Source organism: Pseudoduganella sp. jia 12, from assembly GCF_055502675.1.
Genome location: NZ_JBUXKP010000016.1, coordinates 57672 through 114611, shown reverse-complemented (window position 1 = coordinate 114611; position 56940 = coordinate 57672). Strand labels below are relative to the sequence as shown.

General features: G+C 66.7%; 48 protein-coding genes (2 of these 48 running past the window's edge). 27 read left to right on the top strand and 21 right to left on the bottom strand.

Annotation, left to right across the window (positions count from 1 at the left end):
• The 3 genes from ACY65G_RS27755 to ACY65G_RS27745 form a co-directional block, all read left to right on the top strand.
• Window positions 1-825, top strand: the 3' portion of a protein-coding gene (locus ACY65G_RS27755) for a lysostaphin resistance A-like protein (RefSeq protein WP_465000511.1). It extends 54 nt beyond the left edge of the window; the window shows 825 of its 879 coding nt (coding positions 55-879); its start codon lies off the left edge, out of view; it ends in the stop codon at window positions 823-825.
• Between the two features lie 363 nt (window positions 826-1188).
• Window positions 1189-2691 carry an MFS transporter gene (locus tag ACY65G_RS27750; protein ID WP_465000510.1) on the top strand — a complete coding sequence of 501 codons (1503 nt, stop codon included), beginning with the start codon at window positions 1189-1191 and terminating at the stop codon, window positions 2689-2691.
• 34 nt (window positions 2692-2725) lie between these two features.
• A complete protein-coding gene (locus ACY65G_RS27745) occupies window positions 2726-3766 on the top strand; it encodes a glycoside hydrolase family 43 protein (RefSeq protein WP_465000509.1) in 1041 nt (346 codons plus the stop codon).
• 203 nt (window positions 3767-3969) lie between these two features.
• Here ACY65G_RS27745 and ACY65G_RS27740 read toward each other — a convergent pair whose 3' ends face one another.
• Window positions 3970-5946, bottom strand: coding sequence for a beta strand repeat-containing protein (locus ACY65G_RS27740; RefSeq protein WP_465000508.1), 1977 nt, complete (start codon window positions 5944-5946; stop codon window positions 3970-3972).
• A 57-nt stretch (window positions 5947-6003) separates the two neighbouring features.
• Between ACY65G_RS27740 and ACY65G_RS27735 the strand changes: the two genes are divergently transcribed.
• The gene (locus ACY65G_RS27735) at window positions 6004-9090 is read left to right on the top strand and encodes a sensor histidine kinase (protein WP_465000507.1); all 3087 of its coding nucleotides are present in this window, start codon (window positions 6004-6006) and stop codon (window positions 9088-9090) included.
• Here ACY65G_RS27735 and ACY65G_RS27730 read toward each other — a convergent pair.
• The 4 genes from ACY65G_RS27730 to ACY65G_RS27715 all read right to left on the bottom strand — a co-directional run bounded on the left by ACY65G_RS27730 (window position 9074) and on the right by ACY65G_RS27715 (window position 13871).
• The gene (locus ACY65G_RS27730) at window positions 9074-10174 is read right to left on the bottom strand and encodes a porin (RefSeq protein ID WP_465000506.1); all 1101 of its coding nucleotides are present in this window, start codon (window positions 10172-10174) and stop codon (window positions 9074-9076) included. The two genes, ACY65G_RS27735 and ACY65G_RS27730, sit on opposite strands and share 17 nt — an antisense overlap.
• 28 nt (window positions 10175-10202) lie before the next feature.
• A complete protein-coding gene (locus ACY65G_RS27725; protein WP_465000505.1) occupies window positions 10203-10913 on the bottom strand; it encodes a sulfite exporter TauE/SafE family protein in 711 nt (236 codons plus the stop codon).
• A complete protein-coding gene (locus ACY65G_RS27720) occupies window positions 10910-12325 on the bottom strand; it encodes an amidohydrolase family protein (protein WP_465000504.1) in 1416 nt (471 codons plus the stop codon). Before ACY65G_RS27720 ends, ACY65G_RS27725 begins: the two co-directional genes overlap by 4 nt.
• A gap of 82 nt (window positions 12326-12407) precedes the next feature.
• On the bottom strand, window positions 12408-13871 hold the full coding sequence (locus ACY65G_RS27715) for a uracil-xanthine permease family protein (RefSeq protein WP_465000503.1): 1464 nt from the start codon (window positions 13869-13871) through the stop codon (window positions 12408-12410).
• Between ACY65G_RS27715 and ACY65G_RS27710 the strand changes: the two genes are divergently transcribed.
• A complete protein-coding gene (locus tag ACY65G_RS27710) occupies window positions 13870-14070 on the top strand; it encodes a hypothetical protein (protein ID WP_465000502.1) in 201 nt (66 codons plus the stop codon). The two genes, ACY65G_RS27715 and ACY65G_RS27710, sit on opposite strands and share 2 nt — an antisense overlap.
• A gap of 138 nt (window positions 14071-14208) precedes the next feature.
• On the opposite strand, the gene ACY65G_RS27705 is transcribed toward ACY65G_RS27710, so the two are convergent.
• The 4 genes from ACY65G_RS27705 to ACY65G_RS27690 all read right to left on the bottom strand — a co-directional run bounded on the left by ACY65G_RS27705 (window position 14209) and on the right by ACY65G_RS27690 (window position 19848).
• Window positions 14209-15276, bottom strand: coding sequence for a LacI family DNA-binding transcriptional regulator (locus ACY65G_RS27705; RefSeq protein WP_465000501.1), 1068 nt, complete (start codon window positions 15274-15276; stop codon window positions 14209-14211).
• Window positions 15277-15360: 84 nt separating this feature from the next.
• Window positions 15361-16932, bottom strand: a complete 1572-nt coding sequence (locus ACY65G_RS27700; RefSeq protein ID WP_465000500.1) for a chemotaxis protein CheW — start codon at window positions 16930-16932, stop codon at window positions 15361-15363.
• Between the two features lie 10 nt (window positions 16933-16942).
• A complete protein-coding gene (locus tag ACY65G_RS27695; protein ID WP_465000499.1) occupies window positions 16943-18652 on the bottom strand; it encodes a methyl-accepting chemotaxis protein in 1710 nt (569 codons plus the stop codon).
• A gap of 266 nt (window positions 18653-18918) precedes the next feature.
• Window positions 18919-19848, bottom strand: a complete 930-nt coding sequence (locus tag ACY65G_RS27690; protein ID WP_465000515.1) for a LysR substrate-binding domain-containing protein — start codon at window positions 19846-19848, stop codon at window positions 18919-18921.
• Between the two features lie 107 nt (window positions 19849-19955).
• Between ACY65G_RS27690 and ACY65G_RS27685 the strand changes: the two genes are divergently transcribed.
• Complete coding sequence (locus ACY65G_RS27685; RefSeq protein ID WP_465000498.1) at window positions 19956-20699, top strand: SDR family oxidoreductase; 744 nt, start codon at window positions 19956-19958, stop codon at window positions 20697-20699.
• Between the two features lie 89 nt (window positions 20700-20788).
• Here the strand turns inward: ACY65G_RS27685 and ACY65G_RS27680 are convergent, their stop codons facing one another.
• Window positions 20789-23128, bottom strand: a complete 2340-nt coding sequence (locus ACY65G_RS27680) for a glycoside hydrolase family 2 protein (protein WP_465000497.1) — start codon at window positions 23126-23128, stop codon at window positions 20789-20791.
• 142 nt (window positions 23129-23270) lie between these two features.
• Between ACY65G_RS27680 and ACY65G_RS27675 the strand changes: the two genes are divergently transcribed.
• From ACY65G_RS27675 to ACY65G_RS27655, 5 genes are all read left to right on the top strand, one after another.
• Window positions 23271-23777, top strand: a complete 507-nt coding sequence (locus ACY65G_RS27675; protein ID WP_465000496.1) for a sigma-70 family RNA polymerase sigma factor — start codon at window positions 23271-23273, stop codon at window positions 23775-23777.
• Complete coding sequence (locus ACY65G_RS27670; RefSeq protein WP_465000495.1) at window positions 23777-24742, top strand: FecR family protein; 966 nt, start codon at window positions 23777-23779, stop codon at window positions 24740-24742. The genes ACY65G_RS27675 and ACY65G_RS27670 overlap by 1 nt, the downstream gene beginning before the upstream one ends.
• A gap of 98 nt (window positions 24743-24840) precedes the next feature.
• Entirely contained in the window at window positions 24841-25992 is a 1152-nt protein-coding gene (locus ACY65G_RS27665) for an efflux RND transporter periplasmic adaptor subunit (protein ID WP_465000494.1), read from the top strand.
• Window positions 25989-28163, top strand: a complete 2175-nt coding sequence (locus tag ACY65G_RS27660) for a MacB family efflux pump subunit (RefSeq protein ID WP_465000493.1) — start codon at window positions 25989-25991, stop codon at window positions 28161-28163. The genes ACY65G_RS27665 and ACY65G_RS27660 overlap by 4 nt, the downstream gene beginning before the upstream one ends.
• 72 nt (window positions 28164-28235) lie before the next feature.
• On the top strand, window positions 28236-30695 hold the full coding sequence (locus ACY65G_RS27655) for a TonB-dependent siderophore receptor (protein WP_465000492.1): 2460 nt from the start codon (window positions 28236-28238) through the stop codon (window positions 30693-30695).
• 63 nt (window positions 30696-30758) lie between these two features.
• Here the strand turns inward: ACY65G_RS27655 and ACY65G_RS27650 are convergent, their stop codons facing one another.
• Window positions 30759-30947 carry a hypothetical protein gene (locus tag ACY65G_RS27650; RefSeq protein ID WP_465000491.1) on the bottom strand — a complete coding sequence of 63 codons (189 nt, stop codon included), beginning with the start codon at window positions 30945-30947 and terminating at the stop codon, window positions 30759-30761.
• A 157-nt stretch (window positions 30948-31104) separates the two neighbouring features.
• On the opposite strand from ACY65G_RS27650, the gene ACY65G_RS27645 reads away from it, so the two are divergent.
• Both ACY65G_RS27645 and ACY65G_RS27640 read left to right on the top strand, forming a co-directional pair.
• Window positions 31105-32094, top strand: a complete 990-nt coding sequence (locus tag ACY65G_RS27645; RefSeq protein WP_465000490.1) for a family 43 glycosylhydrolase — start codon at window positions 31105-31107, stop codon at window positions 32092-32094.
• Between the two features lie 87 nt (window positions 32095-32181).
• Window positions 32182-32931 (top strand): SDR family NAD(P)-dependent oxidoreductase, encoded by a 750-nt coding sequence (locus ACY65G_RS27640; protein WP_465000489.1) that lies wholly within the window; start codon window positions 32182-32184, stop codon window positions 32929-32931.
• Window positions 32932-33092: 161 nt separating this feature from the next.
• Here ACY65G_RS27640 and ACY65G_RS27635 read toward each other — a convergent pair whose 3' ends face one another.
• Together ACY65G_RS27635 and ACY65G_RS27630 are read right to left on the bottom strand one after the other, a co-directional pair.
• Complete coding sequence (locus tag ACY65G_RS27635; protein WP_465000488.1) at window positions 33093-33593, bottom strand: DUF6630 family protein; 501 nt, start codon at window positions 33591-33593, stop codon at window positions 33093-33095.
• 125 nt (window positions 33594-33718) lie between these two features.
• Window positions 33719-34660 (bottom strand): LysR substrate-binding domain-containing protein, encoded by a 942-nt coding sequence (locus ACY65G_RS27630; protein WP_465000487.1) that lies wholly within the window; start codon window positions 34658-34660, stop codon window positions 33719-33721.
• 91 nt (window positions 34661-34751) lie between these two features.
• Here ACY65G_RS27630 and ACY65G_RS27625 point away from each other — a divergent pair, with 91 nt between their 5' ends.
• The 5 genes from ACY65G_RS27625 to ACY65G_RS27605 all read left to right on the top strand — a co-directional run bounded on the left by ACY65G_RS27625 (window position 34752) and on the right by ACY65G_RS27605 (window position 40664).
• Window positions 34752-35618 (top strand): transketolase, encoded by an 867-nt coding sequence (locus ACY65G_RS27625; RefSeq protein WP_465000486.1) that lies wholly within the window; start codon window positions 34752-34754, stop codon window positions 35616-35618.
• Window positions 35615-36613: a transketolase family protein gene (locus tag ACY65G_RS27620; protein ID WP_465000485.1), complete on the top strand. Its 999-nt coding sequence runs from the start codon at window positions 35615-35617 to the stop codon at window positions 36611-36613. Before ACY65G_RS27625 ends, ACY65G_RS27620 begins: the two co-directional genes overlap by 4 nt.
• An 82-nt stretch (window positions 36614-36695) precedes the next feature.
• Complete coding sequence (locus tag ACY65G_RS27615) at window positions 36696-38015, top strand: MFS transporter (protein WP_465000484.1); 1320 nt, start codon at window positions 36696-36698, stop codon at window positions 38013-38015.
• A gap of 116 nt (window positions 38016-38131) precedes the next feature.
• Window positions 38132-39172 (top strand): porin, encoded by a 1041-nt coding sequence (locus tag ACY65G_RS27610; protein WP_465000483.1) that lies wholly within the window; start codon window positions 38132-38134, stop codon window positions 39170-39172.
• Between the two features lie 268 nt (window positions 39173-39440).
• On the top strand, window positions 39441-40664 hold the full coding sequence (locus tag ACY65G_RS27605; protein ID WP_465000482.1) for an HD-GYP domain-containing protein: 1224 nt from the start codon (window positions 39441-39443) through the stop codon (window positions 40662-40664).
• Window positions 40665-40706: 42 nt separating this feature from the next.
• Here the strand turns inward: ACY65G_RS27605 and ACY65G_RS27600 are convergent, their stop codons facing one another.
• The 3 genes from ACY65G_RS27600 to uraH form a co-directional block, all read right to left on the bottom strand.
• Window positions 40707-42209 carry a nucleobase:cation symporter-2 family protein gene (locus ACY65G_RS27600; protein WP_465000481.1) on the bottom strand — a complete coding sequence of 501 codons (1503 nt, stop codon included), beginning with the start codon at window positions 42207-42209 and terminating at the stop codon, window positions 40707-40709.
• 165 nt (window positions 42210-42374) lie between these two features.
• Window positions 42375-43613 carry a urate hydroxylase PuuD gene (locus tag ACY65G_RS27595; protein WP_465000480.1) on the bottom strand — a complete coding sequence of 413 codons (1239 nt, stop codon included), beginning with the start codon at window positions 43611-43613 and terminating at the stop codon, window positions 42375-42377.
• A 197-nt stretch (window positions 43614-43810) separates the two neighbouring features.
• Window positions 43811-44167, bottom strand: coding sequence for a hydroxyisourate hydrolase (gene uraH, locus ACY65G_RS27590; RefSeq protein ID WP_465000479.1), 357 nt, complete (start codon window positions 44165-44167; stop codon window positions 43811-43813).
• Window positions 44168-44349: 182 nt separating this feature from the next.
• On the opposite strand from uraH, the gene ACY65G_RS27585 reads away from it, so the two are divergent.
• From ACY65G_RS27585 to ACY65G_RS27570, 4 genes are read left to right on the top strand one after another with little or no spacing between them, the layout of a single operon-like run.
• Window positions 44350-45075 (top strand): GntR family transcriptional regulator, encoded by a 726-nt coding sequence (locus ACY65G_RS27585; RefSeq protein WP_465000478.1) that lies wholly within the window; start codon window positions 44350-44352, stop codon window positions 45073-45075.
• A 13-nt stretch (window positions 45076-45088) separates the two neighbouring features.
• Window positions 45089-46033, top strand: coding sequence for an allantoinase PuuE (puuE, locus tag ACY65G_RS27580; protein ID WP_465000477.1), 945 nt, complete (start codon window positions 45089-45091; stop codon window positions 46031-46033).
• Window positions 46034-46046: 13 nt separating this feature from the next.
• Window positions 46047-47837 (top strand): 2-oxo-4-hydroxy-4-carboxy-5-ureidoimidazoline decarboxylase, encoded by a 1791-nt coding sequence (uraD, locus tag ACY65G_RS27575; protein WP_465000476.1) that lies wholly within the window; start codon window positions 46047-46049, stop codon window positions 47835-47837.
• Window positions 47834-49078 (top strand): ArgE/DapE family deacylase, encoded by a 1245-nt coding sequence (locus ACY65G_RS27570; protein WP_465000475.1) that lies wholly within the window; start codon window positions 47834-47836, stop codon window positions 49076-49078. The genes uraD and ACY65G_RS27570 overlap by 4 nt, the downstream gene beginning before the upstream one ends.
• 98 nt (window positions 49079-49176) lie before the next feature.
• On the opposite strand, the gene ACY65G_RS27565 is transcribed toward ACY65G_RS27570, so the two are convergent.
• Window positions 49177-49482 carry a hypothetical protein gene (locus ACY65G_RS27565; protein ID WP_465000474.1) on the bottom strand — a complete coding sequence of 102 codons (306 nt, stop codon included), beginning with the start codon at window positions 49480-49482 and terminating at the stop codon, window positions 49177-49179.
• Between the two features lie 291 nt (window positions 49483-49773).
• Between ACY65G_RS27565 and ACY65G_RS27560 the strand changes: the two genes are divergently transcribed.
• Window positions 49774-50250, top strand: a complete 477-nt coding sequence (locus ACY65G_RS27560; protein WP_465000473.1) for an SRPBCC domain-containing protein — start codon at window positions 49774-49776, stop codon at window positions 50248-50250.
• A complete protein-coding gene (locus ACY65G_RS27555; RefSeq protein ID WP_465000472.1) occupies window positions 50251-50607 on the top strand; it encodes an ArsR/SmtB family transcription factor in 357 nt (118 codons plus the stop codon).
• Window positions 50608-50642: 35 nt separating this feature from the next.
• Here ACY65G_RS27555 and ACY65G_RS27550 read toward each other — a convergent pair whose 3' ends face one another.
• A complete protein-coding gene (locus ACY65G_RS27550) occupies window positions 50643-51182 on the bottom strand; it encodes a GNAT family N-acetyltransferase (protein WP_465000471.1) in 540 nt (179 codons plus the stop codon).
• Between the two features lie 26 nt (window positions 51183-51208).
• Entirely contained in the window at window positions 51209-52714 is a 1506-nt protein-coding gene (gene pdxR, locus ACY65G_RS27545) for a MocR-like pyridoxine biosynthesis transcription factor PdxR (protein WP_465000470.1), read from the bottom strand.
• Window positions 52715-52822: 108 nt separating this feature from the next.
• Between pdxR and ACY65G_RS27540 the strand changes: the two genes are divergently transcribed.
• The 3 genes from ACY65G_RS27540 to ACY65G_RS27530 all read left to right on the top strand — a co-directional run bounded on the left by ACY65G_RS27540 (window position 52823) and on the right by ACY65G_RS27530 (window position 54786).
• Window positions 52823-53443 carry an FMN-binding negative transcriptional regulator gene (locus ACY65G_RS27540; RefSeq protein WP_465000469.1) on the top strand — a complete coding sequence of 207 codons (621 nt, stop codon included), beginning with the start codon at window positions 52823-52825 and terminating at the stop codon, window positions 53441-53443.
• Between the two features lie 122 nt (window positions 53444-53565).
• A complete protein-coding gene (locus tag ACY65G_RS27535; protein WP_465000468.1) occupies window positions 53566-54174 on the top strand; it encodes a PH domain-containing protein in 609 nt (202 codons plus the stop codon).
• 15 nt (window positions 54175-54189) lie between these two features.
• Complete coding sequence (locus ACY65G_RS27530; protein ID WP_465000467.1) at window positions 54190-54786, top strand: hypothetical protein; 597 nt, start codon at window positions 54190-54192, stop codon at window positions 54784-54786.
• Between the two features lie 95 nt (window positions 54787-54881).
• On the opposite strand, the gene pyk is transcribed toward ACY65G_RS27530, so the two are convergent.
• Window positions 54882-56297 carry a pyruvate kinase gene (pyk, locus tag ACY65G_RS27525; protein WP_465000466.1) on the bottom strand — a complete coding sequence of 472 codons (1416 nt, stop codon included), beginning with the start codon at window positions 56295-56297 and terminating at the stop codon, window positions 54882-54884.
• A gap of 67 nt (window positions 56298-56364) precedes the next feature.
• Window positions 56365-56940, bottom strand: partial view of a glycerate kinase type-2 family protein gene (locus ACY65G_RS27520; RefSeq protein WP_465000465.1) — the 3' end only. 687 nt of this gene lie beyond the right edge of the window; only the last 576 of its 1263 coding nucleotides appear in the window; the start codon falls outside the window, past its right edge; its stop codon occupies window positions 56365-56367.

Below are 56940 nucleotides of genomic sequence, written 5' to 3'. Positions count from 1 at the left end.
GTACTGTCGCTGTGGGTGCCCCCGCTGGGGCGCGTTCCCGCATGGCCTATCGGCCTGGCCATTGTCGTCGCTACCGCGGTGGCGCTCGGCGCGATGCAGCCGGCCGGCGTGCTAGCCCTGCTGGCGCTCATCGCACTGTGCGCCGGCTGGCAGCGCGCCACGCATCGGGTCTTGAAGGGCGTGCTGCTGGCGGCGATCGCGTTGCTGTCGCTCGCGCTTGCGCTGCACGCCGTTCCCGGCTTCGCCAACCCGCTCCTGATCGACAAGCTGCAGGTCAGCGCGGCATCGGTTCCCGTGTCGCTGTACCTGAACCTGGACAAGACAGCCGTCGGCATCGTGCTGTGCGCCACGTTCGCCAATGTTGCGCGTGACCGCGGGTCATGGGGCGCCGTGGCCGCCGCATGGCCCGTGATCGTGGCGACGCCGGTCATCGTGCTGCTGGCCGGCTATGGCGCCGGCGTCATCGCCATCGACCCGAAGTGGTTCGCCAGCTGGTTCCACTACGCGCCGCTGTTCCTGCTGCTGAACCTCTTCACGACGTGCCTTGCCGAGGAAGCCTTCTTCCGTGCGCTGGTCCAGGGCCGGCTCGCCTCCGCGCTGGCGCACCGGCCGAACGGCCCGCGTATCGCGGTGGCTGCGGCCGCCATCCTGTTCGGCGTGGCCCACGCCCACGGCGGCCCCGCGCTCATCGTGCTGGCCACGTTCGCCGGCTTCGGTTACGGCCTGGCCTACCAGCGCAGCGGCCGGATCGAGGCCGCGATCCTCACGCACTTCGCGCTCAACGCCACGCACTTCCTGATGTTCACCTACCCCGCGCTGCGCTGAATGTTGCCCAGAAAATGGGGTACGTCCCCATTTTTGGTGCAACATTGCTCGAAAAATGGGGACGGACCCTGTTTTTGAGGAAACTGTTCGCGCAAAAAAAATGCCGGCTCGGGGCCGGCGAATTCCAATTCTCTGGGAGAGTTGGAGGAGACAGGTGCATCATCGCAGCTGCTCCGGCATTCCGCCACTTTATTTCCCGCATGACACAGATAAGTTTTGTGAATAACTGTTCACGCGCATATCGGTAGCGCAACCAGAAATATTCCAACAACCGATGAACTTGGGCTAACATATAGAAATGGTTGCGCTATTCATTTGCGATAACGCGAGTGTTACAACCTCATAACGATAAAGCGAGACATCATGACCAACATGCAACAGCCTGCCGTGGAGCCGGGCGCTGCCGACCGCCTGACGGTCACGGAGAAAGTCGGCTACTGCCTGGGCGACCTGGCAGCCAACCTGATCTTCCAGACCCTGCTGACTTTCATCGCCTTCTTCTACACGGACGTATTCAAGGTCTCCCCCAACGCGGCGGCCACGATCATCTTTGCCGGCGGTCTTGTCGGCGCGTGCTTCAATCCGCTGATGGGCCTGATCGCCGACCGCACGGTCACGCGCTGGGGCAAGTTCCGTCCGTGGATCCTGTGGACGTCGATTCCGTTCGGCCTGATCGCCATCCTCGCCTTCAGCACGCCGGACCTGGGCCCGGACGGCAAGATCATCTATGCCTCGCTCACCTACGTGCTGCTGATGCTCGTGTATTCGGCCAACAACCTGCCCTACTCCGCACTGTCCGGCGTGCTGACCGGCAGCATGTCCGAGCGTAACAGCCTGTCGGCCTACCGCTTCGTGGCCGTGATGGTGGCGCAGTTCATCATCCAGGTGCTGCTGCTGCCGCTCGTGCTGATCCTCGGCGATGGCGACAAGGTGGCGGGCTTCCGCAACACGATGATCATCTTTGCCATCGCCGGCACGATCTGCTTCCTGATCACGTTCTTCACCACGCGCGAGCGCATCGTGCCCACGGCGGCGCAGCGCTCCAGCATCGGCCAGGACATCACGGACCTGCTGCGCAACCGCCCGTGGATGGTGATGCTGACCGTGACGATCCTCGTGTTCATCACGCTGGCGCTGAAGGGCGGCATGTACATCTATTACTTCCGCAGCTACCTGTCGAGCCAGCACCTGGCCGCGTTCCTGCAGGACGTGGGCTTCAACGGTTTCATCGCCGGTCTGAACGCCGTGCTGGCAAGCGTGGGCCTCACCGCGTTCCAGTGGCCGGAAGACGCGCCGACGTCCGCGTTCAGCGTGTTCAATGCGATCGGCATCGTGATGATGATCATCGGCATCGGCTTCTCCCGTCCGCTGGCGGACCGCTTCGGCAAGCGCGAAGTATTCGGCGTCGCGCTGTTCATCTCCACGCTGTTCATGCTGGCGTTCTACTTCTATGCGCCCACGTCGATCGGCATCGTCTTCGTGTCGCAGCTGCTGCACGGCTTCTTCTACGGCATCACGATCCCGCTGCTGTGGGCCATGATTGCCGACGTGGCCGACTATTCGGAATGGAAAAACAACCGCCGCGCCACGGCGCTGCTGTTCTCGGCCATGATCTTCGGCCTGAAGGCGGGCCTCTCCATCGGCGGCGCCATGGTCGCCGCGCTGCTGTCGACCGTCGGCTATGACGCCACGCAGGCGGTGCAGCCCCCGGCCGTGGCCGACGGCATCCGCCTGTCCGTCAGCCTGTACGCGGCGATCCCGTTCCTGCTCGCCGTCGGCAGCCTGGCATTCTATGAAATCAGGAAGTCGATGGAACGCACCATCGAACAGGAACTGGGCCTGCGCCGCGCCGCAGCCCCGCGATAGTCCAATCACCATCAACATCGGAAACAGCAACGACATGGCAGACTCCAAGGACAACCAGGCACGCGTTGAACAGCTCAAAAGCAGCGCGATCTCGCAACCGCTCGTCACGCACGTCTACACGGCCGACCCGTCGGCCCACGTGTTCGACGGCCGCATCTATCTCTACCCGTCGCACGACATCGAAGCCGGCGTTCCGTTCAACGACAACGGCGACCATTTCGCGATGGAGGATTACCACGTCTTCTCGATGGACCGCCCCGATGGCGACGTGACCGACCACGGCGTGGCGCTGCACGTGAAGGACGTGCCGTGGGCGGCGCGCCAGATGTGGGCGCCGGACGCGGCACGCAAGGATGGCCGCTATTACCTGTACTTCCCCGCCAAGCGCGCCGACGGCATCTTCCAGATCGGCGTGGCGACGAGCGACAGCCCGACCGGCCCGTTCACGGCCGAAGCGGCACCGATCGAAGGCAGCTATTCGATCGACCCGGCCGTGTTCGAGGATGGCGGCGAACACTACATCTACTTCGGCGGCATCTGGGGCGGCCAGTTGCAGAAATACCGCGACAACACCTACGGCGCGTCCCACGAGGAGCCGGGAGACGACGAGCCGGCGCTGACGGCCCGCGTGGCCCGCCTGTCGGCCGACATGAAACAGTTCGCCGAGGCGCCGCGCGCCGTGGTCATCCTCGACGAGGACGGCAAGGAACTGCTGGCGGGCGACCACGACCGCCGCTACTTCGAGGGCCCGTGGATGCACAAGTACCGCGGCAAGTACTACTTCTCGTACTCGACCGGCGATACCCACTTCCTGTGCTACGCCACGGCCGACAATCCGTACGGCCCGTTCACGTACCAGGGCAGGATCCTGACACCGGTGATCGGCTGGACCACGCACCATTCCATCGTCGAGGTGGAGGGCCGGTGGTTCCTGTATTACCACGACAGCAGCCTGTCCGGCGGCATCACGCACCTGCGCTCGGTGAAGGTCACGGAACTGTTCTACGACGACGACGGGCGCATCGTCACGCTGTATCCGTATGGCGAGGACAACCAGCAGGTCGATATCGCCTGATACGCCTCCCGATGTGAAAAGCCCGGCATAGGCCCCAATGCCGTTCAGTTAGCGTTCGGCCGGCATGTCGAATCCGCATGCATACACCCCAAAAGCGAAGGTCTGGGGTCAGACCCGCTGGGTCTGACCCCGGCATCTGCCGCTGGGTTGGCTTATCTGAACGGCACTACGGCATGTGCCGGGCTTTTTGCTTTGTGGCCGGCTTACACCGCCGCGGCCTTCCTCCGCCGCGCCGCGGCGGTCACGATCCCCAGTCCGCCAAGCAGCATGCCGAGGGTCGCCGGCTCCGGCACCGCACTGACATTCGTGTAGCTGCCGTCGAAACTGTACGTCACGCCCACGCCATCGATCGTGGTCGCACCGATCAGCTGGGAAAACGCCGCATTGCCCGCATAGTCGCCAAGGAAGCGCAGCGTGAAGCTGCCGCCCGCCTGCGTCAGCGCCAGCGATTCGCCGGCCGCGATCGTGCCCAGGCCATTGAAGGTCAGCACGGTGTCGCCCAGCACGATGGTCGAGCTGTCGGCCAGCGCCAGGCTGGCGAAGGTTTGCGACGCGGCAGCCGCCAGGTCCAGCGTGCCGCCGGCCAGCACCAGCGCGCTGCCGGCGCCGACGACATCCGCGCCCTGCAGCGCCAGCGCGCCGCTCCGGATTTCCACGCTCGCGAAATTCGTGATCGCGCCGGCGTAGGCAAAGCGGCCGCCGGCGCCGGCATCGACGACCAGCGTATTGGTACCCAGGCCGCCATCGATGGAACCCAGCACCGCGGCACTGCCGCCGTTGATCACGAGCCTGTCGTTGCCGCCGCCGAAGGCGATCGCCTTGCCGCTGCTGCTGCCGTCGATCGTGCCGGCGTTCGTGATCGATGCGTCGTCGGCATTCGTGCGGATCGCGGCCGCGGTGGTGCCGCCGCCGCGGATCGTGCCGCCCACGTGATTGTCGATGCTGACCTGGTAGCCGCTGGCCGTGCCGCCAGTCACGGCGATCGCGGAATCGCCCTGGCCGCGGATCACGCCGCCGCCCTGGTTGATGATCGCCGCATTGCCGTACAGGCCTTCGCGGGTGCCGGCCAGCGGGCCGGTCTCGACGTCGTTGCCGGCCAGCGTGATGCCACGGCCCACGGCATTGGTATTGCCCGCCGCGACCAGCCCCTCGATGGTGCCGCTGTTGACGATCGTGCCGCCGCCGGCCGAGATGCCTTCGCTGTATGCCAGGCCGCCCGCGTCCACCGCGTTCAGCGAGCGGATTACGCCCGTGTTCATGATGTTCACGAGACCATCCACGTCGACACCGTCGCCGTCGCCCGTCACGCCGTTGCCCGAAATAAGGCCGCCGTTGACGACCAGGACCACTTGCCGGCCATTGAAGCCGTCGACATTGATGCCGGAACCGTCGTTGCCGCGCACGATGCCGCCGGCCAGGTTCGTCAGGTCCAGCGTCGACGTCGTGTTCGCGTTCTTCTGTTCGAACGTGATGCCGTGACGGGCGGCGTCCACCAGGCCCGTCGCCGCGTTTGTCACGCGAATGCCGCTGTTTTCCTGGCCGTCGATGCCGTCGCTGCTGCTGCCGGTCGCCGTCACCGAGCGGATCGTGCCGGCGTTGAACACGACGCCGCGCTCGCCCGGCCGCACGGCATCGGCCTCGCTGGCCAGCAGCAGGCCGCCCGCGTGGTTATTGATGGTATTCGCACCCGTCACCGCGTTGAAGTCGACGGCCTGCGCACCGCCGGCCGAAGCGTTGACCGAAACCAGCGATCCATAGTTGTCCAGCACGACGCTGGACGCGGGGCTGTTCATCTGGATCACGTCGGCATCGGCCGTGCGGATCAGCGCCGCGCCGTTCGTGATGCTGCCATTGGTAATGACGAACTGCTGCACGGCGCCGTTGGCGCGGATCGCGCGGCCGCCGCCCGTTTGCGTGATCGTGCCCTGGTTGTCCAGGATGACGTTGTCGCCCGTGACCGCCACGGCGACTGCCGAACCGCCCACGGTCAGCGAGGCACCCGCTGCCACGGAACCGGCCTGGCCATTGCCGAGGTTTTGCGCCGCGGTGGTGGTGCCTGCCGCGATGTTGAACGAGGCGGCATGGGCCAGCGCCGGGCCGGCCAGCGCCACGGCAAGCACCAGCATGTTGAACGGCAGGCCGGTGCGGCGGCACAGGATCGGGGAACGTGGCAGGGACATCGGGGGCTCCGGAAGAAAAGATAGTTGTCAAACTTAAACTACTTATATGACAACACCATGACGCCGGCTCTCGCCTGGCACCTGTTGCCCCCGGCCGGACTGGACGCCGCTTCGTTCCCATACGACAATTGCAAGATGTTATCCACCCACCGTCTCCGGGCGCTCCTCCATTCCTGCCTGCTGGCGCTGTGCGCCATCGGGCCGCCCGCGCACGCGCTCGATCCCGCCATCGCGCTGGACGGCTACCGCCACGACCGCTGGGGCGAAGCCGAAGGCGCGCCCCGCTTCATCGATACGCTGGCGCAGACGCCCGACGGCTGGCTGTGGGTTGCCGGCCGCCAGGCCGGCCTGTTCCGCTTCGACGGCGTGCGTTTCCAGCCGTATGAAACGGTGGACGGCAGCAGCCTGCAAAATCCGGCCGTCACCGTGCTGCGCCCGGCACGCAACGGTGCCTTGTGGATCGGCCATGGCCGCGGCGGCGTGACCGTGCTGCGCGACGGCAGCTACCGCCACCTGCTGTTGCCGGCGCAAACCGGCGCCGTGTACGCGATCGCCGAAGACAGCGACGGCGTGGCCTGGGCGGCCACCGGACGCGGCCTGTTCCGGCTGGCCGGCGGCAAGGCCGAGCGGGTGGGCATGGAACGGGGTTATCCGAACGCCCGCGCCGAATACGCGCTGGCCGATGGCGCCGGCCGGCTGTGGGCAGTCGATGGCCAGGCGCTGTACGTGATGGCGCCGGGCGGCAAGGCGTTCGAACGCGTGCGCGCCGCCAACACGAATGCAATGGTGATCGAAGCCGGCGATGGCGGCATATGGCTGGTGCAGGGCAAGGCGTTCGCCCGCGTGGCGCCCCCGTCGGCGCGCCGGGTGCCGCCCCCGCCCGGCCGCAGCAGCTCGTTCCAGTCGGTGTTCGACCGCGATGGCAACCTGTGGTCCGGCAACTGCCCGGTCGGCGTGTGCGTGCTGCGCCCGGCGCACTGGCGGCATGGCGCTGCGTTCACGCCGGTCGATGCCGCCGAGCGCTTCGACCAGCCATGGCAGATGACCAGCCTGACCGTGGTGTCGATGATGGAAGGCCGCGACGGCAGCATCTGGATCGGCACGCCATCGGGCCTGGAGCGGCTGCGCGACCAGCCGGTGCACATGGTGCCCGAGCTGTTCGACCGCGGCAAATCGCAGGCGGCGCCAGCGCTCGATGGCAGCATCCTCACGGTGCAGGTACGCCGGTACGACGACACGGCGAGCCTGTCGCGCATCGCCGGCGGCAAGGTCGAACGGCAGCCCGACCCGCTCGCCGCGCGCGCGCTCGACCGCGCACCGGACGGCACCCTGATACTGGCCGGTGAGCATGGCATTGCGCTGCACGCGCAGGATGGCGTACGGCGCATCGCCCTGCCGCCCGCCCTGGCCGGCACGCCCAACCTGCGGATCAACCGCGTGATGGCGGGCTTCGACGAATTCTGGCTGTGGACCGCGCAAGCCGGTACCTGGCACTACGGCGCTGGCCGCTGGTCACCGCCGCCGGCGGACCGCGATGAACGCCCAATTGTCGTGGCGGCCGATACCGCCAACCGCACCTACCTGGGGCTGCCCGACAATCGCCTGCGCATCGTCGACGGTGCCGGCGTGCGCGAATACGGCCCCGACGACGGTCTCGCCGTCGGCAAGTTCACGCTCATTTCGCCGGGCACGCCGCTGCTCGTGGCCGGCGTGGAAGGCACACAGATCCTCGCCGGTGGGCGCTTCCAGCCGCTCCGGGCCGACGTGCCGGGCGGGCTGGGCGTCGTCACTGGCCTCACGGCAGGTCCTGGCGGCACCCGCTGGCTGAACGCCGAACGGGGCATCTTCCGCGTCCAGCCCGGCGCCTGGTCGCGCACGCTGGCCGATCCGCGACTGCCGTTGAAGGGAACGCTGTTCGATTCGTTCGAGGGCTACGTGGGTGGCGGAGAATCGTCGCATCTCACCAACACGGCTTTCGCCGCGCCCGATGGCAGGCTGTGGTTCACCGGCGAACGCGGGCTGGCCTGGATCGATCCCGGCAAGCTCCCGCCGGACGCCGCCATGCCGGACCTGGAAGTGCTGTCCGTGACGGCCGGCGGCAAGCGCCATCGCGCCGCCATGCCGGTGCGGCTTCCCGAAGGCACCGAGGATGTGCAGGTCGACTACACGGTGCCCAGCCTGCGTACGCCGCAGCGCGTCACCTTCCGCTACCGGATGGCCGGCAGCGAAGCGTGGCAGGATGCCGGCACGCGCCGCACGGCGTTCTTCCAGCGCCTCGGCCCAGGCGACCATGCGTTCGATGTCATGGCCTTCGACGAACGCGGTACCGCCAGCCGCATCACGACACTACGCTTTCACATCGCGCCGCGCTTCACGCAGACATGGTGGTTCCGCGGCGCGGCGACACTCGCAGCGGTGCTGCTGATAGCGCTCGCTTACCGGCTGCGCACGCGCCGCATGGCCGCCCGCATCGAGGAACAATTGCTGGTGCGCGTGCGCGAACGCGAATCGATCGCCCGCTCGCTGCACGACACGTTCCTGCAAAGCGTGCAAGGCATGCTGCTCAGCATGCACGCGGCGATGGTGAAGCTGCCGCCCGCCAGCCCGGTAAGGGTGGAATTGGAACGGGTGCTCGAGCGCGCCGAACTCGTGCTGGTCGAAGGGCGCGATGAAGTGCGGGGGCTGCGCGGCGAATTCGCGTCGGACGGCGATTTCTGGGGATCGCTGCTGCGCGACGTCGAGCTCACCGTGCCGCGCAGCGTGGAACGGGTGCGGCTGATCGGCCCCGAGGCCGTGGCCCGGCTGCGGCCGAAGCTGCAGCGCGACGTGTACGCGATCGCCCGCGAGGCACTGACCAATGCGCTGCGGCATACCCCCGGCCCGGTCACGCTGCTGGCCGATGCCAGCGCACGCGAGTTTACGTTGTCGGTGAGCGACGAGGGAGCCGGCCTGGGCGCATTCGCCGATGGCAAGCCCGGTCACTTCGGCCTGCCGGGCATGCGCGAGCGCGCCGCGCAGATCGGCGCCCGGCTGCATTTCGACAGCAGCGCGGCCGGCACCTGCGTGGTGCTCGTCGTGCCTGGCGCGTTTACACGGGCGCATGCGGACGACGCGACCGCGGATGCCCTTAAAACCGATGCCTGATGCCGGCGATAACCGTGTGCGCCCGCGCCTGCCCCGTGATACGGTCGGCCATGGCCACGGCGTAAAGGTCGGTGCGCTTCGACAGGTGATGGTCATAGCCTGCCGACACGGTGTTGCGCGCCAGCGCCGGGCCGTCGAGCGGGCCGCTGCGCCGTGTCTTCGCCCATGACACGAGAAACGCGCCGCCACCAGCCGGCACGTTCGCCCCCAGCTGGAACGTGCGGTCGCGGACATCGGCATCGCTGCTGGCGCGCTGGAACGTGCCATACAGCTTCGCGAACCCGGCGTCGCCGATGGCGCCGACGAACCACGCCAGCTGGCGCGACGGCGATCCGGGCGCGTTGAGCGCGGAGCGAGGCAGGCCGGGATCGAGCGGATTGTTGACGGCCACCCGCTGCACGTAGGCGGCCAGCGCGAGCGGCCCGCGCGTGTACGATCCGCGCGCACCCACGTTGCGCTTGCCCGAATGCCCGGCGACTTCGCCGAACTGGTAGTGCAGGTCCAGCGTGAAACCGTCGAACTCCGGCGTCGTATACGACACCTGGTTGCTCCACCCGGTGTCGCCGGCGATCGCATTGCGCCAGGTGGCGCGATCGCCATTGGTCTGCACGTAGGAATGCAGCAGCGGCGATACCACGGTGGAGTTGCCGAACGGGTTGAAGCGCACGGTCGGGAAGAAGTTCGGGCTCGTGCAGGCGCCGACGTGGACCGCGCCGAAGCGCCCCTTCAGGCCGATGTTGGCATCGCGCGAAAAGAAGGTATCGCTCGGAAAGCGGCCCTGCATCCCGGTATCGGGCTTGAAGAACGACGTCAGCGCGAACTGCGCCTGCAAGCCGTCGCCCAGGTCTTCCGTGCCGGTCACGCCGAACCACGATGTCGACATGCCGCCGGCACCCACGCTGGCCACGGCGGATGACATGCCGCTCAGCTGGTTCCTGCCCACGTAGCTGTCGATCAGGCCCGTCAAGCGCAGCGTCGGCTGGGCCTGAGTGTTGCTGCAGGCCGCTGCCAGCATGGCGGCGGCGGCGAGTTTCCGGTGTGCGAATTTACGATGCTTGTTGCTGGTGCTGGCAATCTGGAACATAAGGTCTCCGGGTACGCGTAACGACGGATCAGTGGTGGACGAGGATGAACACACCGGACACGATGGCGAATGCCAGCACGGCGATGCGCAGGAAGCGCGCGTTGACCCGGTGGTAGACGGCCTGGCTGGCGACCAGTCCGATCACGAGCGCCGGCAGCGCCCAGGCCACCGTGCCGAACGTGCCGGTGTCGATCCGGCCGCTGATGGCCAGCACCACGATCGAGATGATTTCGCCCAGCAGGAAGCACAGCGCCACGGACGATCGCAGCGTTGGCGCCGGCATGTGCTGGTAGACCAGCGCCAGCGGCGGCCCGCCGATGCCGGTCGCCGTTTCCGTGATGCCGGTAAACAGGCCCGCGGACAGGAAGGCGCTTTTCTTCGGCGCGAACGATGGCATCGCCAGCGTGGCGACGGCGGCCAGGATCGTCGTCGCGCCGATCATGATGTTCAGCGCGGAAGGCGGCAATGCCAGCAGCACGGCCAGCCCGCCGAAGGTGCCGGCCGCGCGCCCGCCGGTGATCCATGCCACGCCACGCCGGTCGAGCGAGCGCCATTCGCGCCACGCCACGTAGGCGTTCAGGGGCAGCATCATCAGCAGCAGCCCCCCCGGCAGCAGTTCGGGCTTCAGGAGGCCCAGCACGGGCGCCACGATGAGCGCGAAACCCATGCCGGTGGTGCCCTGGATGAACGTGCCGGCAAACACGGCAAGGCCGATCCAGGCCAGGATATCCGTGCTCATCGTTCCGCCCCCGCATTGGCGGCCGCCATGCGGCATGCCTCGGTGGTGCCGTGCAGCTTCGCGATGGGGGCGTCGGCCACCACGGCGCGGGCCACTTCCGCCACCTCCGCCACGAAGGCCCTGCCATCCCAGTCCACCGGCCAGCCATCGAGCAGGCGCAGCTTGCCGGCCACGAACACCGCCATGATCTGGCTGCGGTTGGCGAGGCGGACCAGTTCCCATGTCAGGTCCCACGACGGCGTCATCTCCGGCACATCGAGGTCGAGCAGCAGGAAATCGGCTTCCCTGCCGGCGGCGATCTCGCCCGTGCTGCCCGCCATGCCGAGCACGTCGGCACCGCCCAGCGTGGCGCGGTCGAACCAGCGCCACCCGGCACCGCACGAGGAATCGCCGACCGCCAGCCCGAACGCGTAGCGTTGCGCCGCCTCGGCATGGTCGAGCAGGCGGAAACCGTCGCCGCGCGTGCCGTCGGTGCCCAGGGCGATGCGGATGCCCAGCGTCGCCATCAGGTGCGCCGGCGCAACCGCATTGCCTTTCCACGCGCTGGCCACCGGGTTGTAGCTGACCGCCGCCCCGGTATCGCGCAGCATCGCGATCTCTTCCGGCGTCACCAGCGTGGCATGGGCCAACAGGGTGCAGGGATTCAGCGCGCCCAGGTGGTGCAGGTGTTCGATCGGCCGCCGCCGCCGCTGTTCGATCGAGCGTTCCACCGACGCCAGGTGCTCGTTGACGTGGGTCTGGAACATGCACCCGGATTCGTCGCACACATCGGCCACCCATTTCAGCATGCGGTCGGTGGCCGCTTCCGGGATCGAGATCGCCAGCGAAGGCTGCAACAGGTGGTTGCCGCCCCAGCGCTCGATATGCGCTTCCGCCCGGCGCTGGATATCCGTGAAGGATGGCGCCCCCGCCGCTACGCCAAGGTCGTTGCAGATCAGCCCGACGACCGAACGGATGCCGGTGTCGGCCAGCGCGCCCGTCACGGCATCGAGGGTGCCGCCGGCACGGGTGCCCGCGTCGCACACGGTCGTGAAGCCGCCCCGCAACGCTTCCAGCGCCGACAGTTTCGTGGCCATGTACAGGTGCTCGCTCGTCAGGCAGCCTTCCAGCGGCACCCACACGCGCCGGAAGATTTCCGACGGCTCCCCGAACACGAGCGACTTGCCGAACGACTGGGTCACGTGGTGGTGCGTATCGATGAAACCGGGCATCAGCAGCGTGCGCGGCAAGGTGTGGACCGGGATGCCCGGATGGCGGTCGCGCAGCACTGCGGCGGGAGCGACGTCGCGGAACTTGCCGCCGCCGAGCAGCACGCCGTGGGCGCGCACGGGGCCGTCCTTCAGCATGACCCATTCGGGCAGCAGCAGTTGCTCGGCATGGTCGAATTGTCTTGCAGTCAAGCCTGGTGTCATTGTGGTCCTTTGTCGATGAACGCGACCTGCCCTCCCGTCCGGCGGGATGGCGGCGAAGCGTGGTGGTACAGGTTGGTGGATGTCAGTGCGGGTCGGCCGGCGCGTCCGTGGCGCCCTTCGGGCCGAGGTGGAAGAAGAAGTAGTTCAGGAGCGCGGCAGTGATCGCGCCCATCGCCACGCCATTGCCGAGCAACATGCGCACATTCGGCGGGAAGTTGCTGTACATGCCGGGTATGACGATCGGCAGCAGGCCCACGCACAGTGCGACGGCAAGGATGTACATATTGGCGTGGTTGCGCAGGTCGGCCCGGCGCAGCATGTCGATGCCCATCACGCCGACGATGGCGAAGACGATGACGCCGGTACCGCCGACCACCGCCTCCGGCACGAGGCTCACCACTTTCGTCAGCGGCGCGAGCAGGCCGAACACCATGAGGATCAGGCCGGAAAACACGGTAACGAAGCGCGAGCGCACGCCGGTGGCCCGCACGACGCCGATGTTTTCACCGCTCGTGACGATCAGCGAAGTGCCGAACAGGCCACCCAGCAGCGACATGACGGCATCGCCCCGGATCGTCTTCGGCACGTCGCGCTTCTGGTCGATTTCCTTGCCCACGGTTTCGCTGATGGCGACCGTCTGGCCCGTCGCTTCGACCATCGAGATGACGGAGAAGATGATCAGCGGCAGCGCGGCGATGACGTCGAACCTGGGCACGCCGAACGGCAGGAACGTCGGCACGCTCACCAGCGGCCACAGCGGGATCGGCGCGCTGTGCACCGCGCCCAGCGCGAACGCGACGAAGGTGCCCGCCACGAGGCCGAGCAGGATCGACAACTGGCGCCACAGGCCGGTGAGCAGGCGCGAGAACAGCACGGTAAACAGGATGGTGGCGAAGGCCAGCACGATGTTCATGGGCTGGGCGAAGCCCGGCGTGCCCGGGCTGCCCGTGATCAGCAGGCCGGAGACCTTGACGAGGTTGACGGACACGAGCAGCAGCATCGTGCCGACGACCAGCGCGGGAAAGAAGCGCAGGCAGCACCGGAACAGCGGCAGGAACACGAAGTAGGCCGCCCCTGTCAGCAGGACGGCGCCGGCGGCGGTCTGCAGGTCCGTCTGCTGGGCGATCAGGATGAACAGCACGATGGGGGCGCCCCCCGGCAGCATGACGAACGGCAGCCGGGCGCCGACGCCGCGCGGCCCCAGCGACTGGAGCAGCGTGCCCAGGCCGCACAGGATGAAGGTGGCGCTGAGCAGGTTGATGGTCAGGTCGGGTGCGAAACCCAGCGCCTTGGCCATCATGAAGACCGAGGCGATCGGCGCGGCGGCCATCACCAGCACATGCTGCAGGCCGAACACGAACAGCTTGCCGAGCGGCAGGCGCTCGTCGACCGGCGCGGTTGCCGGCGCGGTTGCCGACGTGGTCGCCGCCGTGTCACTCGCCTGGCTGTCTTCCAGCCTTTCGTCCCCGGCGCCGCCGCGTGGCGCCGCCCTGCCCGATGGTCTTGCTCCCGCGCCGCTGGCGGCACTGGCCGAAATTTCCGTCATGTCTGTCTCCATGGTTGTTGGTCACTTCATTGGCGTCGGGCGGCCCGGTTACCGGTTGTGGCGCCTGCTCTGCGGCATGCTGCTGCAATCTTCCATGACCACCCCAAATCGATTTGGGACAAAGATTAAAAAAAAGAACGGCTGCCGGAGAAAGAGCCTGCCCAACCGGCAGTTGCAACGGCGGCGGGCCGGCGGATGACCGCGACATTTTTCCCAAATCGTTTTGGTAAGTGTAGGTGAACCCGGCGGCGCACGCAAGCGTTCCGTCCGGAATCGCGGTGGGGTTGTAAAAAAACAGCAACAGCCTTGGGGGCGTCGGGCCGGCGCCGGTTCGCCGTCAGGCCCGGGACGAGCGGCGCGGTACGAGGTCCGGCGCGGGGCCGCGGACGGTCTGCGGGCCATTGTCGCCATTGATGTGCTGGAACAGCAGCTCGACGGCCAGTGCCGACACCTGTTCGAGGTGCAGGTTGACCGCCGTGAGCGGCGGTACGGCGTTGCGCGCCCGCAGGCCGTCGTAGCGCGTCGCCACCATCACGTCGCCGGGCACGGCGCGGCCCATTTCGTCGAGCGCCGTGATCGCGCCGGACGCGAAGGCATCCACCGGCACGCAGATGGCATCGATGGCGGGAAAGTCGGCGAGCAGTTCATGGCAGGCGGCCCGCCCGGCCTCCTCGCCGCCGTATTCGTCGGCCTTGGCCACCATCTTGGGCAGGCGGTGGCGCCGGATGAACGCGGTGTACACCCGCTCCATCTCCTGGTAGGAATGCCGGTTCTGCGAGCCGACCAGCAGCGCGATGTGGCGCGCGCCCTGCGCGCGCAGGTGTTCCAGCAGCAGCTCTCCGGCCGCGGCGCTTTGCAGGTCGACCTGCGGGATCGGCAGCGTCTCGTCCACGACCCGGCCGATCGACACGACGGCGACGCCGCGCTCCCTGAGCCGGCGGATCTGCGGATCGTCGGCCACGGGTTCCACCACGAGCGCGCCATCGATATCGAGTTCGTCGATCAGCTGCTTCGATCCTTCCAGGTTCGGCACGAGGATCAGGGCCTGGCCGCGCCGCATTGCCGCCTCGGCCGCCACGGCCGCCACTTCCATCATGAAGCCGAGCCGCGACGATCCGCCGGCCACGGCGAACGGCATCGACGACAGCAGCGCGATGCTGTTCGCCTTGCCGGTGCGCAGGCGCTGGGCGCGCAGGTTCGGGCGGTAGCCCAGTTCGGTGGCGACACGCTTCACCCTGGCCCGGGTATCCGGATCGACATAGCCGCGGTCATTGAGCGCATGGGATACGGTCGTCAGCGACACGCCGGCGGCCAGCGCCACGTCCTTGATGGTGAGGCGGCGTGCCGGTGCAGGTGCCGGCTCCTGCGGCGGCGGCGCGTTCTGCTTGTCGTCTTTTTTCGTCATCTGCTCGGTCAGCGAAGTATTGGATCGCGAGCAGTGTACTTGATAGGCGGCCGTGCCGATGCCGGCCGCGGGAGCCGCAGGTCGTCAGACGGCCAGCGCCCGTTCCAGCGTGGCGAAGAACGCTTCGCGCTCGAACAGGCTTTTCACCGCGCCATCGGGCAACTCCAGCACTTCGCTGACCTCGCAGCGCATGTCGGCAACGCCGCCGCCGGCGCGCAGCAGCCTGGGCGACGGCCGCCGCGCGCTGGCCGGCAGGTGGACGATGCTGTCGACGCGGTCGACGATCACGCCATAGCGTTCGCTGCCCCGTTCCAGCACGAGGATCTTGCAGTCGGCCGTGTCGTGCAGCGCCGGCATGCCATATAACCGGCGCAGGTCGATGACCGCGATCATGCGCTGGCGCAGGTTCAGCATGCCCTGCACGCAGGCCGGCGCGCCCGGCGGGCGCACCATGTCGCCGGCATGGGGAATGATCTCGCGCACCTGGCCGATGTCGGTCGCCCACGGGCTGCCCAGCTCGAACGCCAGGTACACCTGGCGCCGCTCCGCCGCCTTGCCCGTGGCGCGGCCGGCCTCGCTCGCCGCCTCGTCCTGGTAGATGCGGCGGTGGCCAGCGCACACCTCGGCCAGTTCCGCGTCGCTCAGCACGCTGGCATGGTCGAGGAACAGCGTGTCCGGGCCGTTCTGGCGCGGCAGGCAGCCGCGGAACATGGCGCCGCGCCGCGTGCCGAGCAGCGGGATCGGCAGCACGTCGCCATCGAAGTACGGCATGATCGTGTCGACCGAATCGACCAGAAAGCCCAGCAGCTCTTCGCCGATGCGGGCAACGAGGATGCGCCGGTCGCTTTCCTTGCCGGCGTCGGCGGCGCACCCCATCAGCGCGGCGAAATCGACGATGCCCACGGCGCGGCCGCGAAAATTGATCCAGCCCTTGCACAGGGGCCCCAGCATGACGGACGTGCGCAGCTCGGGCACGCCGATGATTTCCTGCACGGCCGCCATCGCGAACGCGAACGCCGTGCCGCCGGCGGAGAAGCACAGGCACTTGCGCGCCTCGGCATGGCGCAGGAAGCGCGCCCGTTCCGCCGCGCGCGTGGCCGAGGACATCGAGCGCACCTGGGGCACGTTGTCGATGCGGACCAGCGCGTCGGGCACCAGCACCTGCAGCAGGCGGGCGCCCGCTTCGTGGCCGCCATCCTCCAGCAGGATCGTGCCGCCGATGACGGCTTGCCGGCCCGCGCCCTGGCTCACGATGCTGCGCTGCTCGGGGTGCACACGCAGCACTTCGCCGGTGGCATCGAAGACGAGGCCGACCAGCACGCCTTCATGGTCGAGGATGGCGATCTTCTGGTGGGCGCCGGCACCGGGTGCTGCGGCGTCGAAGATGCGCGCCAGGTTGACGATCGGGATCGCGGTGCCGCGCAAGGTGAAGATGCCTTCCAGGCAGGCCGGCGACAGCGGCATGCGCGTGACACGCTCCGGGTAGGCGACCACTTCCCGAAGGGCCAGCGCGGGCAGCGCGAATTCCTCGCCGCCCAGGTGGAAGGAGCCGAACAGCTCCAGCCCCGCCGCATCGGCCAGGGCCCGTGCGGCCGTGGCGCGGGCGGCTTCCATCGCCGCCGCGGCAGTGGCCGGCGTCATGTCGAGCATCTGCATGGCCGGCCGCTCAGACGGTGAAGCCCGAGACGGTCTGGTTCAGGTCCGCCGCCGTGCGGTTCAGCTCATCGGTCTGCACGGCGATGCTGTCGCACGAGCCGGCGGACTTTTCCGATTCCTCGGCGATATGGTTGATCGCCACCGCCACTTCGCGCGCCGACAGCGACTGTTCGTTCACGGAAGCCGAGATGTCGCCGATCGCCAGCGACGTGCGTTCCACGCCGCTGGCGATGCGGTCGAAGGCATCGCTGGCCTGGCGCGAGATCTCGCTGCCCTGCGCCACGCGCTTGACGGATTCCGCGATCAGTTTCGAGATTTCCTTGGTCGCCTGCGACGAGCGTTCGGCCAGCTTGCGCACTTCGTCGGCCACCACCGAGAAGCCCAGGCCATGTTCGCCGGCGCGCGCCGCCTCGATCGCGGCGTTGAATGCCAGCATATTGGTCTGGCTGGCGATCTCGCCGATCACCTTGACGATTTCGCTGATGTCCTCGGACGACTGGTTGATCAGCGCCATCGCCTCGATCGAGCGGGCCACGGCCTTGGCGCCCGTTTCGGCCGCTTCCTTCGTGCTCTGCGCCAGCGTGTTGGCTTCTCCCGCACCGCGGGCGATCGTGGTGATCGACGCGGTCAGGCCGTCGACCGACGCGTTCATTTCCTCCACCGTGGCACCCAGGGCCTGCGCGCCGCCGGCCACCACGTTCGACCGCTCGGCGATCGTTCCGGCCGACGACGACAGGCGCGCCACTTCGGACACCACGTGCGCGATCACGCCGCGCAGGTCGGCGATCATCTTGCCCACGCCGGCGCCCAACTGGTCGATCGGCTCGCTGCCGGACATGTCCAGGGTGCCGGTCAGGTCGCCGTGCGCGGCCCGCTCCACCTGGGCAAGCAGCAGCGCCACCTTGCGGCGCTCGGCTTCGCTCTTGCGTTCCACTTCCGCTTCCAGTGCGACCTGCGCGGTGATGTCGGTGGCGAATTTCACCACCTTGTACGGCTTGCCGTCGAGGTCGAAGATGGGGTTGTAGGTGGCCTGGATCCACACGGTGCGGCCATTGGCGCCGATGCGCTTGTAGCGCCCGGCGTCGAACTCGCCGCGGTTGAGCTTTTGCCAGAACTTGCGGTATTCCAGGCTGGACGCGTAGTCGTCCTCGCAGAACACGCGGTGGTGCTCGCCCTGGATGTCGCCCAGTTCGTAGCCCATCACGGAAAGGAAATTCTCGTTTGCATTCAGCACCACGCCGTGCATGTCGAATTCGACGACGGCCTGCGCCTTGTCGATGGCGCCCACGAGACCCGCGTGTTCATTGGCGCGCTTCTTGTAGGCCGTGATGTCGCAGGCAAACTTGATCACCTTGCATGGCTTGCCGCCGGCATCGAGGATCGGGTTGTACGACGCTTCGATCCACACGTCGCGCCCGCCCTTGCCGATGCGGCGGTATTGCGCGCGTTCGAACTCGCCGCGGCGCAGGCCGGCCCAGAACGCGTCGTATTCGGCCGAGCGCACGTAGTCCGGGGCGCAGAACATCGAATGGTGGCGCCCCACCACTTCGTCCAGCGTGTAGCCCAGCGTGTTCAGGAAATTCTCGTTGGCATGGATGATCGTACCGTCGAGGCGGAATTCGATGATGGCCTGCACGCGGTCCAGGGCACCGGTGATGGCGATGGCGTCGGCGTGGCGGTCGTGTTCGGAGGCGTGCTGGGCAAGTGCGGAGCTGTTCATGCGGGGTCCTGATGGCGAGGTGGGCAAGATCCACCTGGCGGCGGACCGGCGCCGGTCCTGCGCGCCGTGAACCCATTATCCGCATGCAGTTGCCGCACGTAAAGTTTCTTCAGCTAGATCTTTTAACAATCTGTCGCGTGCAAGTTACAATTCACGGTAGCTTACGACAACGTGTTGTTGCCAACATACGATAACACTCGACAATAAGCGTGAATTCGCTCCGATTTTCACGCACGCATGTTCACTTCCGCGTCCCGGGCCTGCCGTCATGATCCGGACAGCCGCGCCGCCAGGCCGCCGTTGCGAAAACGGTCGACGAGGAACTCGACGAACACGCGCACCTTGGCCGGCAGCAGCTTCCTGCTCGTGTAGTAGACCGACAGCGTGCGCTGGCCGCCGTCCCATTCCGGCAGCACACGCACCAGCGCCCCGCTGTCGAGCAGCGGCAGCGCATGGGCCAGGGGCAGCAGCGCGATGCCCATGCCGCACGCGGCGGCGTGGGCCATGGCCTCGGGATCGTTCATCGCCGCGACGGCGCGCGCCGTCGCCAGTACCCGGGCGCCGTCGCGGTGGTGCAACTGCCATGGCAGCAGCCGGCCCGAATCCAGCGACCTGCGCACCACGCCCTGGTGGCGCGCCAGGTCCTCGGGCCCTTCCGGCACGGGGTGCGCATCCAGGTAGGACGGAGCCGCCGCGAGCACGAGCCGCACGCGCGCCAGTTCGCGCGCCACCACGGCTTCGGTGAGCACGATGCCGCCGCCGATCGCCACGTCGAACCCGTCGGCAACGAGGTCCACCTGGCGATTGTCGAAATGCAGGTCGGGCACCACGGCCGGATAGCGCCGCACGAACGGCGCCAGCAGCGGCACCACGTAGTCGCGCCCTACGGTGTGCGCGAGCGACACCTTCAGCGTGCCGGCCGGCTCACCGGCGCCCTGCTGCACCGCGGCGAGCGCGTCGCCGATGTCGCGCCATGGCAGGCTTACCTGGGTGTACAGGCGCTCGCCATCGGTGGTGAGCGCAAGGCTGCGGGTGCTGCGCTGGAACAGGCGCACGCCGAGCCGGGTTTCAAGCCGCGCCACGCTCTTGCTGACCGCGGCCGGCGTCAACCCGAGGCGCCGGGCGGCGGCGGAAAAGCTGCGCTCCTCGCCGGCCGCCACGAAGGCGTCCAGATAGCTCGTCAGTTCGGTATCCATCATTCATTTTAAACCAGCGGTTGAAACAGGAACCACGATTCAGTGGCTACCGCCTTTGGATCGGCACTGCCATACTGGATTCATCCATCCAACCAAAGGAACACATCATGAGCACCACCCTGAACGGAAAAGTCGCCTTCATCAACGGCGGTTCGCGCGGCATTGGCGCCGCCACGGCACGCCGGCTGGCACGCGACGGCGCGGCCGTGGCGATCGGCTATGCGGCATCGGCCGGCGCCGCGGAAGCGCTGGCGGCCGAGATCGAAGCGGCCGGCGGCACGGCGCTGGCGATCCGCGCCGACGCGGCCGATGCCGCGGCGCTGACGGCCGCCATCGGCACCGTGGCCGAACGGTTCGGCCGCATCGACATTCTCGTCAACAATGCGGGCGTGCTGCACCTGGGCGACGTGGCGGAATTCTCGCTGGAGGATTTCGACCGCACAGTGGCGATCAATGTGCGCGCCGTGTTCGTGGCGTCGAAAGCGGCGCTGGCCCACATGGGCGAAGGCGGCCGCATCATCAATGTCAGCAGCACCAATGCGCTGCGGATGCCGTTCGCCGGCGGCGCCGTGTACGCGATGAGCAAGTCGGCGCTGACGGGCCTCGTGAAAGGCATGGCGCGCGACCTGGGACCGCGCGGCATCACGGTAAACAATGTGCAGCCGGGCCCCGTCGACACCGACATGAACCCGGCCGATACGGCGTTTGCCAGCGTCATGCATGGCCTGATGGCGCTGCCGCGGCATGGCAAACCGGATGAGGTGGCGGGCATGATCGCTTACCTGGCCAGCCCCGAAGCGGCGTTCGTCACCGGCGCGGACCTGCTGATCGACGGCGGCTTCGCCGCGTAGCGCAACCTGCGTCAGCAAGCAACGTTGCTTCAAAAATGGGGACGTACCCCATTTTTACGGCAATATTGCTTACCAGCACCGGAGGTGGCTTACTTCGGTGCGAGCGCGCCCTGCAGCTTGCCGGCGGCCGCGGACAGCGTGCCGTTCGGCTGCGTCACGCGCACCAGCACGCTGGCGATGCCGGCCTCGGTGACGGCCTGCGGACTGTGGATCACTTCATAGCCCGGATCGGCCGTGAACGTAACGGCCTGGCCGGATGCCGGCACCGTGGTGCCGTTCGCGTCGACCACGCGGGCACGGGCGAACACCAGGTCGCCGACGGCCTTCGGCACGCCCATGTCGTCCAGCGCCACCTCAAGCTTCACGGGCTCGCCCGGCGTGCGCACCTTGTGCTCGGCCACGGCCTTGCCGCCCGTGTAGGCCACGGCGACCAGTTCGCCGGCCTGGAAGGCGCCCGTGTCGAACTCCACCGGCGGGTGCTTCAGGCGCGGGTGCGTCGACGACGGCGCGGCTTTCTTGCGCGCGACGGTCTTGCCGTTCAGGCGCAATTCCACTTCCTCGCCGTTCGTGAACACGCGCACGCGCGGCGACGACTCGGGCGTCCAGTAGCTGGCGATGAACACCATCGGGCCGCCGCCCCACTGGGCGTTCGCCTGTTCCGCGCCGCGCTGCGAGCGGAAGAACTCGGCCGCGAACTTCGGCAAGCGGTCGATGCTCATCGCGCCGGAGGCTTCCAGGTCGGGCGCATAGCCGCGCGCATAGTCGAACATGACCCAGTAGCCGTCCGCAAAGGCAGGCGTCGTGAAATTGTCGTCATGCGCCTCCGCCACGTTCGCGGCCTGCTGCAGCAGGTGCTTCTCACCCTGCGACAGCAGCTGGCGGCTGGAGCGGTCGGCCGGCTTCAGGTCGCTCCACGCGCCCTGGTTGAAGCCCGCGTTCATCGCATAGTATTCCCAGTCGCCATACTCGGACACGATCAGCGGCTTGTTCGGCAGCGGGTGCTTGTCGCCGATCCGGTGCTGGCGCGCCTGCATGTAGATGTCGTAGGAACGGGGCAGCCAGCCCACCGAATACACACCCTCGCCTGGATATTCCGCGTGCACGGTCCTGTGCAGCGTGTCGACGAACGCGTCCGGCATGTCCGTTTCGTTCAGCGAGCATTCCCAGGCCAGCACGCTGGCGTGGTTGCGGTCGCGGCGGATCATGTCCTCGCAGGTCTTGATCACCTGCTTGGCGAATGCCGGATCCTTGTTGAAGTACTGCCAGCCCGGCACGCCCGGAATCACCAGCAGCCCCAGTTCGTCGGCGGCGGCCATGAAAGCCGGCGACTGCGGGTAGTGCGACAGGCGGATGTAGTCGAAGCCGTATTTCTTGATCAGCAGCGCGTCGCGGTACTGGGCCTGCGGCGACAGCGCATAGCCCACGTGCGGGTATTCCTGGTGGCGGTTCACGCCGCGCAGCTGCACCGGCTCGCCGTTCACCAGCAGCTTGTGCCGCGCATCGAATGCCAGGCGGCGGATGCCGATGCGTGTCTGCACGCTGTCGCCGGCACCTTCGCCCACGACGGCCGTGTCCAGCGTGTGCAGGTTGGGCGCCTGCGGCGACCACAGGTTCGGCTGCGCCACGGTCATCGGCATCGTCACGTGGCGGCGCTCGCCGGCCTTCAGCGTGACCTTCCGTTCGGCGCGGGCGATCTCCTTGCCCTGCCACGCCAGCGTGTTGCGCACGGTGACGGTGCGCGCGGCCTTCGACGTGTTGGCCACTTCCGTCTTCACCTGCACGGTGGCCTGCGCCTTGCCTACCTGCGGGAACGTGACGAACACGCCGCCGCCCGCCGTGGTGGCGGCCAGCATTTCATCGGTGATGTGCACGGCCGGCTTCGTGATCAGGTTCACGCCGCGGTACATGCCGCCATGCTGGATGAAATCGAGATCCTTCAGCGGCTTCGGGCCGGTGATAGCGTTATCTTCATTGTTCGCGCGAACGATGACTTCGTTCTTTCCGCCAGCCTTCAGCAGATCGGTCACGTCGAACGCGAACGGCAGGTAGCCGCCCAGGTGCTGGCCCAGGTGTTTGCCGTTCAGCCAGACGTCGGCCACGTTCATCACCGCTTCGAAGCGCAGGATCGCCCGCTCGCCCGGCTGCAGCGCCGCGTCGAACGTTTTCTTGTAGAACACGGTGCCCTGCCAGGGCGCGGTGGGCACGCGCGGTTCGATGTGCGCCGCGTGCGGCAGGTTCACGGTGCTCCAGCCGGCGGCCGGCACCTTGTCGGCGCTGGCAAGGCTGGCCGCGTCGGCGCGATGGAATTGCCAGGCGTCGTTCAGGCTGGTGGTGGCGGCCTGCGCGCCGGCGGCGATCGCCAGCAGGGCCATGAGCGTGGTTCGCGCCAGGTGACGCGGGGCGGAGATCGGGGTGCGAAGTTGGGTCATTCGTCTCGAAGTGGGTTAATGGTTCCGATGGGCGCCGGTCGATGCCGGCCCGTGATTGTACGACATGGATGTTCGGCTCGTTGCCAATTGGACATTTCTACCCTACAATCAATGAGAATGATTCTTATTTGCATATAATCCCATGGCATCGACGGCGCTGCACCGCGAACCCTTCGCGCTTTTCTACAACGACCACCACGGCTGGCTGCAAGGCTGGCTGCGGCTGAAGCTGGGCAATGCCAGCGATGCGGCCGACCTGGCGCAGGACACCTTCGCGCGCATCCTGGCGCGCCGCGACCTCGATGCCGTGCGCGAGCCGCGCGCCTACCTGACGACGGTGGCGAAAGGCCTGATGGTCAACTGGTATCGCCGCCAGGCGCTGGAACGCGCCTACCTCGATGCGCTGGCGGTGCTGCCGGAAGGCGATGGTGCCAGCCCCGAGCAGCGCATGCTGGTGCTGGAAACGCTGCACGGCATCGATGCCGCGCTCGACGCGCTGCCGGAACGGGTGCGCCAGGCGTTTTTCCTGTCGCAGCTCGACGGCATGAAGTACGACGCCATCGCGCAAGTGCTTGGGGTGTCGCTGCCGACCGTGAAGCGCTACATGAAGCAGGCGTTCCTGCAATGCTTGCTGGCGCTGGATGATTGATGGGGAAGATTGCACCGCACGCGCTGGAACAGGCGGCCGAATGGCTGGTGCGCCTCGATGTCGCGAGCGCGAATGGCGATGACGATGCCGCCGCTGCGGAACGTGGTGCCTGCGCGCGCTGGTGCGCGGAGGATCCCGAGCATGCGCGCGCATGGGAACGCGCCGAACGGCTGATGGGCAGCCTGGGCGGGTTGCCGCCGGAACCGTCCCGCGCGGCCCTCGAGCGCGATCGCGCCGCGCGCCGCGCCGCCGTGCTGCGCGTGGCCGCGATCCTGGCGCTGGCGCCCGTGTCGTGGGGGGCATGGCGGCTGTCGGAGAGGCCAGCGGATCATGCCACGGCACCGGGCGAGCAGCGCACGGTGACGCTTGCCGACGGCACACGCGTCATGCTGAACACGGACAGCGCCATCGACGTGCGCTTCGGCGCGACCGAGCGGCGGGTGGTGCTGCGGCGCGGAGAGATCCTCGTCGACAGCGGCAAGGACGCGGCGCGGCGCCCGCTGCGGACAACGACGGCGCACGGGGGGCTGGAAGCCCTCGGTACCCGGTTCACCGTGCGGCGCCACGAGGATCGCACCGACGTGGCCGTGCTGGAAGGTGCCGTGCGCGTCGAGCCCGCGGATGGCGCGGCGCTGGTGCTGCCTGCCGGGCGGCAGACCCGGTTCGACAGCCATGCCGTAAAGCTGGTCGTCGAACTCGACCCGGCAAACGCGGCGTGGACCCGCGGCTTGCTGCTGGCCGACGCCATGCGCCTCGACGCGCTGGCCGGCGAACTGGCACGCTACCGGCCCGGTATCGTGCGCGTGGAACCCGCGGTGGCCGCATCGACCGTATCCGGCGTCTTCCCGATCCGCGATACCGAGCGCACGCTGGCCATGCTGGCGCAGACGCATCGCATCGCAGTCCTTCGCCGCTGGAACGGCTGGTGGATCACGCTCGCACAGGGAGGCCGGTCCGCGCCCTGATACTTTTTTCCCGTTCGGGCGGCAGACGTTGAAACATCTTTACTTCCACCCTTTCGGCGCCCCCGTCGGCACGCCGTTCGTCGCATGAGGTCGCACCAATGAAGTTTCGTCCTGCCCGTTCCGGCATTGCCGCCGCCATCGTCCTCGCCACCGCCGGCGTCGCGTGGAGCCAGTATGAGCCGGCATCGCCGCCGGCCACGCAGCCGGTCGCCCGCGCCGACATCGAAGCCACCGTGATGGCCGTGGGCACGCTGCAGCCGCGCAGCTTCGTCGACATCGGCGCCCAGGTCTCCGGCCAGGTGCTGCGCATCCACGTCGAAGCGGGGGCCACCGTCGACAAGGGCGAGCTGCTGGTGGAGATCGACCCGAGCGTGCAGAAGGCCACCGTGGACGCGGGCCGCGCCGCGCTGGCCGGCCTGAATGCCCAGCTGGCCGAGCGCAAGGCCCAGCAGCGGCTGGCGCGGCAACAGCATGAGCGGCAGCACCTGCTGGCCGAGGCCAGCGCCGCGCGCGGGGAAGACGTGCAGTCGGCCGAAGCGGCACTCGCCGTGGCCGTGGCCCGCATCGCCGACCTGGAAGCGCAGATCGCGCAAACCCAGGCCACGCTGAGCGCCGACGTGGCCCGCCTGGGCTATACGCGCATCTATGCGCCGATGAGCGGCACCGTGGTTTCCGTCGATGCGCGCGAAGGCCAGACGCTCAATGCCACGTACCAGACACCGAACGTGCTGCGCATCGCCGATCTCTCCAGCATGACCGTGTGGACGGAAGTGTCGGAAGCCGATGTGCGGCGCGTCAAGCCGGGCATGCCCGTGTATTTCGGCACGCTGGGGGGCGACGGGCGGCGCTGGCATGGCACGGTGCGCCAGTTGCTGCCGGCGCCGGCACCCAACGGCGCCCGCCCGGACGGCACCGCCCTCGCCCCTTCCAGCGCCAAGGTGGTGCTGTACACGGCGCTGTTCGACGTCGATAACCCGGACGGCGCGCTGATGCCGCAGATGACGGCGCAGGTCTCGTTCGTCACCGCCGCCGCCCGCAATGCGATCGCGGTGCCGCTGCCCGCGCTGTCCGCCATCGCGGGGCAGCCCGGCCGCTACACGGCGCGCGTGCTCGATGCCGGCGGCCGGGTCGTGCGGCGCGACGTCGAAACGGGCATACGCAACCGGCTGCAGGCCGAGGTGCTGCGCGGGCTGGCCGAGGGCGACCTGCTCGTCACCGACGAAGTGCCGGACACCGGGGCGCGCCTGTGAGCGCGCATGGCAAGACACCCCTGATCGCGCTGCGTGGTATCCGCAAGCGCTACGGTGGCGCCGATGGCGCGCCGGCGACCGAAGTGCTGCGCGGGATTTCGCTCGACATCCACGCAGGCGATTTCGTGGCTATCGTGGGCCAGTCCGGCTCCGGCAAGTCGACCCTCATGAACGTGATCGGCTGCCTGGACCGGCCCAGCGACGGGTCGTACCGCTTCGACGGCACCGACGTGGCCACGCTGGACAGCGACCGGCTCGCATGGTTGCGGCGCGAAGCGTTCGGCTTCGTGTTCCAGGGTTATCACCTGATCCCGACCGACTCCGCCCGCGAGAACGTCGAACTGCCCGCGATCTACGCCGGCATGCCGGAACCGCAGCGCCAGTCCCGCGCCGCCGCGCTGCTGGAGCGGCTCGGCATGGGGCAGCGGCTGGACCACCGGCCCGGCCAGCTGTCCGGCGGCCAGCAGCAGCGCGTATCGATCGCCCGCGCGCTGATGAACGGCGGGCGCATCGTGCTGGCCGACGAACCCACCGGCGCCCTCGACTCGGCCAGCGGCGCCGAAGTCATCCGGCTGCTGCACGAGCTGGCGGACGCCGGTCATACCGTCATCCTGATCACGCACGACGCGCACGTGGCCGCGCAGGCCCGGCGCGTGATCGAGATCCGCGACGGGGAAATCGTCGCCGATTCCCGCCCCGCACCTGTGGATGAGCCCGTGTCCTCGTGCCAGGCACCGGGACACGGACTCGGCAGCGCATCGAGGACTGATTCATCGGCTCAGCCCGTGTCCCCGTGCCAGGCACCGGGACACGGACTCGGCAGCGCACCGAGGACTGATTCATCGGCTCAGCCCGTGTCCTCGTGCCAGGCACCGGGACACGGGCTCGGCAGCGCATCGAGGACTGATTCATCGGCTCAGCCCGTGTCCTCGTGCCAGGCACCGGGACACGGGCTCGGCAGCACTACGCAGGCAGTGGCGCCATGGTGGGAAGATGGCCGCCAGGCAGCCAGGGCGGCGTGGCGCGTGATGTGGGTGAACCGCTTCCGCACGGCGCTCACGCTGCTCGGCATCGTGATCGGCGTGGCTTCCGTGATCGCGATGCTGGCCGTCGGCATGGGCGCGCGGCAGCGCGTGGTCGCGCAGCTGGGGGCGTTCGGCTCGAACCTGATGTACATGTCGTCGATCGGCGCCAGCTCGCGCATTCCCGGCCGCAGCATCACACTGGCGGACCTGGAAGCCGTGGCCGGCGTGCCGAACGTGGTGCACGTGCTGCCCAACGTGACCGGCAACCAGGTGGTCCGCCACGGCAACCGCGACGTCAATACCTACGTGCGCGGCAGCGGCGCGGCGCTGCCGGCGATCCAGACCTGGCCGGTGGCGCGCGGCGGCTTCTTCACGGCACAGGACGATGCCGACTTGGCCAACGTGGCCATCCTCGGCCACAAGCTGGCGCGCGAGCTGATGCCGGACATTGCGAACCCCGTCGGCGAGATTGTCCTGATCGGCAAGCTGCCGCTGCAGGTCATCGGCGTGATGTCAGAAAAAGGCGCGCTGACCGGCGACCGCGACGAGGACAACCTGCTGATCCTGCCCTTTTCCACCGCGGGCCTGAAGGTGTTCGGCCAGCGCGAGCCCACGTACACGGTGATGGCCGTGCGCGACGTGGCGCGCGTCGAACAGACACAGGCCGCAGTGGAGGCCCTGATGCTCGAACGCCATGGCATCAAGGACTTCAGCATCGGCAACGCCGCCGCGTCCATCGCCGCCGAGGCGAAGACCGGCGACACGATGACCATGATGCTGGGACTGATCGCGGCGATCTCGCTGGTGGTCGGCGGCATCGGCGTGATGAACGTGATGCTGATGACGGTGCGCGAGCGCACCCGCGAGATCGGCATCCGCATGGCGACAGGTGCGCGCCGCCGCGACATCCTGCGCCAGTTCGTCACGGAAGCCGCGCTGCTGTCCATGACCGGCGGCGCCGTGGGCGTGGCGCTCGGGCTGGCGATCGCGCTGGTCCTGCAATGGTCCGCCGTGCCGGTCGTGTTGTCCGCCGCGGCAACGGCGGGATCGTTCGCCTGCGCGCTCGCCACCGGGCTCGTGTTCGGCTACATGCCGGCCCGCACCGCCGCCGGACTCGATCCCGTGCAAGCCCTGAACCCGCAATGAGTCCGCCGCTGATACTTTTTCGCGCCCCGGCTGGCATAGCGATGAAACCCGCCATTGAAAGGAAGTCGTCCGATGCATCCGCTCCCCCCTCAACCGCGCCATGCCATGGCGCTGCCAGCACTTCTCTCTTCATTGCTGCTTGCCTGCGCCACCCTGGGCCATGCCCCGATCCTGCATGCGGCGGATGCCGTGCAATCCTTCGGCATGCCCGCCGGTCCGCTGGGCCGCACGCTGTCGACCGTGGCGCTGAACGCCGGCCTGCCGCTGTCGTTCGATCCCGCCCTTACGCAGGGCATGACCAGTCCGCGGCTCGACGGCGCGATGACGCCGCGCGCGGCGCTGGACCGGCTGCTGTCCGGCAGCGGCCTGGCTATCGTCCAGCGCGGCGACGGCACCCTGGCGCTGGCGAAGGCCGCGCCACCGCCTGCAACATCGCCTGCACCGGCTGCCGCACCCGCCGCGTCGGCACCGCCTCCCGCCGCGACCATGCAGCAGGTCGAAGTGATCGGCGAATTCGATGGCGGCAATCCGGACGATCCGCGCAGCGCCAGCCGCTCGCGCGGCGCCACGCGCCTGAACCTGAGCCTGCGCGAGACGCCGCAATCGGTCAGCATCGTCGGCCGCCAGCGCATCGAGGACCAGCGCCTCACGACCGTGCAGGATGTGATCGGGCAGACCACCGGCATCACGCTGGACCACGCGTCCACCACGCGCGAGGGCGACCAGATCTTTGCCCGCGGCTTCGCCGTGGACACCTACCTCGTCGATGGCGTGCCAGCATCGCGGCTGCTCGAACCCACCGACTTCGATACCGCCATCTTCGAGCGCATCGAAGTATTGCGCGGGGCTTCGGGACTGGTCAGCGGCACCGGCAATCCGGCCGCCGCCGTCAACATGGTGCGCAAGCGGCCATCGGCCGACACGCGCATCGTGGCCGAGGCGCAGGCGGGGTCGTGGGACCGGTATCGCGCGCAGGTCGATGCCGGCGGCACGCTCACGACCGGCGTTCGCGGCCGCCTGGTCGCGGCCAGGCAGGACCAGAAATCGTTCGTCGACCGTTTCGACCAGGGCAAGAACCTGTTGTACGGCATCGTCGAAGCGGACCTGGGCCCGTCCACGCTGCTGACGGCGGGCTTCTCGTGGCAGGACGACAAGCTCGATGGCGCCAGCCGCCGCTTTCCCTCGTTTTACGCGGACGGCAGCCGCACGGCGCTGCCCCGCTCCACCAACAGCGCCGCCAGGTTCTCGTACTACGACCGCCGGCAAAGCGACGTCTTCGCCAGCGTGCAGCACGAATTCGACAACGAATGGACGACGAAGCTGACGCTGGGCCGCACGGCGAACCAGTACGACGCCGTGCAGGCCTACGCCTTGCGCGGCTACCTCGACCGCGTGACGGGTGCCGGGCTGTCATTGTGGATCACCCGCTGGAATTCCATGCCCGTGAACCAGACGGCCGATGTCTACGCCAGCGGCCCGTTTACGTTCCTCGGCAGGCGCCATGAGGCGGTGTTCGGCGCGACCGCGTCCCGCGTGCGCCTGAAGGGCACGCTGTATCCGGCGTGGATCCTGCCCGGCTACGATCCGGAGGTGCCCGATTTCCATACGTGGAACGGCAATTCGCCGACGCCTGTCTACGACGGCAGGGAAACCGGCACGGTGCTGGAACAGGAACGGCAGACCGCGGCCTACGGCACGTTGCGCCTGCGGCCGATGGACCGGCTGCAGGTGATCGCCGGCGCGCGCGTGGTCGACTGGAAGCGCGATACGGAGGAAGTCACGTTCGGCGGCGGCACGGCCTCCGACCATTTCGCCCGGCATGGGCAGTTCGTGCCCTACGCCGGCGTGACATGGGAGCTGGACCGTCACTGGTCGGCCTACGCAAGCTACACGAGCATCTTCTCGCCGCAAACGTACCGCGACCGCGACAATCGCGTGCTCGATCCGCTGGAGGGCAATAACGGCGAGGTTGGCGTGAAGGCTTCGTTCCATGGCGGCCTGCTCAATGCCACGGCGTCCCTCTTTCGCATGAAGCAGGACAACCTGGCCGAGATCGACACCGACCAGTTCGTGCTGCCCGACGGCAGCAATGCCTATCACACGGTAAAGGGTGCCACGGCGCGCGGCGTGGAACTGGAAGTGAACGGCCAGTTGCGGGCGGGCTGGCAACTGACGGCCGGCTACTCGCACGCGAAGGTCGAAGATGCCACCGGCCGGCGCCTGCAGACGGCCCAGCCACGCAACAATGTCAAGCTATGGACCACGTACGACTGGCGCGATGTTACGGTAGGCGGCGGCGTCAACTGGCAGGGCGACGTGTACCAGGACAACGCGGGACCGAACGGCGAACGCTTCGACCAGCCGGCCTACGCGCTGGTGCACCTGATGGCACGCTGGCGGCTCGGCGCGAGCACCACGGCCACGGTCAACGTCAACAACGTGTTCGACAAGCGCTACTACTCGTCGGCCAGCGGCGGGTTTTATGGCGATCCGGCGAACGTGATGGTGTCGCTGGCCTACCGGTTCAGGTAGGCGACCGGCGCAAGGCAACGTGCATGACTTTCCGGCTGCGGGATTGCTCCGGCTTATATGCCATCACTTGTCGTTGCGCTTTTCCCATTCCTTCGATTCGGTTGCCACCCGTTCCTTGCAGGCCTTGCGATCGTTCCAGTCCATGTGCTTGTCGCATGACTGGTTCGTATCGTGCGGCAGGTAGCGGCAGCCTGCGAGGCTGGCCGAGAGGGCGATGAGCAAGGCGATCGTGCGCACTGGGGTCTCCGTCATTTTTTCGTGATGTGATGGATGTCGTTCATGGATGTCGTTCATGGCCGTCACCTCGGCCACGACAATGATCAACATGTTGACACAAGCATACGATCGGAGCAACTCGCTGGATGCGACGGGTTACCATTGCGGGAGCCGATCATTTACCGGAGATCCGATGCGTCCATTGAAGTTCATCCCGCTCCTGGCGCTGCTCGCGCTCGCCGTGCCCGCCGCCGCGCAACCCGGCAAGCCGATCGCCCAACGCTTCAACGCCGATCCATCGCCTCATTACTTCACGACGCAGGCCGGCGGCAAGTTCTACCTGTACGCCACCGACGATGCCGGCAACTCCGGAAAATACTGGGATTCGACGACCTGGCGCCTGTACACGTCGCCGGACATGAAGGCGTGGACGGATGCCGGCATTCCGCTCGACGTGAACGTGTTCAAATGGGCGCGTTCCGATGCCAAGGCCTGGGCACCCGAAGCGGCGCAGCGCAACGGCAAGTTCTACTTCTACGCGCCGGTCGGCGGCGACAAGATCGGCGTGGCGGTATCGAGCCGCCCGGACGGCGGCTTCGCCGATGCCCGCGCCACGCCGCTCGTCGACAAGGCACGCGACGCCAATGCCGGCGACGAGCCGATCGACCCGGCCATATTCGTCGACAGGGACGGCCAGGCTTACCTGTACTTCGGCACCCGGGTGCCGAAGGTCGTGAAACTGAAGGCCGACATGATCACGCTGGACGGCCCGATCCTCGACGTGGCGATCACCGGCTTGCCCGCCCTGGACAGGACGGAGAAGGCGGACAAGGCGAACAAGACGGGCAGGAAGGCGTACGGCGAAGCACCGTTCCTGCACGAGCGCAACGGCACGTATTACTTCACGTTCTCCACCGGCTGGCCCGGCCAGATCGTGCATGCCACCGGCAGCTCGCCGCTCGGGCCGTTTACCTACCGTGGCGTGGTGCTGGACTTCCTCGACATCTCGACCAATCACCAGGCAATCATCGAGCATGCCGGTCAAAGCTGGCTGTTCTACCACGACGACCTGCTGCCGGGCGGCGGCAGCCACCGGCGTTCGATCGCCATCGCGCCGCTGGAGTACGAGGCCGACGGGCGTATCCGGCAGGTGCCGCTGCCGGGGAAGCCAGCCGTGAAATAGATTCGCCCTGCCCTGAGTTTTCCTCGTTTGTCGCCGTGCCCGCCGTCGGCCAACATGGCGGCACGACATGAACAACCGGAGACTCAAATGTTACTGAAAGATCGCGTGGCAATCGTGACCGGCGGCGCCGGCATCAACGGGCTGGGCTTTGCAACGGCGCGCATGCTGGCCGCGCACGGCGCGAACGTGGTGATCCTCGACCTGGCCGGCGCCAACCCGGCCGGCGCCGCAGCCGAGCTGGGACCTCGGCACCTGGGCGTGGTGGCGGACGTCACGAACAAGGAACAGTGCGATGCGGCGGCAAAGGCCGCGCTGGAGCGCTTCGGCCGCATCGATATCCTGTTCGCCAACGCCGGCATCACGCAGCCGCGCAAGACGCTCGATATTTCAGCCGCCGACTACGACGCCGTGCTCGACGTGAGCCTGCGCGGCACGCTGCTGATGTCGCAGGCCGTGCTGCCCGCCATGCAGGAACAGCGTAGCGGCAGCATCATCTGCACCTCCTCCGTCTCGGCGCAGCGCGGCGGCGGCATCCTCGGCGGGCCCCACTACTCGGCCGCGAAGGCCGGCGTGCTGGGACTGATGCGGGCGATGGCGCGCGAGTTCGGACCCGATGGCATCCGCGTCAACGCCATCACGCCGGGCCTGATCGCCACCGACATCATCAAGGGCAAGCTGACGGAAGAACGCAAGGGCGAGATCGCCAACGATATCCCGCTGGCGCGGCTGGGCAGGGCCGACGATATTGCTGGGGCGGTGGTGTTCCTGGGCAGCGACTTGTCCGGCTATTGCACCGGCGTGACGCTGGATGTGAATGGCGGGATGCTGATCCACTGAGCGGCTGTCGAACGATGGCGCCGGCACCCCGGTGTGCAGCCGGGGCAGGCGGCTTACCCGACGGGCGACCGGCATATCATGAAACGATGGAGGAGCGGGCGTGCCGGTCGACCGCTCATCGATCCACCGGTGGACGATCCGCTGCCCTCCGCTGCCGCTTCCTATTGCCACTGGTCCTGTTCCATGGTGCCAATGCCCAGTTGCTCGCACAGGCGCAGGAACTCGTCGCCGTCGTGTTCGTCGACCAGCACGACATTCCAGCTGTCGTCTTCGGTGTCCAGCACGATCATCCGCTTGCCGGATTTCGGTGCGTGTTCCAGAAGGAGGTCGAGCAGCACGCTGATCCGCGCCGGCCCCTGCGGCGGTTCCTCGGGCAGCCCAGGCGCCGGCAACTGGCGCGTGTCGCACATGTCCAGCATCATTGCTTCAAACGATTCGTCATCCTTGATGTCGGCCTGCACGGCGAGGTTGATCGAGGCCAGCGCTTCCATCAGGGAAAAAAAATCCGGCATGGTCTCGCTGTCGCCGACTGTCGAGCGGGCCTGTTCGGCCAGCTCCGGCGTGCCGCTGAGCAGCGCGAGCCAGCGTGCGAATGCATCGCTTTCACTGAGTTGGCCGGTGTGGGGATGGGGAAAGGCACTGCTGTCACGGGGTGTCGTCATGGTCGAGGTCAATTCCGCAGGATTGTTATGGAAATAGCATCATAGCAAGGTTGCCGACGGTCTGCGAACGCGCGCAGACGATCGATTGCCGCGCCCACAGGTGGAGGCCGCTGCAAGCTTCTCCTTCATCCCTCCGTCGCTGCCGCGCCATCGTTGGTCACGAATCCCCTGATCCAGTCCGCCACCGTGCGCACCGCCTGCAACCCTTCGCGGCTCTTCGGCACCGCGAGGTAATGCCCGCGCGCCTCGATGGCCAGTTCGCCGAACGGGCACACCAGCCGCCCGTCCCGCAGGTAATCCTGCACGAGCACCGTGCTCTCGATGCACATGCCGAGGCCATTTTCCGCCGCGCTCAGGGTCATGAACGCGCGGTCCAGCCGCAGTCCACGCACGGGGTGCCGGCACTCCGGCGCGAAGCGCTCGATCCATTCGTCCCATGACGTCAGCGACACGTCGTTCTGGATCAGGTAGAAATTCTCGATGTCGCCTGGCGGCAGCGGCAACGTCCAGCCATCGACCAGCTTCGGGCTGCAGACCGGCAGGTAGCGCTCTTGCTCCGAGATCGGTTCCACGTGCACGCCGGCCGAGGCAGTGGGCCGGCCGTACAGCACGGCCACGTCGACGCCGCTGCTGGAAAAATCCGGCGCCTGGTGCACGGCCCACAGCCGCACGTCGATGTCCGGATGGGCGCGCAGGAAGGCCGGCAGTTGCGGCATCACCCAGATGGCCGCGAAGCTGGGCGCGCACTGGATCGTCACCACCTGTTGTTTGCTGCCGCGGTCGAGGATCGTGCGCAGTTCGTCGTCGATGTCGCCGAACGAGCGGCGGATCACGTCATACAGCCGGGCGCCCTCTTCCGTCGGCACCACGCCGCGCCGGGCGCGCTCGAACAGCAGCGTGCCGAGTGCCTCTTCCAGTGTCTGGATCGAATGGCTCACGGCCGATGCCGTGATCGACAGCTCCTGCGCCGCGGCGGCAAAGGAGCGGTGCATGTAGGCGGCCTCGAAAGCCTGCAAACCCTTGAGGGATGCCTTGCGCAGGGCGCGGTATCGCTGAACTGGTTTCATCTATCGCCAAGAATTACTCGCTATACGGTCGGTCTTTCAATTCTTACACTGGTTTCGTGACAAGACCAACGATTCGATACCGGAGACCGCAATGAAACTTGAAGCACCAGACCGTTTGAGTGCCCTGAAGGCCGCCGCATACCGCATCCGCCGCTATGCGCTGCGGATGGGCGAAGTGCAGGGCCAGGGCTACGTGGGCCAGGCGCTGGGCATGGCCGACATTCTCGCCGTGGCCTACCGGCACGCGCTGCATTATCGTGCGGATGCGCCGGAATGGGAAGGCCGCGACCGGTTCCTGCTGTCGCACGGCCATTACGCGATCGCGCTGTACGCTGCCCTGCTCGAGGCGGGCATCCTGCCGGAAGCCGAGCTGGAAACCTATGGCAGCGACGACAGCCGCCTGCCGATGTCCGGCATGGCCACTTATACCCCCGGCATGGAGATCTCCGGCGGCTCGCTGGGCCAGGGCCTGACGATCGCGGTCGGCATGGCACTGGGCCTGCGCCAGAAGAACAACCCGGCCTTCGTCTACAACTCCATGTCCGATGGCGAACTCGATGAAGGCTCGACGTGGGAAGCGGCGCTGTCCGCCGCGCACTTCGGGTTCGGCAACCTGATCACGCTCGTCGACATCAACAACCAGCAGGCCGATGGCCCGTCCACGAAGGTGCTGGGCTTCGAGCCGCTGGCGCAGAAATGGGAAGCGTTCGGCTGGCACGTGCAGCGTGCGCAAGGCAACGACATCGCCGCCGTGCTGGCGGCGTTCGATGCGGCCCGCAACCATCCGGCACCGCAGCCCCGCGTGATCCTGTTCGATACGCTGATGGGCTCCGGCGTGCCGTTCCTCGAGCAACGCGACAAGAACCACTTCATTCGCGTCGAGGCCGACGAATGGCAGCAGGCCATCGCCATCCTCGATGCAGCCCAGGCAAAAGACCAAGCAGGAGACCAAGCATGAATGCCGTAGTGAACAAACCGCGCCTGACCACCTCGGCGATGATCGCCTCCATCGCCAGCGAAGGCCAGCGCACCGTGGCCGCGCCGTTCGGCAACGCCCTGGTGGAACTGGGCGCCCGCCGCCCCGACATCGTGGGCATGAGCGCCGACCTGTCAAAATACACGGACATGCACCTGTTCGCGAAGGAATATCCCGAGCGTTTCTTCCAGATGGGCATGGCCGAGCAGCTGCTGATGGGTGCCGCCGGCGGCATGGCCAAGGAAGGGTTTACGCCTTTCGTCACCACCTACGCCGTATTCGCGTCGCGCCGTGCCTACGACTTCATCCACCAGGTGATCGCCGAGGAAAACCTGAACGTGAAGATCGCCTGCGCGCTGCCTGGCCTGACCACCGGCTATGGTCCGAGTCACCAGGCCACGGAAGATATCGCCATCTTCCGCGGCGTGCCGGGGCTGACGATCGTGGACCCGTGCGATGCGCTCGACACCCAACAGGCAACCGCCGCCATCGCCGAGCACAAAGGCCCGGTGTACATGCGCCTGCTGCGCGGAAAAGTGCCGCTCGTGCTCGACGAGTACGACTACAAGTTCGAGCTGGGCAAGGCGAAGCTGCTGCGCGACGGGCGCGAGGTGCTGGTGATCTCGAGCGGCATCATGACGATGCGCGCACTGGAAGCGGCACAGGCGCTGGCGCAGGATAATGTGGGCGTGGCCGTGCTGCACGTGCCGACGATCAAGCCGCTCGACACGGAAACGATCGTGCGCGAAGCATCGCGCAGCGGCCGGCTCGTGGTGGTGGCGGAAAACCATTCGGTGGTGGGCGGCCTGGGCGAAGCGGTGGCGGGTACGCTGCTGCGCGCGGGCGTGGCGCCGGCGTTCCGGCAGATCGCGCTGCCGGACGCGTTCCTCGATGCGGGCGCGCTGCCCACGCTGCACGACCGCTACTGCATCTCGACGGCGGCGATGGTCGGCAGCATCCGGTCCTGGCTGCGCTGAGCGCCGGTCCGCCAGCAGTTCCCCGCACGCGCAAGGAGGCGGCAAGACCTCCGCGCGTTGACAGAACAATTTGGAGACACGCATGAAAACACCTACCGTCGCACCTGCGGCAAGCGCCTTCCCATCCGGCGCCACCGACATTGAAACCCGCGCCTACGCGAAAGTCACGCGCCGGCTCGTGCCCTTCCTGATGCTGTGCTACCTGGGCGCCTACCTGGACCGCGTCAACGTGGGCTTCGCCAAGCTGCAGATGCTGTCCGACCTCCAGTGGAGCAATACCGTGTACGGCCTGGGTGCCGGCGTCTTCTTCCTTGGCTATTTCCTGTTCGAAGTGCCGAGCAACATGATCCTGCACCGCTTCGGCGCGCGCCGCTGGCTGGCCCGCATCATGATCACGTGGGCCATCATTTCCGCCAGCTTCGCATTCGTGAACTCGCCCACCATGTTCTACGTGCTGCGCTTCCTGCTCGGGGTGGCCGAGGCTGGGTTTGCGCCCGGCGTGATCCTGTACATCACGTACTGGTTCCCGTCGGCGCGGCGCGCCAAGGTGATGGGGCTGTTCTTCATGGCGATCCCGCTTGCCTCCATCGTCGGCGCGCCGCTGTCGGGCTGGATCATGGAATCGTTTGCCGGCGTGCATGGGCTGCGCGGCTGGCAGTGGCTGTTCGCGCTGGAAGCCATTCCCTCGCTGATCCTCGGCGTCACCATCCTGTTTTACCTGGACGACAGCATCGCCGGCGCGAAGTGGCTGTCGCCGGAAGAAAAGGCGGTCCTGCAGCGTAACATCGCCGCCGAGAACGACGGCAAGGCGGCGCACCAGACGATTCGCGACTTCCTGGCCGACAGGCGCCTGTGGCTGCTCACGGCGATCTACTTCTGCATCGTGATGGGCCAGTACGGCCTCACGTTCTGGCTGCCGACCATCGTCAGGAACGCCGGCGTGAACGGCATGGAGGAAGTGGGGCTGCTGGCCGCGATCCCGTACCTGGTGGCGCTGGTCTGCCTGCCGCTCGTCGGCCGCAACTCGGACCGCACCCGTGCCCGCCGCATGCATTGCGGCGTGCCGATGGTGGCCGCGGCCATCGCGCTGTTCGCCCTGCCCTTCACGGATGGCGTGGGCACCGCCCTTGCCCTGCTCAGCGTGGCGGCGGCCGGTGCGCTGTGCGGCACCTCGCAGTTCTGGGCGCTGCCGACCGCGTTCCTGGGCGGCATGGCGGCCGCGGCCGGCATCGCCACCATCAATTGCATCGCCAACCTGGCCGGTTTCTTCTCGCCATCGCTCGTCGGCTGGCTGAACGATTTCACGGGCAAGCAGGGTGCCGGCCTGATGCTCACCTCCGCCATGCTGCTGATCGGCGCCTGCCTCGTCACCCTGCTGCCGAAGCAGGCCGTCGACCGCTGAGCCGCAGCGGCTTCCGGGGCATCGCCGGAAGCCGCCCTCCCCCCGCAATTCCACGCAATTCCCCGCGACGCCGGCCCGGCAAGGGCCCGGCGCGTCCATAAAAATACGGAGACACCATGAAACGCAAGCTCGCATGGGGCGCGTGCGCCCTGGCCTGCGGCACCGCCGCGGCCCAATCGAACGTGAATGTGTATGGCCTGGTCGACATGAACATTGGCGTGATCGATAACGCCAGCGCCGACGGGGATAACACGGTGCGCGTGAATTCCGGCGGCATGAACACGTCGCGCCTGGGCTTTGTCGGCAGCGAAGACCTGGGCGGCGGCATGAAGGCGCTGTTCCAGCTCGAGATGGGCATCGCGGCCGACACGGGCGTGGCGGACACGCCACTGTTCAAGCGGCAAGCCACCGTCGGGCTGGAAGGCCGCTGGGGTACCTTGCTGCTGGGCCGCGCGTTCACCACCGTGTACGATTTCGTGCTGCCATACGACCCGATGGGCTACGCACCCCAGTACTCGTGGGCGCCGGCCGGCAATGCAAGCGGCGCCAGCAAATATGGCATGGCGTTCGCGTTCGACAACCTCGTCAAGTATCAAGGCAAGGCGGGCAACCTCAGTTACGGTGCCAGCTATGGCGCGGGCGAAGGATCGTCCGCCGGCGATGGCGCGAAAGGCGCCGTGGCCGTCAACTACACGGCCGGGCCGTGGTCGGCGATGGCCGCGTACGAGCGGATCAACGGCGTGCCGGATGCGGCAACCGGCACGCGCGGCGACACCACCGCGTGGCATCTTGGCGCCATGTATTCGGCCGGGAAGGTCAAGCTGCAGGCCGCCATGCGCGATTATCGGCAAGAGGCCATTGGCGTGCCGGATCTGCGGGCGCGGTTGTATTGGGCAGGAACGAACGTGCTGGTGACACCGGCGATCACGCTCGCCGGCGTCGTGTACTACCAGGACGTGCGGCACGGCGGCGCCGAAGCAGACCCCGTGATGGTCGTCGGGCGGGTGCGCTACGCGCTGTCGCGCCGCACCGACCTGTACGTCACCGCCGCTTATGCGAAGGCAAAACACGGTCAGCTCGTCGGCCTGGCCCGGGACGAGGCCGGGTTCGGCAGCCGCCAGAAGAGCGTGCTGGCGGGGATACAGCACCGCTTCTGATCGGGCCGGCTACCGGCAAACCTGCGCGGCGGAAGGCTTGCCTGCCCCGGCAGGACACGAGTGGTTCGGTTGATGTCAAAATGCAACATGCACATGATAGTTTCCGGCAAGCATGTTATAGTAACGACCGCGGAACTGTCCCATACATCGCCAGTTGCGCTTCGGAGAGGCCACGCATTCGCCTTCTATCGTTCATGGAATGTCACATGCTGCGCTCTCTTGCCCCTTCATACGCTCGCGCCCCGTCGATGGATTACCGGGTGACGCCATGCTGAAACAGATCCCCATCGACCAGCTCAGGCTCGGCATGTACGTCCACAAGGCGGGCGGCTCATGGCTCGATTCGCCTTTCTGGCAGAACTCGTTCCTGGTGGAGTCCCACGAATCGCTGCGGAAGGTCCGTTCCGCCGGCATCTCCACGCTGTGGATCGATACCACCAGGGGTATCGACGTGCGGGAGGATGCGCCTGCCGCGACATCCGGGCCGATCGAGCCGGCACCGCCGGCCGCGCCGGCACGCGCCCCGTTCACCTTTGCGCCCGTGGAGCGCACCTCCACAAAGGACGAGATGCACCGGGCAGCGAAAGTCATCGTGCGTGCCAAGGTCGCGGTGATGAACATGTTCAACGAGGCACGCATGGGCCGCCTTGCGGATGTCTCGGAAGCCGTGACGCTCGTCGAGAACGTGGCGGCATCGGTGATGCGCAACCAGGGTGCGCTCATCAACCTCGTGCGCCTGAAGCAGGCCGACGACTACACCTATCTGCATTCGGTGGCGGTGTGCGCGATGATGGTCTCGCTGGCGCGCCAGCTCGGGTTGCCCGACGAGGACGTGCGCGACTGCGGGCTGGCCGGGCTCCTGCACGACCTCGGCAAGGCGGCCATCCCGGTCGAGATCCTCAACAAGCCCGGCAAGCTGACCGACGATGAATTCGCGCTCGTCAAGCAGCATCCGGCCAAGGGCTTCGCGGCGCTGGCCGGGTGGCACGATGTGCCGGACATCGCGCGGGACGTGTGCCTGCACCATCACGAACGCTTCGACGGCAACGGGTATCCGGACCGGCTAAAGGGCGACCAGATCTCGGTGCACGCCAGGATGGGCGCCATCTGCGATGTCTACGATGCGATCACGTCGAACCGCCCTTACAAGTCGGGATGGTGCCCGGCCGAATCGCTCAAGCGCATGGCCGAATGGACCCGCGAAGGACATTTCGATCCGGTGCTGTTCGCCGCGTTCGTGAAATGCATGGGCATCTACCCCGTGGGAACGCTGCTGCGCCTGAAGTCGAACCGGCTCGGCGTGGTGGTGGACAACAGCAAGTCGCTGCTGAAGCCGGTCGTGAAGGTGTTTTTCTCGGCCCGGTCGATGGGCTATATCGCGCCGCAGGACGTGGACCTGGGCATCGCGGGATCCACGGAAGGGATCGCGAGCCGCGAGGATGCGGCCAAGTGGGGCTTCGAGGATATCAGCCGGTACTGGGCGCCGCAATGATGGAAAAACCGGGAGGCAGGACGCCCCCCGGCGGTCAAACGATCAGGCGTGCGACAGCTCCGCCTCGTGCGCCTCTTCCTTCACACCGGACCCGTTGAAGAACAGGTTCAGCGCCACGGCGGCAACGGCGGTCAGCAGGATGCCCGATTCCAGCAGCGGGTGCAGGCTGTGCGCCATCTGCTGCGCCCAGTGCGGTGCCACCAGCGGAATGAGACCAAAACCGATCGACAGCGCGACGATGTACAGGTTGAAGCGGTTGGTGCGGAAGTCGACGCGGGTCAGGATGCGGATACCCGCCGCCGCCACCATGCCGAACATCACGAGGCCGGCGCCGCCCAGCACGAACTGGGGAATCGCCTCGACCAGCGCGGCCAGCTTCGGCAGCATGCCCAGCACGATCATGATGACGCCGCCCGCCACACATACCCAGCGGCTCTTCACGCCCGTCACCGCCACCAGGCCCACGTTCTGCGAGAAGCTCGTGTGCGGGAACGTGTTGAAGATGCCGCCGATCAGCGTGCCCAGGCCGTCGGTGCGCAGGCCGGCGGCCAGCTTCTTCTGGTCGACCTTCGTACCCGTCATTTCGGACAGCGCCAGGAACATGCCGGCCGATTCGATCATCACCACGATCATCACGACCGTGAGCGTGAGGATCATCACGATGTCGAACGTGGGCATGCCGAAGGCAAACGGCGTGACGAGCTCGAACCACGTGGCGCCGGCCACTTTGTCGAAGTTCATCTTGCCCATCGAATACGCGACGGCACAGCCGGCGACGATGCCGAGCAACACGGAGATATTGCACAGGAAGCCCTTCGCATAGCGCACCGTGAACACGATGAACAGCAGCACGAAGGTGGCGATGCCCAGGTTGTCGAGCGCGCCGTAGTTCGGGTTGGCCACCGTGGGGACCGGGCCCGGCAGCCTGGAGGCCAGTGGCGCGGCGGAAGCGGCCGCGTCGGCCTTCAGCTGGTCGACCATCGTGACCAGCGTGGGCACGTCCACGGCGCGGGCCGTCGTGTCGGGACCGCCCATCGCCCAGCCCACCCCCACGCGCATCAGCGTGATGCCGATGACGAGGATGATGGTGCCGGTCACGACAGGCGGGAAGAAACGCAGCATGCGGCTCATCGCCGGCGCCAGCAGCAGGGCCAGCGCGCCGGCACCGATACCGGCACCGAAGATGGCCCGGGCGCCGTCGACGCCCGGTACACCGTTGGCGATCGCCACCATCGGGCCGACGGCGGCAAACGTCACGCCCATCATCACGGGCAGGCGGATGCCGAAGTACTTCGTCATGCCGAGGGACTGGATCAGCGTGACCAGCCCGCAGCAGAACAGGTCGGCCGAGATCAGCATCGTCACCTGTTCGGGTGACAGCTGCAGCGCGCGGCCGACGATCAGCGGCACGGCGATGGCGCCGGCATACATCACGAGAACGTGCTGCAGGCCGAGCGCCGTCAGGCGGCCGAGCGGCAGGCGCTCGTCGACCGGATCGATTGCCAATCCGGGCGGCGGTGCCCGGTCCAATGGTTGTTGCTTCATGCCTTGTCTCCTGGTTGTTATGAAAAACTTCAGAATGCATGTTGCAGCTGGCCGGACCCGGCACGCGCTTGCGACGCGAATCGCTTTATTGCTTTTTTTGTTTTATTGCTTTTTGCTTTTGCTTTTGCTTTGGTTGGTGTATGAACTGCGTGACATCACGACGGCTTACTCCGTCTTGGCGCCATCCTCATACCATTTCTTCAGCAAGTCGCGCTCGCCGGGCGTCATGTTGGTCGCATTGTTCAGCGGCATCAGCTTCGCCACCACGGCCTGCTGGTACAGGGCCTGCGCATGGCGCTTGATCTCGCCGGTGGAGTCCAGGCGGATGCCCTTGCTCTGCATCGTCGCCGAGTGGCACATCACGCAGCGCTGGTCGACCACGGTCTTCACCTTGGCGAACGGGCTTTGCTCGACCGCGGCGGTGGCGCCATCGGTGGCGACAGGCGCGGCCGCTTCGACCGGTACCTCGGCTTGCGGTGCGGGCACCAGCCAGATGATCAGCGCGACCATGGCGGCGGTACCGCCGAACGCGTGTTCCCAGGGAACGCGCTTGCCGTGCACCAGTGCCTTGTGGCGGGCCACGAAGCTGTGGCGGATCAGGGCGCCCGTCATCATCATCAGGACCAGCACGATCCAGTTGTGCTCACCCGAGTACAGGAAGCCGTAGTGGTTCGACAGCATGGCGAACAGCACCGGCAGCGTGAAGTAGGTGTTGTGCACCGAACGCTGCTTGGCGCGCCAGCCGTAGATCGGGTCGACCGGCTCGCCGGCCTTCAGCTGCTTCACGACCTTGCGCTGGCCAGGAATGATCCAGAAGAACACGTTGGCGCTCATCGCCGTCGCCATCATCGCGCCCACCAGCAGGAACGCTGCACGGCCGGCGAACAGCTGGCAGGCCAGCCACGAGGCGAAGACCACGAAGCCGAACACGATCAGGCCCACCTTCATGTCACCGTTCTTGGTGCGGCCGAGGGAACGGCAGATGGTGTCGTAGATCAGCCAGAACACGACCAGGAAGGCCAGTGCACCGATGACGGCGCTCTGCGCAGCCCAGTCGTAGACCGACTTGTCGACCATGAACGTGCCGGCGTTGAACAGGTACAGCACCGTGAACAGGCCGAAACCGGACAGCCAGGTGGCGTAGCTCTCCCAGTAGAACCAGTGCAGGTGGTCCGGCATGGACTTGGGAGCGACGAGGTATTTCTGCGGGTGGTAGAAACCACCGCCGTGGACGGCCCACAATTCGCCGTCGACGCCCTTGGCGACGAGATCCGGCGCGGTGGGCTTCTCGAGACTGTTGTCGAGGAAAACAAAGTAGAACGATGCGCCGATCCAGGCGATCGCGGTAATGACGTGGGTCCAGCGCAGAAGCAGGTTGACCCAGTCCATCAAATACATATCCATAGAGCCTCAAACAAGCAGAGAAGCACGGTGTGATCACCGTACTGTCCCCTCACCACAGCGGGCTCTGTGTGGGGCAAATCATCGCATCCATCGGCAACGCTTGGGGCGGTACCGGTGTGCTCCGCGGCGACACTAATAACTGTATACGATCCAGTCTAAGCTGGATATACGTCGTCTAACTTATTACGGTTTGTGGCTCAAGAACCACGGTAAGTCGAATACGACCACGGGCTGACCAGCAGGGGCACGTGGTAGTGGCCGGCGGCGTCGGCGATGCCGAAGTCGAGCGGCACCTCGTCCAGGAAGGCCGGTTCCGGCAGGCGCACGTCGCGCCCGCGGAAGTATTCGGCCACCGAGAACACGAGGCGATAGCGGCCGACCGCCATCGTTTCGGCGTTGAGCAGCGGACCGCCGTCGTTACGGCCGTCGGCATTCAGCACCAGGCTCTTGACCGTGGTGACGGTGTCGCCATCGATGCGCTGCAGCTGCACACGCATGCCGGCTGCGGGGCAGCCGTTCATCGTGTCCAGTACGTGGGTACTTAAATGTCCCATGGGGCTCCTTTTCTCGAGTTGGCCGGCAGGATTGCCGGTGTTGGTTGAAATGCACCGGATTGTACTCGCTGGCGACAGCGCGCAGTCACGGATTGCATACACTTTTTGCTTTTCTTTTTTTGAAAAGTGTATACACTCTGTTTCCGATGTCAACCAGTTTATGTTCCGACCACCCGATATTCATGGCCAGATCCCCTACCCAACTGAAGATCGTTCCCGCCACGCTGGCACCGGATGCGCATGCGCCGGCCGCGGGCGCCACCCAGCGCATCGTCGATTCGATCACCGCCGCGATCGCCGAACGCCGGCTGATGCCGGGCACCAAGCTGTCGGAACAGAAGATCGGCGACCTCTTCGAGGTGTCGCGCACCGTCGTCCGGCAAGCCTTGAACCAGCTGAGCCGCGACCGGCTCGTGGTGCTGGAACCGGCGCGCGGCGCGTTCGTCGCCACCCCTTCCGCCGAGGAAGCGCGCGACGTGTTCGAGATGCGCAGCATCCTCGAGACGGCCGTCACGAAACGGCTGTGCGCCACCATCACGGACGAGCAGATCCGCCAGTTGCGCGAGCACCTCGCGCTGGAAAGCGCGGCGGTGAACGATGCGGCCGTGCCGGGGCGCACGCGCCTGCTGGCCGATTTCCACCTCGTGGTCGCCCGCATGCTGGGCAACGAAGTGCTGACGCAGATGCTGAGCGAACTGCTGACACGGTCGTCGCTGATCGCGCTGATGCACCAGTCGTCGCATTCGGCCGGCGAGTCGCACAGTGAACACGTGGCGATCGTCGACGCGTTCGAGCGGCGCGACGTGAAGGCGGCGGTGCGGCTGGTCGGCAAGCACCTCGTCAACGTGCAACACAACCTGAACCTGGATCCACAGCAGGTGGACCTGGCTGAAATCCTCAACCGATAGAAGAAAAGCAACCATGAATCCACTCTATCCCCGCGACCTGAAAGGATACGGCCGCGACCGGCCGCAGGCGAACTGGCCGAACGGCGCGCGCGTCGCCGTGCAGTTCGTGCTGAACTATGAAGAAGGCGGCGAGAATTCCGTGCTGCACGGCGACGCCGGCAGCGAGCAGTTCCTGTCCGAGATGTTCGCGCCGGCCGCGTTCCCCGACCGCCACCTGTCGATGGAAGGCATCTACGAATACGGCTCGCGCGTGGGCGTGTGGCGCATCCTGAAGGAGTTCGAGAAGCGCGGCCTGCCGCTGACGATCTTCGGCGTGGGCATGGCGCTCGAGCGCTGCCCCGACGTGACGGCCGCCTTCGTGGAACTGGGCCACGAGATCGCCTGCCATGGCTGGCGCTGGATCAGCTACCAGAACGTGGAAGAAGCCATCGAGCGCGAGCACATGGCGCGCGGCATGGAGGCGATCCAGAAGCTGACCGGTTCGCGCCCGCTGGGCTGGTACACGGGCCGCGACAGTCCGAACACGCGCCGCCTGGTCGCCGATTACGGCGGCTTCGAATACGACAGCGATTACTACGGCGACGACCTGCCGTTCTGGCTCAACGTGCGCAAGACCGACGGCACGCAGGCGCCGCAGCTGGTGGTGCCGTACACGCTGGACTGCAACGACATGCGCTTTGCCCTGCCCCAGGGCTATTCGCACGGCGATCCATTCTTCCAGTACCTGAAGGATGCGTTCGACGTGCATTACGAGGAAGGTGCAGAGACGCCGACCATGATGAGCATCGGCATGCACTGCCGCCTGCTGGGCCGTCCCGGCCGCATGCGCTCGCTGCAGCGCTTCCTCGACTATATCGGCCAGCATGACCAGGTTTGGGTCGCCCGCCGCATCGATATCGCGCGCCACTGGAAAGAGGCGCATCCATTCAACCCCGACACCGCATTCGCGTGGGAATAATATGCAGACCCCAATGCTGACCCTGGAACAACTGAACAACGCCACGCAGGCCGAATTCACGGCCCTGCTCGACGGCGTGTATGAACATTCACCGTGGATCGCCGAACAGACCTGGCACGCCCGGCCTTTCAGCAGCCTCGCGCAACTCAAGCGTTCGCTGATCGAAACGCTGCGCGAGTCGCCGCAGGAAGCCCGCCTCGGCCTGATCAAGGCCCACCCGGAGCTGGCCGGCAAGGCGATGGTCACGAAATCGCTGACCGCCGAATCCACGAACGAGCAAAGCAAGGCCGGCCTGACGGATTGCACGCCCGAGGAATTCGAACGCATCCAGAAACTGAACGCGGACTACAACGCCAAGTTCGGCTTCCCGTTCATCCTGGCCGTGCGCGGGCCGCGCGGCCTGGGCATGAACCGCTACGAAATCATGGCCATCTTCTCGCGCCGCCTGAACAATCCGGTGGAGTACGAGTTCGACGAAGCGCTGCGCAACATCCACCGCATCGCCGAGATCCGCCTGAACGACAAGTTCGCCACCGAACCCACGCTGGGCAACCTCGTGTGGGACTGGCACGAGCAGCTCGCGTGCCACAGCGAAGCCGGCTACGCCGAGCGCGGCGAACTGTGCGTGACCTACCTGACGGACGCGCACCGTGCCTGCGCCCGCGAACTGGCGGCCCGCATGCGTGACGAATGCGGCTTCGACGAAGTGACGATCGATGCCGTGGGCAATGTGGTCGGCGTTTACTTTGGCGGCAATGAGCACGGTGCGGATCCCCAGGCGAAACGCCTGCTGACCGGCTCCCATTACGACACCGTGCGCAACGGCGGCAAGTACGACGGCCGCCTGGGCATCTTCGTGCCGATGGCGTGCGTGCGCGAACTGCACCTGGCCGGCCGCCGCCTGCCCTACGGCATCGAAGTCGTCGGCTTCGCCGAAGAAGAAGGCCAGCGCTACAAGGCCACGTTCCTCGGTTCCGGCGCGCTGACGGGTGAATTCGACAAGGGCTGGCTCGACCAGCTCGATGCCAACGGCGTGCCGATGCGCGCGGCCATGGCCAATGCGGACCTGGACATTTCCGCCATCGATGCATTGAAACGCGATGTGTCGCGCTACCTCGGCTTCATCGAAACCCACATCGAGCAGGGCCCCGTGCTGAACGCCCTCGACCTGCCGCTGGGCATCGTCACGTCGATCAACGGCAGCGTGCGCTACGTGGGCCAGATCACCGGCATGGCCAGCCACGCGGGGACCACGCCGATGACGATGCGCCGCGATGCCGCGGCCGCCGCGGCCGAACTGGTGCTGTACGCCGAAAAGCGCGGCGGTTCGGTCGACGACCTGGTCGCCACCGTGGGCATGCTGGAAGTGCCGAACGGCTCGATCAACGTGGTGCCAGGCCGCTGCCGTTTCAGCCTCGACGTGCGCGCCACGACGAACGAGGTGCGCGACGCCGCCGCCGAAGACATCCGCAACGAACTGAAGGCCATCTGCGAACGCCGCGGCCTGCAGTACACGCTGGAAGAAACGATGCAGGCCGATGCCGCACCGTGCGCGCCGGAATGGCGCCTGCGCTGGGAAAGCGCCGTCGAAGCGCTGGGCTTGCCCGTCTTCCGCCTGCCGAGCGGCGCCGGCCACGACGCGATGATGCTGCACCGCGTGATGCCGCAGGCGATGCTGTTCCTGCGCGGCCTGAATGGCGGCATCAGCCACAACCCGCTGGAATCGGTCACCAACGACGATACGGAACTGTGCGTGCGCGCATTCCAGAACCTCCTCAACCAACTTGCTTCGGACCTGACATGACGACGAACACGACGACTTCTTCCCCATACGAATCCCTGGACGCGTGGATCGACGCGCATTTCGACGAGCAGGTGCGCTTCCTGCAGGCGCTGGTGCAGGTGCCGACCGACACGCCACCCGGCAACAACGCGCCGCACGCCGAGCGCACCGCCGAACTGCTCAAGGAATTCGGTTTCGAAGCCGAGCAGCACGCCGTGCCGGCCGAGCGCACCCGCGAAGCGGGGCTGGAAACGATCACGAACCTGGTCGTGCGCCGCAAGTACGGTGAAGGCCGCACCGTGGGCCTGAACGCCCACGGCGACGTGGTGCCGCCGGGCGAAGGCTGGACGCAGAACCCGTACGGCGGCGACGTCGTCGACGGCAAGCTGTATGGCCGCGCCGCCGCCGTGTCGAAGTGCGACTTCTCCACGTTCACGTTCGCCACCCGCGCGCTGGAATCGCTGGGCAAGCCGCTGAAGGGCGGCGTCGAACTGTACTTCACCTACGACGAGGAATTCGGCGGCGAACTGGGCCCGGGCTTCCTGCTGGAAAACAAGCTGGTGAAACCGGACGTGCTGATCGCCGCCGGCTTCAGCTACCAGGTCGTGACCGCGCACAACGGCTGCCTGCAGATGGAAGTCACGGTGCACGGCAAGTCGGGCCACGCGGCCGTGCCGGAAACCGGCGTCGACGCGCTGCAAGCCGCCACGAAGGTGCTGACCGCGCTGTACGACCAGAACCGCCAGTACAAGGAAGTGCGTTCCAGCGTCAAGGGCATCAACCACCCTTACGTGAACATCGGCCTGATCGAAGGCGGCACGAACACGAACGTGGTGCCGGGCAAGGTCGTCATGAAGGTCGACCGCCGCATGATCCCGGAAGAAAACCCGGCCGAAGTGGAAGCCAAGCTGCATCGCGTGATGAAGGATGCCGTGGCCGACTGCGAAGGCGTGACGATCGAGATCCGCCAGATGCTGCTGTCCAAGGCGCTGCAGCCGCTGCCGGGCAACGCCCCGCTGGTCGACGCCCTGTCGCGCCATGCCACCGCCGTGTTCGACGAAGAGATCGGCGCAGCAGGCACCCCACTGTACACGGACGCCCGCCTGTTCGGCGAAGCCGGCATCCCTGCCGTGCTGTACGGCGCCGGCCCGCGCACCGTGTCCGAATCGAACGCCAAGCGCGGCGACGAGCACATCGTGCTGGAAGACCTGCGCCGCGCGACCAAGGTGGTTGCCCGCTCGCTGTTCGATCTGCTGGATTAAGCGTTCCGATTTGGTGATGAAAGCCCGTCCTCGCGAGAGGCGGGCTTTTTTGTTGTCTTAAGCCTGGTCGCCCGGGCGGCATGCCTGCCTTTTACGAACTAGCGATAGTCCGTGACGGCTTCGTTGACGTGGCGCTCGATGGTCTCGAACATCGCGGCATCGTGCCTGTATTTCTTTCGCAAGATGGGTAACTGCCGGCTGGCCGCACCGCAGTATTTCCGGATGTTCCGCTCTATGTCCCGCTTTTGCCCTGCCGCCAATTCGCCATCGTACTCGCCGCCGAGATGCTCGCAGGCCGCGGCATTCGCGGCGAAGATCCTGATATCACGGGGCGGTTGCTTCGGGCTGCATAGTCCGGGAAGGTGGACAGCACAGAGCAGCATCAAAATGAGGTAATTTCGCATGGTGGGGCTCCTCGCGACGGTTATTGGATCCATGGGCACTTCACTACCGCTTCAACGTCTGCTGCTAGCCAAACCATACCGTTTAACTGAGCATGGCGAGTTGTGGAAGCAAAAACTCCACCATCACTGGTCATCCTATCCAACCCGTCCGACCCTCTCCACGGCTGAGCCGGAATAATGCCACCTCTGGATCGTGGTCCAGCAACATGGGCAGCCCATATTAGTGAAGTATTGACTTCACAATCCACCACCTCTAAACTGAAGCCTTCACTTCACTATACGAGGCCGATCATGACTGAGCCAGCACAGTTCGATACCTTCACCCTGGCGCGCACCTTTGCCGTCCCACTGGCGCGGGTATACCAGGCGTTCAGCGATCCGAGCAAGAAGCAGCGCTGGTTTGCCGAAGGCGCACAGCATGAGATCGAACAGTTCGACATGCAGTTCGACGTTGGCGGGCGCGAACTGGCGCGCTATCGCTTCAAGCCCGGTACGCCGTTCGCCGGCGTGGCGCTCGAATCGGAAGGCTACTTCCTCGATATCGTGCCGCAGCATCGCATCGTCATCGCCGCCACGATGGCGATGGGCGGGCGGCGTTTTTCCGCCTCGCTGCATACCTTCGAGTTTTTCATCGATGGTCCGGACTCGACGCGCCTGGTCTTCACCCACCAGGCGATGTATGACAGCAGTGCGGACGGCCCGGAACTGCGGCGGGCCGGCTGGCAGCAGTTGCTGGATCAGCTGCATGCCGCCCTGGCGGTCGAATAAATGGCCAACGTGCAGCAAGCAAAAGCAATGCAGCCGGACGCGGTGGACCAGGTGTTCGCCGCGCTGGGAGACGCTAGCCGCCGCGCGATCGTCCGACTGGTCACGCAGGGACCGCAGACCGTCAGTTCCCTGGCCTCGGCGCTAGGCGTAACGCTGACCGCCATCTCCCAGCACCTGCGCGTATTGCAGGCCTGTGGATTGCTACAGACGCGCAAGGTCGGCCGGGTTCGAATCTGCGAGCTCGACCATCATGGGCTGGATGTTCTGGCGGCCTGGGTGGCGCTCAACCGCCAGATGTGGGAGCAACGTTTCGATGCACTGGGCGCGATGTTGCAGGCGGACATGGACGACCATTGAAGATGCTGGAGGCAGCGGGTACGACGCTTCGCCGGTCACACCGATGCAAGTGGCCGCAGCATATATACGGCCCCATCGCCATAACTGGCCAACTGGACCTCTTCCTCCGCATCGTCCAGCGGCTGGGCGACATAACCATGGCGCGCCCAGTAAGCCTGCGTCCCCTGCACGGACACCAGCGCGGAATGGTGCAGGCCCGCTGCCCTGCCCTGCGCGAAAAGCAGTTCCAGCAGCGCGTGCGCGATTCCTTGTCCTCCCTGGGTCGGCGCTACGGCCATGTCATGCACATACAGCGTGTCGGGCACCACCGGCGAAACAAGGAAATCGCCATGCAATGGCGTGACCTTGCCCTGCACCGAGCGGTAGGCCGCGAGGTAAGCGCACAGCTGCCCATCGAGTTCGCAGCCGAGCGAACAGTTCACCGGACTGGCCAGGCGCCGCGCGTAGACATCCGCGCTCTCGATGAAGCCGGGGCCATAGCAGGCCAGCTGGATTTGCAGCAGTGCCGGCAAGTCGTCGGCAGACAGCGGCCGCAGCACGGCGTGGCGGGAAACTGGACGGATGAAATTCGACATGGGACGGAACGAACGCAAAAAAAGTGTCAGGGCAAGCCTGGCGATTGAAACAGCCGCGCATCGTACAGCCCCGCCAGCACGCGGCGCAACCGCCGCACGGCATCCCGCAGCTCCTGCGCGGTGAAACCGCCAAAGCCAAGCATCAGCGCCGAATGACGCAAACTGGCGGAGCCCATGGGCGACAGCGCGCGCAACGCGATGCCCGCATCGTTTGCCGCCGATGCGACGGCCACATCGTCCATGCCATCCGGCAGCCACACCACGATATGCATGCCCTGGTCGGCCGGCTCGATGCGCAAGCCGGGCAGTTCGGCATGCAGCGCATCCATCAGCACCTGGCGCCGCTCGGCATAGATGCCGCGGATGCGCCGGATGTGCGTCTCGAAATAGCCCTCCTTCATGTACGCCGCGATCACATGCTGTTCCAGGGTCGGCGAGCCCCGCCCCACGAGACCCCGTGCCCCGACGAACGCGTCCACGAGGCAGTCGGGCGCCACGATGTAACCGAGGCGCAGCGATGGCGCCAGTACCTTGCTGAAGGTGCCGAGGTAGACCACCCTGTCGCGGTCCAGTCCCTGCATGGCCGGAAAGGGCTGGCCCGCATAGCGCAATTCGCTGTCGTAGTCGTCTTCGACGATCCAGCCATCGTGCCGCCGCGCCCACTCGACGAGCGCCAGCCGCCGCGGCATCGAAAGCGGCATGCCCATCGGGTACTGGTGCGACGGCGTCACGAAAGCCACCCCGGCATCGGGCGCGCTGCGCACCGCATGCGCCACATCCATCCCCTGCGAATCCACATGTATTCGCCTTGCGTGGACGCCGCGGTCCTCGAGCACCGCCGTCAGTCCGGGATATGCCGGATCTTCGACCCATGCCGCTTCGCCGGGGGACAGCAGCACCTTGGCGGCCAGGTACAGGCCCTGCTGCGTTCCCTCGGTCACGACGATGTTCCCGGGGTTGGTGTCCACGGCGCGTGCCCGCCGCAGGTAGTCCGCGATGGCTTCGCGCAAGGCCGGCAAGCCCTGCGGGTGCGGATAGCCGGACGGCACGGCCGCCCGCGACGCACGCACCCGGTTGCCGAGCCGGCGCCAGTGGTCGTCCATCGCCACGTCGCCGTGCGGCACGGACACCGAAAAGGGAACCTGCGGCAAGGGCACGAGGCTGTCCGCAAGCGTGGCATGGCGCGATGCCGTCGAAGGCAGCTGTGGCTTGCCGCCCGCAGCCATGCCGGGGGAACGCGGCGCGGTGAAATCCAGTCCCTGCAAGCCAGCGGCGACGCGCGTGCCGGAGCCGGGTTGCGCATGCAGGTACCCTTCCGCGATCAGTTGGTCATAGGCTTCGGCCACGGTGCCGCGGGACAGCCCGAGCGACCCGGCCAGGGCCCTGGTGGATGGCAAGCGATCGCCGGCGTTCAACTCGCCTTTCGCGACGGCACCGCGCAGCGCATCGGCCACCTGACGCCCTACGCCGCCACGCGTGCTGTCGATCGCGCCCAGCGCGGGTATTTCAATGACGAGCTGGCGCCTTGCCATGGTAGCCTTTGTAAAACTGGACTAATGATTTCATGCCTAACCGGCCCTGAATGTTAGTCCAGTTTTATCCGAAAATCCATGCATCGACCGCCACATGAAGGAATCACGATGCACTGCCCCGACCACTTCCGTGAGGATCGCCCGGATGTTCTCCACGGACTGATGCGCGCCCACCCGCTGGCCACGCTCGTTACCTGCGGCAGCACAGGCCTGATGGCCAACCTCGTGCCGTTCACCCTGCACGAAGGCGGCAAGCATGGCATCCTGCGCGCCCACCTGGGCCGCAATCATGGCCAGATCGATGCGCTGCGCGAAGGGGCGGAGGCGCTGGTCATCTTCCACGGACCGGAAGCGTATGTGTCGCCTTCCTGGTATGCGTCGAAGGCGGAACACGGCAAGGTGGTGCCCACCTGGAACTTCACGATGGTGCAGGCGCGCGGTATGCCGCGCATCGTCGACGATGCGCACTGGATCATGGCCCAACTCGAACAACTCACGGCCAATCATGAGGATGGCCGCGACCATCCGTGGAAGACGACCGATGCGCCGGCGGACTTCGTCGCCGCGCTGGTCAAGGGCCTGGCCGGCATCGAGATTCCCGTTCGCGCGATCGAGGGAAAGTGGAAAGCCAGCCAGAACCGGTCGCCTGCGGACCGCGAAGGCGTGATCGCCGGCTTGCGGGCCGAGGATTCGCGCCACGTGATGGCCGGCCTGATGGCGCGCGGATGATGCAGCATTGACCTGGCCTCACCGCCCGCAGGTGGCGAAAACGCCGGCTGGCACACCCTCGGCCAATATTATTTATCAGCGAATAATGTTAATGTGGCCATTTTCACCACCCGAGGGCAATCATGTTCAAGAAATTCGCAGCCGAGGCACTGGGCATCAGCGATATCGGCGTCATCGTCGGGCCTGCCGACTACAGCAAGGTCGATGCGGACGATTACCTGTTCAGCGAAGACGGCGAACAGATTTTCTTCCTCATCAAGAGCAAGAAGGATGAATACTGCTTCACGAACTTCGCACTGATCCACGTGGACGGCGACTCGGCCGTGTCGTCGAAGCGCTCCATCAAGCGCTACGATTACTCGTCCCATGAAATCTCGGACGTCACCATCGAAACAGCCGGCACCATGGATATGGATATCGAACTGAAGTTCAGCATCGATGAAACGGATTTTTCCATCGATGTGAAGAAATCGTACATCGAACAGCTGAAGGATATCTACAAGGCGCTGATCTCCATCCAGAAGCAGCAGCAGTGCGACGAGGTGTGCCGCGACAATGCGTTGCGCGCGCTGGAAGCCACGGCTTCCGTCCACAAGCTCAATATCGCGCCGGACGGCGGCAGCCTCACCACGCAATTCAACGCGCTGCTGGCGGCACTGAACACGGCCGTGCTGGACACGCACACGAAGCGCGATTTCAGCGACGTGTTCGCGAAATACATCCACAACTGAAAGACTGGGTTTGCCATGAAACTGTTTTTCCTTGCGGCCGGCCTGGCCGCCAGCACCGCGGCATGCGCAGCGCCTGCCGCGCCCGCGGCTCCCGCGGCTCCCGCGGTTTCCGTCCAGACGCGCGATGTGCCGATCAACGTATTCATGCAGGGGCGCCTGCCGCTGCCGATCGCCCTGAACGTACCCGTACCGGTGGAATACGCGCAGTCGAACGTCAAGCAGATCGGTTACTCGTACTGGATGCGCCCCGCCGACGCCGCCACGGCAACCGCTGAAAAATTGCCGACCGCCCATGGCTACATGTATGGCTCGATGGCCACCACCGTCACCTACGACGCGCGCTACAAGGTCTTCTACGGTATCGACGACCCGGGTTCGATCAACAAGCTGAAGGAATCGGCCACCAACGTCCAGGTAAAACAGTTCAAGGACGCGAAGCATCCGGCCGTGATGGTCTCGATGATCAGCAGGACCACTGGCCAGCCCGCCTACTTCATGTACATGTCGACGGGCGTGAAGCGGGACGTGTTCTTCCTGGTCCTGCGCGCGCCGGATGGCCGCCCGGATTTCGGCAAGGCGGTGTGGGAAAAGCTGGCGGCGAACATCAAGTAAAAAAAGGACAGGCCCCCCGACCTGTCCTTTCCCCCATCTACAGCTACAGCGCTTTACAACAACAAACTTCTATTCGACCGCATTACTCGGCCGAATTACTCAACCCTTACCACGTGCAGCAGGTTGGTGCTGCCGGCGGCGCCGGACGGATACCCGGCAATGACGACCACGTCGTCGCCCGGCGCGGCAAGCCCGCTGCGCACGGCGGCGGCCGGCGCGTCGGCGATCATGCCGCCCAGCGTCGTCGCTTCGTCGAACGGCATCGGATGCACGCCCCAGGCGATGGCCAGGCGGCGGGCGATGGCCGGTTGCGGCGTCAGCGCCAGGATCGGCGTGTTCGGCCGCTCGCGGCTCGCGCGCAGGCAGCTTGCGCCGCTCAATGTGTACGTGACCGTGGCGGCCGGTTTCAGCAGCCGGTCGACGCGGCGCAGCGCGCAGCAGATCGCATCCGCCGTCGTCGCCGTCGATGGCGAATGGCTGGCGTCGAGCCCGTCGCGCCACAGCGGGTCCTGTTCCACTTCCGTGATCACGTTGTCCATCACCAGCACCGCTTCGACCGGGAACTGGCCCGAAGCCGATTCGGCGGACAGCATCACCGCGTCGGCACCCTGGTAGATCGCGGTGGCCACGTCGGAGACTTCGGCACGCGTGGGCACCGGCGACGCGATCATCGATTCGAGCATCTGCGTGGCGACGACGACCGGCTTGCCGGCTGCCCGCGCCGCGTGCACGATGCGCCGCTGCAGCACCGGCACCTGGTGGGCCGGCAGTTCGACACCCAGGTCGCCCCGCGCCACCATGATGCCGTCGGACAGCGCGACGATGCCTTCCAGCGCATCGATGGCCGCCGGCTTTTCCAGCTTGGCCATGATCCAGGCCTTGTCGCCGACCAGCGCGCGCGCCTCGGTGAGGTCTTCTGGACGTTGTACGAATGACAGCGCTACCCAGTCCACTCCCAGCTCCAGGCCGAATGCCAGGTCGGCACGGTCCTTTTCCGTTAGCGGCGAGATCGGCAGCACCACGCCAGGCACGTTGACGCCCTTGCGGTCGGACAGCACACCGCCCGTCAGCACGGTGGTCTCGGCATGTTCGGCGCTGCACGCATCGACACGCAGGCGCAGCTTGCCGTCGTCGAGCAGCAGGTCGGTGCCCGCTTCCAGGGCGGCGAAGATTTCCGGGTGCGGCAGGTTGGCGCGCGTCGCGTCGCCTTCCGCCGGGTTCAGGTCGAGCCGGAATTTCTTTCCTTCCGTGAGCTGCACCTTGCCGCCGGACAGGCGGCCGATGCGCAGTTTCGGGCCTTGCAGGTCAATCAGGATGCCGATCGGCCGGCCGATTTCCTTTTCGACTTCACGGATCGTGCGATAGCGCTCGGCGTGGTCGGCATGGCTGCCGTGGCTGAAGTTCAGGCGGAAGACATCGGCGCCGGCTTTCGCCAGCGCGTGAATCGATTGGTACGTGGAACTGGACGGCCCGAGGGTAGCCAGAATCCGTGAGCGGCGCTTGCGCAGCATGCGTTCTCCAAATATTTTTTATGCGTTCAGGACAGCCGAAGCAAGGCTGTGAATCGGGGCTGCGCTATTACAGCAGCAGGATCGCCCGGAAATCGTTGACGTTCGTGAGTGTCGGGCCGGTGATCAGCGCATCGCCCAGCGCGCCGAAGAAACCATGCCCGTCGTTGTTGTCCAGGCTGTCGCGGGGACGGATACCGCCGGCCCAGGCGCGTGCCAGCGTGCCCGGACCGATGAAGGCGCCGGCCACTTCCTCGGCGCCGTCGACGCCGTCGGTGTCGGCAGCCACGCCGTGCACGCTTGACGCGCCGTCGAGCGCGATCGCGAGGGCCAGCAGGAATTCCACGTTACGGCCACCGCGGCCATTGCCGCGCAGGGTCACCGTGGTTTCGCCGCCGGACAGCAGCACGCACGGTTTCGGCACGGGCTGGTCGTGGCGATGGACCTGCAGTGCGATGCCGCCCATCACGCGGGCCACTTCGCGCGCCTCGCCTTCGATGCTGTCGCCCAGGATCACGGGCGTCACGCCGGCGTCGCGGGCCACGGCGGCAGCCGCTTCCAGCGCCTGTTGCGGCGAGGCGATGATGTGGGTGGTCACGTTTTCCAGGCGGCGGTCGCCCGGCTTGACCGTTTCGCCATCGCCGCT

Bases quoted from the DNA above. Each gene is read 5' to 3' on its own strand.
- ACY65G_RS27750 (WP_465000510.1), top strand. From the start codon at position 1,189: ATGACCAACATGCAACAGCCTGCCGTGGAGCCGGGCGCTGCCGACCGC.
- ACY65G_RS27745 (WP_465000509.1), top strand. From the start codon at position 2,726: ATGGCAGACTCCAAGGACAACCAGGCACGCGTTGAACAGCTCAAAAGC.
- ACY65G_RS27740 (WP_465000508.1), bottom strand. From the start codon at position 5,946: ATGTCCCTGCCACGTTCCCCGATCCTGTGCCGCCGCACCGGCCTGCCG.
- ACY65G_RS27735 (WP_465000507.1), top strand. From the start codon at position 6,004: ATGACGCCGGCTCTCGCCTGGCACCTGTTGCCCCCGGCCGGACTGGAC.
- ACY65G_RS27730 (WP_465000506.1), bottom strand. From the start codon at position 10,174: ATGTTCCAGATTGCCAGCACCAGCAACAAGCATCGTAAATTCGCACAC.
- ACY65G_RS27725 (WP_465000505.1), bottom strand. From the start codon at position 10,913: ATGAGCACGGATATCCTGGCCTGGATCGGCCTTGCCGTGTTTGCCGGC.
- ACY65G_RS27720 (WP_465000504.1), bottom strand. From the start codon at position 12,325: ATGACACCAGGCTTGACTGCAAGACAATTCGACCATGCCGAGCAACTG.
- ACY65G_RS27710 (WP_465000502.1), top strand. From the start codon at position 13,870: ATGTCTGTCTCCATGGTTGTTGGTCACTTCATTGGCGTCGGGCGGCCC.
- ACY65G_RS27715 (WP_465000503.1), bottom strand. From the start codon at position 13,871: ATGACGGAAATTTCGGCCAGTGCCGCCAGCGGCGCGGGAGCAAGACCA.
- ACY65G_RS27705 (WP_465000501.1), bottom strand. From the start codon at position 15,276: ATGACGAAAAAAGACGACAAGCAGAACGCGCCGCCGCCGCAGGAGCCG.
- ACY65G_RS27700 (WP_465000500.1), bottom strand. From the start codon at position 16,932: ATGCAGATGCTCGACATGACGCCGGCCACTGCCGCGGCGGCGATGGAA.
- ACY65G_RS27695 (WP_465000499.1), bottom strand. From the start codon at position 18,652: ATGAACAGCTCCGCACTTGCCCAGCACGCCTCCGAACACGACCGCCAC.
- ACY65G_RS27690 (WP_465000515.1), bottom strand. From the start codon at position 19,848: ATGGATACCGAACTGACGAGCTATCTGGACGCCTTCGTGGCGGCCGGC.
- ACY65G_RS27685 (WP_465000498.1), top strand. From the start codon at position 19,956: ATGAGCACCACCCTGAACGGAAAAGTCGCCTTCATCAACGGCGGTTCG.
- ACY65G_RS27680 (WP_465000497.1), bottom strand. From the start codon at position 23,128: ATGACCCAACTTCGCACCCCGATCTCCGCCCCGCGTCACCTGGCGCGA.
- ACY65G_RS27675 (WP_465000496.1), top strand. From the start codon at position 23,271: ATGGCATCGACGGCGCTGCACCGCGAACCCTTCGCGCTTTTCTACAAC.
- ACY65G_RS27670 (WP_465000495.1), top strand. From the start codon at position 23,777: ATGGGGAAGATTGCACCGCACGCGCTGGAACAGGCGGCCGAATGGCTG.
- ACY65G_RS27665 (WP_465000494.1), top strand. From the start codon at position 24,841: ATGAAGTTTCGTCCTGCCCGTTCCGGCATTGCCGCCGCCATCGTCCTC.
- ACY65G_RS27655 (WP_465000492.1), top strand. From the start codon at position 28,236: ATGCATCCGCTCCCCCCTCAACCGCGCCATGCCATGGCGCTGCCAGCA.
- ACY65G_RS27650 (WP_465000491.1), bottom strand. From the start codon at position 30,947: ATGACGGAGACCCCAGTGCGCACGATCGCCTTGCTCATCGCCCTCTCG.
- ACY65G_RS27645 (WP_465000490.1), top strand. From the start codon at position 31,105: ATGCGTCCATTGAAGTTCATCCCGCTCCTGGCGCTGCTCGCGCTCGCC.
- ACY65G_RS27640 (WP_465000489.1), top strand. From the start codon at position 32,182: ATGTTACTGAAAGATCGCGTGGCAATCGTGACCGGCGGCGCCGGCATC.
- ACY65G_RS27635 (WP_465000488.1), bottom strand. From the start codon at position 33,593: ATGACGACACCCCGTGACAGCAGTGCCTTTCCCCATCCCCACACCGGC.
- ACY65G_RS27630 (WP_465000487.1), bottom strand. From the start codon at position 34,660: ATGAAACCAGTTCAGCGATACCGCGCCCTGCGCAAGGCATCCCTCAAG.
- ACY65G_RS27625 (WP_465000486.1), top strand. From the start codon at position 34,752: ATGAAACTTGAAGCACCAGACCGTTTGAGTGCCCTGAAGGCCGCCGCA.
- ACY65G_RS27620 (WP_465000485.1), top strand. From the start codon at position 35,615: ATGAATGCCGTAGTGAACAAACCGCGCCTGACCACCTCGGCGATGATC.
- ACY65G_RS27615 (WP_465000484.1), top strand. From the start codon at position 36,696: ATGAAAACACCTACCGTCGCACCTGCGGCAAGCGCCTTCCCATCCGGC.
- ACY65G_RS27610 (WP_465000483.1), top strand. From the start codon at position 38,132: ATGAAACGCAAGCTCGCATGGGGCGCGTGCGCCCTGGCCTGCGGCACC.
- ACY65G_RS27605 (WP_465000482.1), top strand. From the start codon at position 39,441: ATGCTGAAACAGATCCCCATCGACCAGCTCAGGCTCGGCATGTACGTC.
- ACY65G_RS27600 (WP_465000481.1), bottom strand. From the start codon at position 42,209: ATGAAGCAACAACCATTGGACCGGGCACCGCCGCCCGGATTGGCAATC.
- ACY65G_RS27595 (WP_465000480.1), bottom strand. From the start codon at position 43,613: ATGGATATGTATTTGATGGACTGGGTCAACCTGCTTCTGCGCTGGACC.
- uraH (WP_465000479.1), bottom strand. From the start codon at position 44,167: ATGGGACATTTAAGTACCCACGTACTGGACACGATGAACGGCTGCCCC.
- ACY65G_RS27585 (WP_465000478.1), top strand. From the start codon at position 44,350: ATGGCCAGATCCCCTACCCAACTGAAGATCGTTCCCGCCACGCTGGCA.
- puuE (WP_465000477.1), top strand. From the start codon at position 45,089: ATGAATCCACTCTATCCCCGCGACCTGAAAGGATACGGCCGCGACCGG.
- uraD (WP_465000476.1), top strand. From the start codon at position 46,047: ATGCTGACCCTGGAACAACTGAACAACGCCACGCAGGCCGAATTCACG.
- ACY65G_RS27570 (WP_465000475.1), top strand. From the start codon at position 47,834: ATGACGACGAACACGACGACTTCTTCCCCATACGAATCCCTGGACGCG.
- ACY65G_RS27565 (WP_465000474.1), bottom strand. From the start codon at position 49,482: ATGCGAAATTACCTCATTTTGATGCTGCTCTGTGCTGTCCACCTTCCC.
- ACY65G_RS27560 (WP_465000473.1), top strand. From the start codon at position 49,774: ATGACTGAGCCAGCACAGTTCGATACCTTCACCCTGGCGCGCACCTTT.
- ACY65G_RS27555 (WP_465000472.1), top strand. From the start codon at position 50,251: ATGGCCAACGTGCAGCAAGCAAAAGCAATGCAGCCGGACGCGGTGGAC.
- ACY65G_RS27550 (WP_465000471.1), bottom strand. From the start codon at position 51,182: ATGTCGAATTTCATCCGTCCAGTTTCCCGCCACGCCGTGCTGCGGCCG.
- pdxR (WP_465000470.1), bottom strand. From the start codon at position 52,714: ATGGCAAGGCGCCAGCTCGTCATTGAAATACCCGCGCTGGGCGCGATC.
- ACY65G_RS27540 (WP_465000469.1), top strand. From the start codon at position 52,823: ATGCACTGCCCCGACCACTTCCGTGAGGATCGCCCGGATGTTCTCCAC.
- ACY65G_RS27535 (WP_465000468.1), top strand. From the start codon at position 53,566: ATGTTCAAGAAATTCGCAGCCGAGGCACTGGGCATCAGCGATATCGGC.
- ACY65G_RS27530 (WP_465000467.1), top strand. From the start codon at position 54,190: ATGAAACTGTTTTTCCTTGCGGCCGGCCTGGCCGCCAGCACCGCGGCA.
- pyk (WP_465000466.1), bottom strand. From the start codon at position 56,297: ATGCTGCGCAAGCGCCGCTCACGGATTCTGGCTACCCTCGGGCCGTCC.